The sequence below is a fragment of the Silicimonas lutimaris genome, assembly GCF_047314965.1.
Taxonomy (GTDB): Bacteria; Pseudomonadota; Alphaproteobacteria; order Rhodobacterales; family Rhodobacteraceae; genus JAVJUV01.
This window is the reverse complement of sequence record NZ_JBLBVK010000040.1, coordinates 1-55,670: the sequence shown is the minus strand read 5'-3', so window position 1 is coordinate 55,670 and position 55,670 is coordinate 1. Positions and strand designations below refer to the sequence as shown.

Sequence of the window (55,670 nt, the reverse complement as noted above, 5' to 3'; positions counted from 1 at the left end):
CATCCGCGCGGCGACCTACATCATGTGCGCTACGCTCGCCGGCCTTTGCGGCTATCTGCTGGCGGCCTTCTCAGGCGGCGCGGCGCTGAACATGGGCGAGGAGTATCTGCTCAGCTCCATCGCCGTCGTCGTGATCGGCGGCACCTCGGTCGCGGGCGGCTTCGCCAACGTGCCGGGGCTTTGGGGCGCTTCGCTGTTCCTGTTCCTCTTGGTCACGATGCTGAACACTTTTGGCGCCGGGGCCGGCGTCCGGCTGGTGCTGACCGGTCTCATCATCATCGGCGTGATCGTCGCCGCCAGCGGCGGCAAGGCCCGAACCTAGGAGAGAGCCCGGTCGCCTGCCGGGATTGATCAGAACGCCGGCGTCGGCAGGGGCGGCATGATTTAGTGCGCGTAGCGTTCGCCCAGGCGAACGCTACGGGGGTGGCAAGTGTTTCCGAATGAAGTACCGAGAGCCACACCGTCCGACAAAAGCGACAGGGCGCTGCAAGGCGCCCTTTCTGCGTTTCAGGACCTGTTCAGCGGTAAGGAGAGCGTCGAAAAAATCGTTACCGCCGAGGTCGGAAGCGTGTGAGTTTCGGCATATCCCGCGGTGGGTAGAAGGGCCGGAAGGAGTCCAAACTAGACCTGCCTCAACCGCCGATTGACCTTGGTCAACCAGGGCTACGAGTTGACATGAATCAATCCCGACGGAACCTGATCGTGAGAGTCTTCACTCACAACCAATTACAATTGGGGGGCGGACGTGCGGCGATTGATCCAACTGGTACTGACGGTTGTCTTGCTTGCATCCTGTGTAACAGTAGAAGAACCAGACGATTACTCGGATCGTGCATTAGTCTTCGCCTGGATTCACGTGGGTGAAAACGAAGCAGACCGCCTGATTTCTGCTTCCATCCGAAAGTTTGAACCTTCATCCGGAGAGAGCTTCAATCTTTACCAAGCCAAGTTTGGTGACGGTTACATTCTCTGGAACTTCGGTATTCCCGCCCAAGCGCATTATGAGTTTGAAGGCTTCCAAGTCCTTCCCTGTCCGATTGTCGTGCTCATGTGTTACGATGAAATCCTTACCTACTACTTCAGTGTTGTGGGGGAAGCAGATGGTCAGACGGCGGTGCCCCGGCCCGGCGTATACAATATGGGGTCGTTTGCGTTAGATCCTTCTGATCGGCCGGGGATCTTCGAACTTTCCAGCGAGTTCAAAATGCAGCGCGTTGCCGGGCCTTCGAAGGCGTCCATGCTTGAATTTCTTTTGAGTAAGGTTCCCAAGGGTCATCCGGAGCTTGCCGCCAGAATTCGTGCGGCGATGGGATAAGGTTGATCGCCACACACTCCTTCACGACGGCAGCGAATTGCTGCTTGGAATGTATCGATCTCTGTGTACGGGCACACGCTTCAAGACGCTGTCGCTTGTGCTGCTCCTTTTGCAGCACGATGTGGATTCCGTCGATCTCGTCCAGATCATGTTGTTCAGGCGCACGAATGGCCGAAAGTCCGGTTGGTCCGCCCATCGGACATAATCCCTCTGCCGAGACCTGTACGTCAGAAACGGTCTATTCCGACCTCAGGCGTCACCCGGCCTTCGCAGCCGTCACGACGATCTCCACCAGGTGCCCGCCGGCGAGCGTCACGCAGACGCAGGCGCGCTGCGGCCAGTTCTCTTCCGGTCCGATCCAGTCGCACCAGACGTCGTCCATCTCCTGCTTGGCCGCCATGTCGGTGATGTAGACCGTTGCCTGGAGAAGCCCGGACTTGTCCGCACCGGCCAGGGCAAGCACGCGGTCCAGTTCCGCAAGCGCGTTCCGTGTCTGTGCGGCAAGCCCCTCGGCCTCGACCGGATCGACAGCGACGGCATAGACCAGACCGGCACGTGACACGGCGGCAGAGCGGCCAGTTCGGCCTTCGGGGAATCGGCGGATGGACATGGTTGCAACTCCGGGCTTTTCGGGAAGCGTCGCGAAGTCACCAGAGAGAGTCAACTTGGCTGGCGGGGTAGTCCCCGCCAGTCATCGTCAATGCACGTTCACCGGGGCAAAGTCGTTCTGCCGCGCCAGGATGAACGCCAGTTTCCGGTCCGCGACCAGGGCCAGGCGTTCGCCCGCGGCACTGTGGACCGCATAGACGTGGTCCCGTCCTTCGGCCTGGGTACGCACATCTTCAGGCAGTTCCGCCACATCCACGGGGCGGATATAGACGATCCGATCCTGATCGGCGTCATGCAAATCAAACGGTGTATTCATCGTTAACCCCTCACTTGGCTTTCTCGATACGGATCGTCCTGACGACGGTTTCGGGCACCGCTCGTTTCAGTTCGACATGCAACAGACCATTCGTCAGCGCGGCTCCTGCAACTTCGACGCCTTCGGCCAGAAGGAAAGTCCGCTGGAACTGACGCGCCGCGATGCCGCGATGCAGGAAAACGCGGTCGTCGGCGTCGTCGGCCTGCTTGCCGCGCACGACAAGCTGGCGGTCCTCGACGGTGATCGACAGGTCTTCGTCCGCGAACCCGGCCACGGCCAGAGTGATCCGGAACGCATTGTCACCAAGCTGTTCGATGTTGTAGGGCGGATAGCCGTTCTCGGCTTTCGCGGTCCGCTCCACCAGCCGTTCCAGCTGATCGAAGCCAAGAAGGAAGGGATGTGTCCCCAGGGTCAGTTTGCTCATGTCTCGTCCTCGATCCAAGCGACGAATGTCCGGGTCCCGTATGGCAACCCGCTTGAGCGAAATATGGGGGTGCTCATAAGGCTTCGCAAGTGTGAAAGGCCTTTATAAAGAGGGATGTTATCGCTATTTTAAAACCATCCCTTGATAACCGGATGCCAGGATGAGCCACACGCCGCCGCGCAAAATGATGACGGAGGAAGTTCTTCGCGTCGAAATCGCGACCCTGAAGCGCGAACATCGCGACCTTGACGATGCCATCCGGGCACTTGAAGAGCGCGGAACCGCGGATCAGTTGACGGTCCGGCGCCTCAAGAAGAAGAAACTGCACCTGAAGGACCAGATTCAGGCCCTTGAGGACAGACTCTTTCCCGACATCATCGCCTGAGCGATTGCGGCCCGGGCGGGGTGCGGCTAGTGTCGCGCCGTCCTGAAAGGAAGGTATATGTCGGTAGATGTAGGCATCATCATGGGCAGCCAGTCGGACTGGCCCACTCTGAAACCCGCAGCCGAGATCCTGGGCGAACTCGGCGTCACGCACGAGGTCAAGATCGTCTCGGCCCACCGCACGCCCGACCGGCTTTGGACCTACGGCAAGACCGCGGTCGAGCGGGGCCTGAAGGTGATCATCGCCGGGGCAGGGGGCGCGGCCCATCTTCCAGGCATGATGGCCTCGAAAACCCGTGTTCCCGTGATCGGCGTGCCGGTCGAAACGCGTGCGTTGAAAGGTGTCGACAGCCTCTACTCCATCCTTCAGATGCCGCGCGGTTTCCCCGTGGCGACCATGGCGATCGGTTCGGCCGGTGCGATGAACGCGGGCCTGATGGCGGCGCAGATACTCGCAATTCACGACACCGAGCTTGCAAAACGCGTCGATGACTGGCGCGCGGCCCTCTCGGCCTCCATCCCCGAGGAACCCTCCGATGAGTGACACCCTCGTTCCCGGCCAAACCATCGGCATCCTTGGCGGCGGTCAGCTGGGCCGGATGCTGGCCATGGCCGCGGCGCGTCTCGGGTTTCACGTGCATATCTACGAGCCTGGCGCCAACCCGCCCGCCGGAGAAGTGGCGCAGACCACCACGACTGCGTCCTACGAGGACGTTGAAGCACTGCGCGCCTTCGCGCAATCGGTGGACGTGGTGACCTATGAATTCGAGAATGTGCCCGCAGCCGCGCTGGACCTGATCGAGGCCGAGGTCCCGATCCGCCCCAACCGTCAGGCATTGGCGGTCAGCCAGGACCGGTTGACGGAAAAGACCTTCCTGAACGAGATCGGCCTTGGCACCGCGCCCTTCGCGCCGGTCTCGCCGGGAGGCTCCGCTTCCGCCGAACTGTCGCAAGGGATGGCCCGCGTCGGAACGCCCTGCATTCTGAAGACGCGCCGTCTTGGCTATGACGGCAAAGGGCAGGCCCGGATCGACGGCCCGCACGACGCCACCGCTGCGCTGGCCGCCATGAAAGGGGCCGACGCCATCCTCGAAGGCTTCGTCGATTTCGACCGCGAGATCAGCGTCATCGCCGCGCGCGGTCTGGATGGCACCATCGCCTGTTTCGAGCCGGGCGAGAACGTCCACAAGGACGGTATCCTGCACACCACGCGCGTACCCGCCGAGATAGACGAAGATACCCGCGAAAGCGCCTTCGGCGCTGCCGGCACGATCCTTGCCGCCCTTGACTACGTCGGTGTTCTGGGTGTCGAACTGTTCCACACGCCCGACGGCCTCCTGGTCAACGAGATCGCGCCGCGCGTCCACAATTCCGGCCACTGGACCGAGGCGGGCGCGGTCATCAGCCAGTTCGAACAGCACATCCGCGCCGTGGCGGGCTGGCCGCTTGTCGATCCGGTGCGTCATTCCGATGTCGAGATGACCAACCTGATTGGCGACGACCTGGACGAGGTGCCTGCGATCGCGGCTGAAACCGGCGCGCTCCTGCATCTCTACGGCAAGGCCGAGGCGCGACCGGGCCGCAAGATGGGCCATGTCACGCGGGTACTGGCGCCCGCCACCGACCGCGGATGACGACGATGCGCGCGCGCCCCCGGTTGGCGGTGCGAGGCATCGTGATGCACGACAACCGGCTGCTTCTGGTCAATGCCTGGCCCGGCGGGAAAAGCGATCTGATGTGCGCGCCGGGAGGCGGCGTCGAGCCGCACCAGTCACTTCCGGACAACCTGGCCCGCGAAATCCACGAGGAAACGGGACTGACCGTCGAGGTGGGGCCGGCCGTTCTGGTCAACGAATTCCACGATCCCGACGGCGCTTTCCACCAGGTCGATATCTATTTTCGCTGCACCATCCTTGCCGGGAACCCCTTCGGCGACTGGACCGATCCCGAAGGCGTCGTCACCGAGCGCCGCTGGGTCACGCGGGACGAGATGGCCACCCTCCGGATCAAGCCGGACAGCCTTGCCGCCGTCGTCTGGGATCATACGGGCACCGCGGCCTATGATCCGCTCGAGCCGATCCTGCGCTGAGACCCAAGCACCCCGAAGGCCACGCCTCCCAGCACAACCGCGCTGGCCACCACAAGCCGGACGGTCGGCAATTCCGCCAACAAGAGCGCGCCACCGGCCAGCGCGATCACAGGCACGGTCAGCTGAACCAGCGCGGCGACCGAGGCGTCGATCCTGGGGAGCAGAGAATACCACATCGCATAGCCCAGCCCCGAAGTGATCGCGCCCGAAATCACGGCCAGGACCGCGCCCCTCGTCCCGATGTCATCCGGCAGGATCAACCAGGCCAGAAGCACGAAGGGCGCGGCCAGCAGAAAATTCGCGGCTGTTTCACTCAAGGGGTCGCCGGCTCCGCGGCCGGCCAGCGAATAGACACCCCATCCGGCTGCGGCGAGAGCCATCATCAGCGCAGCGCCCATATCGGGTGCAGTGGTCCCCGCAGGCCAGAGCAGCCAGATCAGGCCGCCAAAGGCCACGGCCGCACCAATCCAGCGCGCCGGGTGAGGCCGCTCGCCGCCCATCAGCGCCCCGGCGAACATCGTCACCTGCACGCCACCGAAGAGGATCAGCGCGCCGACACCGGCGTCGAGGGCGACATAGGCGAAGGAAAAGCCCAGCATGTACACCAGAAGCGCGCCCGTCCCGACCCAGCGTCCTGGTCGGAAGAGGCGGGGCAGGCCATGCCGCAGGGCGCAGAGCGCGACAAGGCACAGCGCGCCTGACAGGGTCCGGACGGCGGCGAAAGCGGCAGGACCGGTCACACCGTCCGTCAGCGCCGCGCGGTTCAGGATCGAGTTGGAGGCAAAGGCCACCATCGTCAGAACGGCGATGGCAAGCAGCCGGGTCAAGCCCGTCCGCCCGCGTTTGGTGCCTTCAGCGCCAGGCAAATCCTCTCCGGCCCGTCTCCTGTGCAACCCGTCATTCATACCCCCATGGACTCGCGCCGACACTCTCCCTACGGTGCCGCCAGATCAGCGAACCAGGGCAAGACAATGGCGGAACACCTCAGACTTGGCGTCAACATCGACCATGTCGCCACCGTGCGCAATGCACGCGGTGGCGATTATCCGGATCCCCTCCGTGCCGCCCGCGTGGCGGAAGAGGCCGGGGCCGATGGTATCACCGCGCATTTGCGCGAAGACCGACGTCACATCTCTGACCGCGACATCGAGGGGCTGATGGAATTGCTGTCGGTTCCGCTCAACTTTGAGATGGCCGCGACCGAAGAAATGCAGGCGATCGCGCTCCGTCACAGGCCTCACGCCGTTTGCATCGTGCCCGAGAAGCGGGAAGAGCGGACGACGGAAGGCGGTCTGGAGGTCGCACAGGACGAGAACCGCCTTGCCCATTTCATAGCGCCCCTGCGAGATGCCGGCTGCCGCGTCTCGATTTTCATCGCCGCCGACCGCCGCCAGATCGAGGCCGCCAACCGCATCGGGGCGCAGGTGATCGAACTGCATACCGGCGCCTATTGCGACGCCCATGCGGAAGGCCGTTTCGCCGAACGCGACGCCGAACTCGAGAGGCTGCGCGAGATGTCTGCCTTTGCCCACTCACTGGGTCTCGAGGTGCATGCCGGCCATGGCCTGACCTACGACACCGTTGCCCCGGTTGCCGCGTTTCCCGAGGTGCGGGAACTGAATATCGGCCATTTCCTTATCGGCGAGGCAATCTTCCGGGGACTGAAGCCGGCGATCGCCGAGATGCGGCGGATCATGAACGAAGCGCGCGCCTGATCCGGTTTCGCCGCCCTTCCGGGCGCCGACCGGCCGGGGGCGCTGCCCCCGGACCCCCGGCATATTTTTACCAAGAAGAAAGACAGTTGTTTCAAAACGGGCGGGCGGTACAGGCGGGCACGCCGATGACCGCCCAAGGAGAAGGACAGGATCCTTCAGACGGCGGCGGTGCCTTTTATGGGCAGGCCGCCGTTCTTCTTCTTGGCTCAAATATGTTGGGGGGAGCCGACCGGAGGGAGGCGGGGGGCAAAGCCCCCCACCCCGGTTCGTGCTTATGCCAGCGCCTTCGTCAGCGCCTGATCCAGGTCAGCGATGATATCGTCCGCATCTTCGATCCCGATGGACACGCGCACCACGTTGTCGGCCGCACCCGCCGCCGCGCGCTGTTCGTCGCTGAGCTGCCGGTGGGTTGTCGAGGCCGAGTGGATGATCAGAGAGCGCGTGTCTCCGAGGTTGGCGACATGGCTGAACAATTCGACCGAGTCGATCAGCTTGACGCAATTGTCGAAACCGCCCTTGACCGCGAAGGTGAACAGCGCACCGGCCCCGTTCGGGCAGATGCGCGGCACGCGATCCGCATAGGGCGATGAGGCAAGACCCGCGTAGGTCACGCTCTCGATCCGGGGATCGTTCTCCAGCCAGTTGGCGACCTTCATCGCGTTGTCCACGTGCTTGCGCATCCTGAGCGAGAGCGTCTCGATCCCCATCAGCGTGTAATGCGCGCCCTGCGGGTTCATCGTCATGCCCAGGTCGCGCAGACCCACCGCGATCGAGTGGAAGGTAAAGGCCATCGGCCCCAGCGCCTCGTAGAAGTTCAGCCCGTGATATGCCGGCTCGGGCGCGGCCAGCGACGGGAACTTGCCGGATGCACCCCAGTCGAACTTGCCGGAATCGACGATCGCGCCCCCCGTGACCGTTCCGTTGCCGGTCAGGTACTTGGTGGTCGAGTGCACGACCAGAGTGGCGCCATGCTTGATCGGATTGCAGAGATAGGGCGACGCGCTGGTGTTATCGACGATCAGCGGCAGCCCCACCTCGTCGGCCAGCTTTCCTATAGCGTCCAGGTCGGTGATATAGCCGCCCGGGTTAGCGATCGACTCGCAGAAGATCGCGCGGGTGTTCTCGTCGACCGCGGCCTTCACTGCATCCAGGTCGTCGAAATCGACCAGCTTGGCCGACCAGCCGAAACGTTTGATCGTCTGGGTCAGCTGGGTGTAGGTGCCGCCATACAGCCGGGTCGAGGCAACCACGTTGCAGCCCGGCATCATCAGTGGGAACAGAGCCATGATCTGCGCGGCATGTCCCGACGAACAGCAGATACCGCCGACGCCGCCTTCGAGATGGGTGATCCGCTCTGCCAGCGCCGCGACCGTCGGGTTGGTCAGGCGGGAATAGATGAAGCCGACTTCCTGAAGATTGAAAAGACGCGCGGCATGGGCTGCATCCTTGAACACGAATGCGGTGGATTGATAAATCGGTACCTGGCGTGCGCCGGTTGCCGGGTCCGGGGCGGCGCCGGCATGAATTTGAAGCGTGTCAAAGCCTTGTTGACGATCAGACATTTTGTTTGGGTCTCCCTGAAGGTGCGCGCGCGAGACTAGTCGGCGATCGACTGCTCTGCAACGGTAACCGGCGCCTGCCTCACCGCATCCACAGACCAGCGCGCCGGATCCGGTTCCGAATGACCTTCTCGCTGGCGGGCAGCTGCGCGCGGTCGAACATCGCCCGGACCTTCGCGCCGCGGTTCTGATAGATCATGCGCAGGAACGGCTCATGGGCTTTCAGGACCTTCTTGATCCAGTTCGGCCGCGTGACGTCGCTCAGGTAGTCCAGTTCCGCGTCCGAGGCGCGCACGTAGAAAAGCGGCATCGCGCGCCAATGGCGCGAGACGGTGCTGTCGAGCCCGGCCAATTCCGGTCCGGGCCGGCCTCCGCCAAGGCTTGCGATCGCCACGGGAAGCGCGGCCTGATCCAGCCACGGGTCCAGCGACTGGCTGGCCAGTTCGGGCATCGTGCCGTCCCGCAGCCCGGTCATGATCCGGATCATGCGGTCTGCGAAGACGCGGGGGCATCGATAGAAGAACCAGCCCGCATTGAAATACAGGTAGCGTTCCCAGTGTTCGTCCGGTTGCGTCAGGTCCAGTGTCGGCTCGAATGGTACGTCGAAGCGGTCGTAGATGGATTTCCAGATTCCGGAGTATCCGGGTCCGTACAGCGGCGGTTCGGGCCACGTGGCTTCGCGGGCCATCGAGGCCGAAGGGCGCGCGAAGTCGAAGGCGACATTATCGATCGGTCCGAGGATCAGGGTGTCGGTGTCGAAGAACACGAAAGGGCGATCGGCCGGCAGCATGGCAAGCGCCTCGATCTTGTTGCCCTGCGGGTAGGCGGCGCCGAAATGCACGTTGTCGAAAGGTACGATTTCGGCGCCCAGCCGATCCGTGAGCAGGTCCCGGGCGTCGGCATCCGCGATCCTCGGGTCAAACGGCCAGAGCGGGCCCGGCTGAGGTTCGGCGATCAGCAAACGTCCCTTGAACCCGGGCGCCGAGCGCCGGAGCGACGCCGCGAACAGCACGGCCTCGTAAGTCAGCCGTCCTGCCTGAGCGACGACGACGATATCGAAATCCTTTTCTGTCGTCGCGCGCATTGGCATGACGCCCCGTCTGCTGTTCGCCGTCGGTTATAGGCGCGTGGCGTCAGCGCAGAAAGACCGCTTGCGAGGGAATATCACGCCGTCAGGCGCGGATCGTCGGCATAGCGCAGGTCGCCGGTTCTCTCGAGCAGCCATTCAGGCGGCAGGATGTCTTTCCGGTCCGGCGCCGCCGCGGGGCCGGTTTGTCTGGGTTGCGCTTCGAAGACCCGTTTCAACATCATCAGGCCCGAGATGGCCGCGGCCGGCGCCGGTTGCGCCCCGGGCAGGTTGGTGAAAAGTTTCTGGATCAGGGCGTCCCGCCGCGGCCCGGAGGGCAGGTGGGTTTCGACGCCGATGGCGCTTTGCCCGTCGATTGTCGTCCGGCGGCGGATGCGGGCGGGAACGATGCCGACCCCCCCTAGTTCGATGCCGACCCAACTGTCGGTCGCAAGGCTCTCGGGGTTCCCGTCCGGCGTCACCAGCATCCCGCTGAGCGACATGTTCAGAACCCCGCCCGCCAGCGCCCCGGTCTCCGTCACGATGCGGCAGGGCTCGTCGAGCGCAAACCGCTCTTCCGCGCGGAAGGTGGGACGGGGGACGGCCATGGTCATTACGATCAGCAGGATGAGCATGTTGAAGATCGACCAGAAGGCGACCACGGGAAGCAACTCGCCCGCGCCAACGATCCGGTGGGCGAAATTGGCATTCAGGAACAAGCCCGTGCCGGTGGCAAGGATCAGGCCAAGGGCGACGAGAATCGTGAAGCGATCCTCACGCGACAGCCCGGCATCGCTGCCCTTCGGCGTCACCTTGAAGCCGTGACCATGGGGCTTGACCAGGGTGATCAGAACCAGCGGCATCAGGCGGAACGACTGCAAAATGCCCTCCACGGTCGATGCGATCGGCGCGAAGTCGCGAGGGGCAAGGAACCGGATATAGCCAAAGGCGGCGGCAATGGCGGTCAACTGATAGCGCAGCACGTCCTCGAACGAGGCCTGCACCAGGGGCGGGGCGCCGGTCAGCAGGAAAATGGCGGGGGTGGCCATGACCAGGGGCTGGCACAACGACTGCGACAGCCAGTGGCTGGGATTGAAGAGCAGGCGCTGTATCGGTGTCAGGCCCGGCCCAAAGGGGCCACGTTTCGTGTAAAGCAGTTGGATACCGCCCTGCGCCCAGCGGCCGCGCTGGACGAAATAGGCGTCCAGCGTCTCGGGTGCCAGACCCACAGCCAGGCGTTCGCTGAGGTACCGGGTGATATAGCCCTTCCGCAGCATGGCCAGCGTCAGGAGCATGTCTTCGGTGATGGATTCCGTCGGCATAGCGCCACCGATCGCCTCCAGAGCCTCGCGGCGAATGATCCCGTTCGATCCGCAGCAGAAGGCGCAGTTCCACCCGTCGCGTCCGGGCTGGATCGAGTCGAAGAAGAACCTCTGTTCGTCCGGCAGGGTGGCGCGCATGTCCATGTTGGTCTGCAGCGGAGTGTCGTTGAAAAAGTAATGCGGCATCTGGACGATGCCGATCCTCGGGTCGTCGAAGAACCCGATGGCGCGCATCAGCATCTTGCGCTGGGGAACGAAGTCGGCGTCCAGGACCAGGATGAACGGCGCATGTGTCCGCCGGAAGGCCGCGTTCAAGTTGCCTGCCTTGGCATGGCTGTTGTCGGCGCGGGTCATGTGGCCAATGCCGCGCTCCCGGCAATAGGCCGCCAGCCACGGGCGCCGGCCGTCATCCAGAACATGGATACGCAGGCGATCCTTCGGCCAGTCAAGCGCCAGCGCTCCAGCGATCGTTTTCTCCAGAACGTCCAGCGGTTCGTTGTACGTGGCGATCATTACGTCGACGGCAGGCAGATCGCGCGGGGCCGTCGCACGCAACCGCGCCTCATGAGCGTTTGCCTCAGCGCCGCGATCGGAACGTCGCAACAGGATCAGCGACAATTGAAGCGTCTCGTACCAAAGCCATATTTCACCAAGGAACACTGACCAGACGAAGAACGTTCCAAAGCTCAATCCGCTTGCCGGAAGGACGGTCTCGGTCAGCCGCCACCAGAGGTAATGCGCCAAAAGCGCGCCGAACCCGGTGGTGACAAGCACGGTTCGGAAAGGTGCGTCGGCCGTCCAGGACGGCACGATCAGCATCGCGACCAGCACCAGCAGAAGGGGAGTGGCCGCCTCCACGCCCGATCACTCCGACAGCCTTGCCACAAGGGCCCGACCCCTTGGCAAAAAGCCGGTCAGGCGGTCGAAAACCGGCCCAACTCGCTGGTGCCGTACCCTGACTTCGGCAGTGCGTCCGACATCGCAGAAGGCTGTGGCGACCGCAGGATCGCTGATGTCCGCAGGGTCCATGCGAAGAAACACCTTCACGCCTCCGGTCTCATAGGGTTCAAGCACGGCGGCATCGACGGCGGATTGCGCCGCGCCGCGGCCGGCGGCATGACGCGAGACGACGGTGGCTTCGAACGCGTGCTCGGCCCCGCGCAGGCGAACCGAGGCGCGGGTGCCGGGCGGCAGGTTCTCGAACGTGCGCTCATCGAAGATCACCTCCATGAAGCGCCGCTCGCAGTCGAGAATCTGGAACAGGTCCGATCCCAGCGTGACGCTGGCGCCCGCCTGGCGCGATGCGGTCCAGATCACGCCGTCCGTCGAGGCTGCAGGCCGGAACCGGCCCAGCCCTTCAAGTTCCACCTGGATCGAACGCAGCCCTGCCGCAGCGCCGTCGCGCCGCGCTTCGGTGGCAATGCGGCGCGTCCGGATATCCGCGAGCGCCATTTCCATGTCGTCGAGACGGTCATGGGCAAAGTCGCGCCGGCCGGTCCCTGCGGGCGAGGGCAGCCCAGCCTCGATGGACTCGATCTCGACCTTCAGGGCAGCGATCCGAGCGTCATCGGATGCAAGTTCGGCCTCGGCCTCCGCGCGCCGGAAGCCCGCTTCCTCGAACTCGGCCTTCGGAACCCGGCCCCGGTCCGACAGATCCTGCAGACGCAGATACTCGGCATTCGCGCGGTCCCACGCGATTTCGTGCAATCGCCTGTCCGCGCGGGCCTGCTCCAGCTTGCGCGTCAGAAAGACGATCTCGCTCTCCGTCTCCAGCGCAATACGCGCCATCAGTCCGGCCACAACCTTCTCAGCCGCATGTTCTTCCTGCAGCAAGGCCTTCGCTTCGGCCTCCAGCGCGCCCGCCTCCGCCCGCAGGCGGGAAAGTTCCGTGCGGCTGGTCTGGGTGGCCAGCAGATCGAACAGCACTTCGTCGCGAGACACCGGAGCGGCAAGTCCGGGGGACGGAGATACGATGACGCCGTTGACCGGCGCCCGAACGGTCAGAACCGGCGCGTTTACAACGGCAAAGGTCGAAACATAGCCGGTGGCCCGTGGCCAGAGAAGCGAGAACACGGCCATGCAGACGAAGACCCCGCGAGAATTCTGATGGTTCGACTGCCAAGCATACCCCGAGTTTCCAAGTTACCATGAGTTGGTTAAACCCGGCGGGTTGACGGTTTCCCAAGACACGCATCTCGGGCCCGTCTTTTTACACCGCATTCTAGTCAAACTGCGTTTTATCGGCTCTTCGGTCCCGCCGATGGCCTCAGTATACCATCGTCCACGGCTAAATATCGGATTCTGCGACAATTTTTTTGTTTGAACGCGAGTTCGAAGCCGCTAGGTTCCGCGAAGTCGACTGAAAGGCGTGCGGCCATGGCTCCCATCGAAGACCATCCATTGCGCTATGCGCTGGCAAATGAATTGCACGCGCGGCCGTTTCCCACGCTGAACCCGCCTTGCCGTGCGGCCTTCCTTGCGATCAAGCAGCCGACGAACGCGGGCAATCGGGATCGCGAGCTTGACCGTGCGCACCTGATCACACTTCTCGACCGCTACGGAGCCCAGCACCCGCAGCCGGGCGCGACCCATTATTTCGGCCAGATCGGCAAGCACCAGCTCAAGTGGGAATGCCACACCGAGTTCGTCACCTACACCATCTTCGGCGATGGCGTCGCCGAGACTCCGTTCGATGCAAGTACTTTCAACATGTTCCCCGAGGACTGGTTGTCCGATGCGCCCGGCGTGCGGATCACCTCGGCCCTGATCCGGGTCGAGAAATTCGAGTCCGAGGAGGCGGTTTCGGAAAAGGTGGATCGGTGGTTCGTCTCCGACAGTCTCGCGGTCAGCAAAGTGCTGGACGACAGCGGCATCATGGCGGGGGACTTCCGCATCGACGAAGGCGGCCACATGCGGTTCGCCCTGTTCGTCCGGCCGAAGGTTGGTCCCCAGCGCGTTGGCCGGGTTGTCCAGCGTCTCTGCGAGATCGAGACCTACAAGACCATGTCGATGCTGGGCTTCAGCCGCGCTCGCGAACTGGGTCCCCAGATCGGCGCGATCGACCGCGAGCTGACCGAGCTGATCTCCAACATGTCGGGCGACAGTTCCCGTCCCGAAGAGACACTGGCCTCGCTGCTCGACGTGTCCTCGCGTCTCGAGGACATCCTGGCCAAGTCCTCGTTCCGCTTCGGCGCGACCGGCGCCTACGAGACGCTCGTCAACCAGAGGATCAGCGTTCTGCGAGAGGAACGTTTCTTCGGACGGCAGACCTTCGCGGAATTCATGACGCGGCGTTTCGATCCGGCGATGCGGACCGTGAAGGCCACCGAGGGCCAACTGCGATCCATGGCCGAGCGTGGTGGCCGGGCAGCCGACCTTTTGCGAACGCGGGTCGACGTGGACAGATCGGCACAGAACCAGGCGCTGCTGGAATCCATGGACAAGCGCGCCGATCTTCAACTGCGCCTCCAGCGCACCGTCGAAGGTCTTTCCGTTGTCGCCATCAGTTACTATGCCGTCAATCTCGCCACCTACCTTGCCTATCCGCTGACCGACCCTCTGGGCGTCAGCAAGGGTGTGGCCACCGCCGTGCTGACGCCGATCGTCATCCTCGGTGTCTGGTTCATGGTCAGGAAGATACGGAAAAGCCTGCACTAGGCGTCGGGCGTCCACCGCATCAGAACGCGCACGGCACTGCGCTCCTCGACAGCCCGGAACCCGGCGCGTTCCAGCGCCGGCACCAGCCCGACGAAACCGTCGCATCTCTGCAGGTCCGGCCTTGGCTTCAGTGCCGCCGCGTCGACGGCCTCCGCGCCCTGACCTGCGGCATGGGAACAGGCCGCCGTTGCAAGCCGGGTCATCAGCCCGCTGCGCCGCGCGGACCGGGAGACGAAAAAGCACGACAGCGCCCAGACGCGCTCGGGATCGACGGGGCCCTTCGGTTTCGACATGCGGCCACGGTTGAATCGTGGCACGTCCGCGCGCGGCGTCACTTGCACCCAGCCCACCGGGGTCTCACCGTCCAGCGCCATCAGGCCCGGCGCCGGGCCGTCCTCGACCCTCTGCCGGAATGCGGCGCGTAGCGCGTCGCGGTTCCGGGCCACGATCTCCTGCGATGGCACGCGCCACCACATGCACCAGCAGTTGTTGGTCTCGCTCTGCGCGGCGAAGAACGGCTCGAAGACGGGCCAGAGGTCGGGTGTCAGCGGCGTGAACCGCAGCGTCACCGCCCCCGGATCCTCGGGTCCAGCGCGTCGCGCAGGCCGTCGCCGATGTAGTTCACCGACAACACCGTCAGCGAGATCATCAGCCCCGGCCAGACCACGCGCTCGGGATACAGTTCCATCCGGTCGACCGCGTCGAACAACAGCTTGCCCCAGGTCGGGAAGTCCGGCGGAAATCCGAAGCCAAGGAACGACAGCGCCGATTCCGTGATGATCGCCGTTGCGATCCCCAGTGTGGCCGAGACCATGATGGGCGACATTACGTTCGGCAAAAGGTGCCGGGTGATCATCTTCGACGGTTTCGTCCCGATCGATCGCGCAGCCAGCACGAACTCCCGTTCCTTCAGCGCCAGGATATCGCCCCGCACGATGCGCGCGGTCTGCATCCATGAAGTGATTCCGACCAGTGTCACGATCAGGATGAACGTCCCGCCTTCGGGGCCGAATGCGCTGGACAGCGGATCGCGGAACAAAAGCACCGCGACCAGCAACAGTGGCAATAGCGGCAGCGCCAGGAACAGGTCGGTCAGCCGCATCAGCGGTCCGTCCAGCGTGCGGAAATAGCCCGCCAGCACGCCGATCAGCGTGCCCAGAACCACCGACAGCACCATCGCAGCCAGCCCCACCGCGATCGACACGCGCCCACCCGACAGCAGTCGAGCCAGGGTGTCGCGCCCGATGTTGTCGGTGCCCAGCGGATAGGCCCAGTTGACCTTGGCTTCCGCGTCCCAGAGCCCGACATAGATCGGCCGCGTATCGCGCAGCGTCAGGAAGTCCCGCCCGGTCGGCACGAACTTGGGGTCGTTCCAGTAGACGAATGGCCCGACAAGGATCAGCGCCAATATCAGCGCAAAAACTGCCATGCCCCACCACGCCCCTCGATGGGCGCGGAACTGGTCCCAGACATCTGCCCACTGGCTGCGGGGCGGGGCGCTCGGGACCGGCTCGGTCGCGACTTGGACGGGGGCGTCAGTCATAGCGGATCCTCGGGTCAAGAATGCCGTAGAGGACGTCGGCGATCAGGTTGAACAGCACGATCAGCACGGCGAAAATGAAGGTCAGGGTCTGGACCATCGGCAGGTCGTTGGCCTGGATCGCGGTGATCAGCAACTGACCGATCCCGTTCACCTTGAAGACCTGCTCGGTTATGATCGCGCCGCCGAAGATCGAAGGAACGCCCAGAGCGATGACGGTCACGACCGGGATCAGGCTGTTACGCAGCACATGCACCAGCACGACGCTCCTCTCGCTCAGCCCCTTGGCGCGGGCCGTGCGGACATAGTCCTGGTTCAGGTTGTCCAGCATGCTGGCGCGCATGAAGCGGCTCAGCTGCGAGGTGATCTGCAAGGCCAGCACCATGACGGGCATCACCATCTGTTGCAGCTGGACCTTGAAACTGGCCCAGTCGACCACTTTGTGCGTCGTGTCGTAGATCGAGGGGAACCACCCAAGTTGGACCGAGAAGATCACGATCACGAGGACGCCCGAGAAGAACGGCGGCACCGAGAAGCCGATCATGGTCACGAAGGTGCCGGCGTTGTCGAACCAGCTGTACTGGCGATAGGCCGAATAGATGCCGATGGGCAGGGCGATCAGGATGGCCACGACATAGGCGGTGCCCACCACCCAAAGGGTCTGCGGCAGGCGCTGAACGACGATATCCATGACCGGCGAGCGCGTCTGCCACGAGATCACGCGTTGCTGGCCCTCGCCCCAGGCGGTGCCGAAGATCGCGTCGGCGAAGTGCAGAGGTTCGACGACGAAGAATTGATAAAGCCACTTGGGAAACGCGATGTACCAGGCCTGGCCCACGCCAAGCGCCTCGCGCATCTTCTGTTTTACTTCGTCAGGTACTGTCAGCGGCACTTGCGCCATAGGGTCGCCGGGTGCGAGTTCCAGCAGGAAGAAGATAACCAGACTGATGAACAGAAGCGTCGGAACGCTCAGCACCAGTCGCCTGATCGTGTAAGTCAGCATGCGTTCGGTTGTCCCCGGGGAATGCGCCGCCCCGAGCGAACGGAGCGGCGCGTTTTCACTTAGTTACCGATGCGGTACCAGTCGGCGATGTTCCAAATCTCGCTGTCCCAGACGTTGAGCTTCACGCCACCCAGCGAGGTCGCGTGGGCCGACAGACGGCCACGGTGCACCAGCGGGATCATGCCGCCGTTCTGGACCACCATGTCGTTCAACTGGTGCGCGATCTTGGCGCGCTCGTTGATGTCGGCGGTCTTGGCCAGCTGGGCATGCAGCGCGTCATACTCCTCCATGCAGAAGCGGCTGATGTTCTCGCCCTGCCACTGGGTCGCCGGGGACGGCGCCTTGTCACAAAGCGCATTGCCCAGATAGACCTGAGGGTCCGTGCCCGAGAAGGTGTTGGCGTACATCTCGACGTCGGCATAGAACTTCTGGAACGTGTCCGGGCTGCCCGGATCGCCGCCGAAGAAGACCGAAGCGTCGATGTTGCGCAGCTCGACCGACATGCCGATCTCTTCCCACCACTGCTTGATCAGCGCCTGGAAGTCCTGACGGACGGCGTTGGTCGAGGTCTGGTAGAGGATCTTCAGCGGCACGCCGTCCTTCTCGCGGATGCCGTCGCCGTCGGTGTCGACGATGCCGGCCGCGTCAAGCATGGCTTTCGCGCCTTCGATGTCCGGCGTGTCGCAGGTCATGCTGGTCGAGGCATAGATTTCGGGTGCCGGCACCCAGTTGCAGGTCACGCGGCCCGCTTCGCCATAGCCGATCTCGACCAGCAGCGGACGGTCGATCGCCATCGACATGGCCTTGTAGACCGCCGGGTCCTGCAGGAACGGATGCGGACGGATCACCGACCGCTCGTCCGGGCCAAGGGCCGGGTCGGGGTTGGTGTGGTTCAGCATGATGCGCTCCATCAGCGGACCGAAGCCCGCGATCGGAACGCCCTTGCCGCCTTCCTTCATCTTCGCGATGACATCGGGGGCCAGCTGAAGGTTCCAGGCATAATCGAATTCGCCGGTCTCCATCACGGCGCGGCCCGCAGCCGTCGCGTCGCCGCCGCCCTTGAAGGTGACGGTGGCGAAGGCGGGCTTGCCTTCCTCGCGGTAATTCTCGTTCGCGGTCAGGATGATCACGTCATTCGGTTTGAAGTCGGTGACGGTGAACGGGCCGGTGCCGACGGGATAGAAGTTGGCGTCGGTGCACTCGGGCGCCTTGGCGCCAAGGCACTCGGCGAACTGGGCCGCCTGGATGATCGGGCTTTCGTTGCCGACGAACGGGCCATAAGGGTTGGGCGTCGGCTGGCTGAAGTTGACGATAACCGTCAGATCGTCCGGCGTCTCGACGCTTTCGACACCCTCGAACTTGGTCAGCTGCGCGCAGCCGCCCTCGGGATGGGTGCAATATTCATAGGTGAACTTGACGTCCGCGCTGGTGAAGGCGCTGCCATCGGACCAGGTCAGGCCCGGCGTGATCTTCCAGGTGATCTGCGTCAGGTCTTCGCTGACGCCGCCGTTGCCGACAGTGGGCAGCTCGTCCACCAGCCAGGCGGTCAGCGTCCCGGTTTCGTCGTAGCGCGCCAGGGGCTCGATCACCAGCGATGCGGCTTCGATATCCTTGGTGCCGCCCGACAGAAACGGGTTCATGATCGAGGGCGCCTGCCAGTAGATGATCTTCACTTCGCCGTCGCGCCCGCGGGGACCCTCATGGTCCGCGGCAAATGCCATCGGCGCCATGGCCGTCAGCGCGACCGCACCCCAAAGTGCTGTCTTGAGCTTCATGGTATTCTCCTTGTTGGATTTGGAACGCGTTTCAGCACCCGCCTGAACAGACGGGAAGACGGGTTCTCGTATTGCAGGTTGGGTGAAGGTCACCACGATCCAGCTTTGTTGATTATCCCCATCCGGGCCGAAGCGCGGACCAGCAGAGTTTCGACCGAAAGACCGTCCAAAGGCAAGCGTCCGAGTGGTGCGTTTCGAAGATTCGACCGATCCTTGTGCGTTGACCTCGCGTCAGAGTGCAATCCTGCGCCATTCGTTTGACACTGGCTTCGCACCGCGATTAGCGTTTCGCAGTCCAACGGGAAAAGACCTACATGCTCGATCAACCGCTCGCCTCGCTCAAACGACTCCGTGTGGAATTCCAGACCAAGGACGGCCCCGTTCTCGGGGTCGAGGACGTCAGTTTCGATGTCTATCCGGGCGAAACCGTCTGCATCGTTGGCGAATCAGGGTCCGGCAAATCCGTCTCCTCTCTCTCCCTCATGCGGCTTGTCGAGTTCGGAGGCGGCCAGATCGCCGGAGGAGAGCTTCTGTTCGACCGGGGCAAACAGGGCGGTGGCATGATCGACGTCGCCAAGGCCGGCGACGATACGATGAAGACGATTCGCGGCAACGAGATCGGCATGATCTTCCAGGAGCCGATGACCTCGCTGAACCCGGTCTTCACTGTCGGCCGTCAGCTGACCGAAGGCCTGCGCGTCCATAAGGGCATGTCCAGGGAACAGGCGCGCGAGCGCGCCCTCGATCTCCTCCGGCAGGTCCGAATCCCCGAACCCGAACGCCGTCTCACCCAGTATCCGCACGAATTGTCCGGGGGCATGCGCCAGCGCATCGTCATCGCGATGGCCTTGGCCTGCGAGCCCCGCCTCCTGATCGCCGACGAGCCGACCACGGCGCTTGACGTGACCATCCAGGCCGAGATTCTCGCGCTCATCGACCGGCTGAAACGCGAAACCGGGACAGCGGTCATGTTCATCACCCACGACATGGCCGTTGTCGCCCAGATGGCCGACCGCGTTGTCGTCATGTACCGCGGCAACAAGGTCGAGGAGGGCCGGGTCGAAGAGATCTTCGAGAACCCGCAGCACGATTACACCAAGGCGCTTCTGGCCGCGGTTCCGAAGCTGGGGGAGATGACGGGCAAGCCCGCGCCAGAACCGATGAAGCTGATGAACGCGCCGGTCCGCGAGACCGGCCCGATCCTGCCCAGGTCCGACAAGGTGCTCCTCGACGTCAAGCACCTGACCACGCGCTTCGCAGTGAAGGGCGGCTTCTTCCGCCGCACCGTCGCGAACGTGCACGCGGTCGAGGACGTGTCGTTCCAGGTCAAATCCGGCGAGACACTCTCGCTCGTGGGCGAGTCCGGCTGCGGCAAATCCACCTGCGGCCGCTCGATCCTCCGGCTTGTCGAGCCGCTCTCGGGTGAGGTCTGGCTTGACGGAAAGAACGTCATGGATTTCGGAACCGAAAAGCTGCGCGCAGCCCGCCGTGACATGCAGATGGTCTTCCAGGACCCGTTCGCCTCGCTGAACCCGCAGATGAAACTGGCCGACCAGGTGGCCGAGCCTCTGCTGAATTTCGGCATCGGCAACGCCTCCGAGCGCAACGACCGCGTAGCGCAACTCTTCGACCGGGTGGAACTGCCCCGCAATTTCATGCGCCGCTACCCGCACGAACTTTCGGGCGGCCAGCGCCAGCGCATCGCCATCGCCCGCGCGCTGGCGCTCAACCCCAAGCTCATCATCGCCGACGAGGCGGTCTCCGCACTCGACGTCTCTGTGCAGGCGCAGGTCCTGAACTTGATCCTCGAGTTGCAGGCCGAACTCGGCATCTCGATCCTCTTCATCAGCCACGACATGGCGGTGGTCGAGCGTGTCAGCCACAACGTCGGCGTCATGTACCTTGGCCGGATCGTGGAACTGGGATCGCGCCAGGCGATCTTCGAGAATCCCCAGCACCCCTACACGAAACAGCTCCTCGCTGCCGTGCCCGTGGCCGACCCGCGCCAGCGCAAGTCCGAGAAGGACCTCAATTTCAAGCCGATCCCTTCGCCGATCTTTCCCGTCGATCATACGCCGGAGCCCTCGGTCTACGACGAAGTCGCGCCCGGGCATCTCGTGCTGAAAGGTACCTGGGGCGGGTTCGAGAGATGACCTCGATCCCCTCCGCGCGCCAGATTCTCGACGCGCTCGTCTCTTTCCCCACCGTCAGCCACGACACGAACATCCCGCTCATCGACTGGGCCGAGGCCTACCTGACGCAAATCGGCCTCACGTCGCACCGGCTGGTCAAGGAAGACGAGCCGACGAAACACGCCCTCTTCGCCTCGGTAGGGCCCGACGTTCCAGGCGGCATCGTGCTCTCGGGCCATACCGATGTGGTCCCCGTCGAGGGCCAACCCTGGTCGACCGATCCCTGGGAGGTGGTCGAGAAGGACGGCAAGCTCTTCGGGCGCGGCACCTGCGACATGAAGGGATTCGACGCCCTTGCGCTGAACGCGCTTCGCAAGGCGCGCACGGCGCCGCTGAAGCGCCCGCTCCAGATCGCGCTCTCCTTTGACGAGGAAATCGGCTGTGCCGGCGCGCCGCCCCTTATCGCGGCCATGGAAAACGCCGGCCTGCCAAAGGCCGCCATGGCCATCATCGGCGAGCCGTCCATGATGAAATGCGTCACTGCGCACAAGGGCTCCTCGGGCTTCGACGTTCATGTGAAAGGTTACGAGGTGCATTCCTCGCTCCTCGACCGGGGCGTCAGCGCCATCATGGAGGCCGCGCGCCTGGTCGAGTGGGCAAACGCTCGGAACGACGAGAACCGCGCAAAGGTGCCAAGCGAGCTCGCCGCCATCTTCGATCCGCCCTGGACGACGCTGCATGTGGGCAAGATCAGGGGCGGCACGGCGCACAACATCACCGCCAAGGATTGCCGTTTCGATCTCGAGTTCCGCGTCGTGCCGGACGAAGACGTCAACGACTGGATCGAGGCCGTCCGCGCCGTTGCCGCGGAAATCGAAAAGCGAATGCAATCGGTGCACCCCGCGACGGGCATCGATCTCGAACCCTATTTCGGCGTTCCCGGCCTTCGCCCCGAACAGGACGGCGCCGCCGAGGCCCTCGTGCGCCGCATCACCGGCGACAACGGTACCCACGTGGTCAGCTACGGCACCGAGGCCGGGCATTTCCAGAACGCCGGCATATCCTCGGTCATCTGCGGCCCCGGCGATATCGCCCAGGCGCACCAGGCCGACGAATGGCTCTCGATCGAGCAGTTCGAGGCCGGCGAGGCCTTCCTCGACCGGATCATCGACAGCCTCTGCGACTGAGACCCCGGACACGACCGGACTTTCCCTCCATCGGCCCTCAAATATCCCGGGGGGCCGCGCGGAACGCGCGGTGGGGGCAGCGCCCCCTCCGGCCTTGGGCGTTGCAGTATGCCGGGGACTCCGCGCGCCCGTGCCATACGTTTTGCCGACCTTTTGCCGACGCTTTGCCGATAGTGGTCAGCCGCTCTCCAGCCCTGCCGCCTCCATCAACCGTGCGGCCTCTTCGGCCAGCATGCGCTCACGCCCCTCGCCGTGGATCGGCACGCGCCCGGGTTCCAGGAACAGCGGCGCGGCCAGAGGGGTGACACGATCCAGGATGACATGATCGATCCGCCCCCGCGTCCGGCCCAACATCTCCTCGATCCGTCCGAAGTCCACCAGTCCCCGCATCGCCTCCTCGCGGGTGATCTTCAGCAGGAGATGTCCCGGATCATACTTCGTGAGCGTGTCGTAAAGGATGTCCGATGAAAACGTCGCCTGCCGCCCCGACCGCCTCTGCGGCCCGAAATTTCTCTCCAGCATCATGGAGATAACGGCGGATCCCTTGAACGTCCGCTTCATCACGGCATTGCCCTGAAGCCAGGTCTCGAAGGCTTCGCGCAGGTTCTCTCCATCGAAGAGCGGCGCCGGGTCCGGCACCCGGTCCAGCCCCCAGATCAGCACCGCGTAATCGGTCGAGACGAAGCCCAGCGGGTTCAGCCCTTCCGCCTCCATTCTGGCAGTCACCAGCAGGCCCAGCGTCTGCATCGCGTTGCGACCGGCAAAACCGTAAATGCAGGTGTGCTGCCGTCCGTCATGGGGAAAACTCTCCACCAGGATCCGGTCGCTTTCCGGCAGTTTCGACCTCTCCCGCTGCAAGGCCAGCCACTCGGCCGTATGCCGTGGCAGATCGGGCCAGCTCTCCTGCTGGAACATTCTCAGAATCCGGGCACTTAGCTGCGTCGACGTGGCGAATTTCGTACCCGCGAAAACCGCGATCTTCGGCGGTTTGTCGGCCCGGCGCGACACTTCGACCGTCATTTCGCGCAGGCCTTCGTAGCGCACCACCTGTCCGCCGATCAGGAACGTGTCGCCAGGCGTGAGGCTGGCGGCGAAGCCTTCCTCGATCTCCCCCAGCGGGGCGCCCCGGCCACGATACCTCACTTTCAGCGTGTCGGTGTCGAGGATTGTGCCAAGGTTCATCCGGATGTGTTTCGCGGCCCTCGGATCCCGCAATTCCCACAGCCCGTCCGGCCGCTGCTTCAGGCGCTGCCACCGGTCATAGGCCCTAAGCGCATAGCCCCCCGTCGCCATCATCTCCAGGCATTCGTCGAAGACCTGCCTCTCCAGCTCCGCATAGGCCCCCGCGGTTTTGAACGTCGCAAAAAGCTCATTCGCATCGAACGCCCCGCGGCAGGCCCTGATCAGGATGTGCTGGCAAAGCACGTCCCGCGGTCCCGGCCCCCGCGGATCACCGTCCAGATCATGCTCCCGCACCGCCGCCAGCGCCGCTACGCATTCCACCACCTCGAACCGGTTGGCGGGCACGATCAGCGCCTTCGACGGTGCGTTGTAGCGATGGTTCGCGCGCCCGATCCTCTGCACCAGCCGCTTCACGTTCTTCGGCGCGCCCACCTGGATGATCAGATCCACATCCCCCCAGTCGATCCCCAGGTCCAGCGTGCCGGTGCACACGATCGCACGCAGTTCCCCCCGCACCATCGCTGCCTCGACCTTCGCGCGCTGCTCGCGGGCGAGGCTCCCGTGGTGGATGCCGATCGGCAGGCCCTGGTCATTCGCAAGCCACAGATTGTGAAAGAAGATCTCCGCCTGCGCGCGGGTATTGTGAAAGATCAGCGTGGTCTTGTGCTTCTTCACCTCTTCCAGCACTGCCGGGATCGCATAGCCGCCGCCGCCGCCGGACCAGGGCGGCATCGCGTCGGTTCCCAGCATGGCGATATCGGGGTCGGGGCCAGGATCGGCATGGAGAATCGGACAAGGGTCCGGATGGCGCGCGAGGAACGCGGCGATGGCGCCCGGGTCCTCGACAGTGGCCGACAGCCCAACGCGCCGCAGCCCCGGCACCATCGCCTGCAACTCGGCCAGGGCCAGCATCAGCTGGTCGCCGCGTTTGGATTCCGCCAGCGCATGGATCTCGTCGATCACGATCCGGCTCAGCCCGGCGAACATGCGCGGCGCGTCCTCGTAGGTCAGCAGCAGAGCGAGCGATTCAGGCGTGGTCAGAAGGATATGGGGCGGGTCGACCCGCTGCCGCTTCTTCAACGTCTGCGACGTGTCGCCTGTCCTGTCCTCGACCCGGATCGGCAGGTTCATCTCGGAGATCGGCGCCGAGAGATTCCGCCGGATATCCGCGGCGAGCGCCTTCAGGGGCGAGACATAAAGCGTATGCAGTCCTTCGCGCCGGTCTTCCGCCAGTTCCGCGAGCGTCGGCAGGAACCCCGCCAGTGTCTTGCCGCCCCCCGTCGGTGCGATCAGCAGAAGCGAAGGCGCATCCGCGCGCGCGACCATCTCGGCCTGGTGCGGATGCACCGACCATCCGCGCGCGGCGAACCAGTCATGAAAGATCGGGGGCAGGGCGCTCATGGCCAAGAGTTAGACCGACGGCAGCGCAGGGGAAAGCCGCGCCTTTCTTCTTGGTCGAAATATGCCGGGGAGCGCGAGGGGCAGAGCCCCTCGCATGGATCGACGCGCCGTCAGGCGCGGCGAAACCTAGTGCACGATCTTCTCTTCCTTGACGAACATGTTCGCCCAGGCCCGGTCGATCAGTTCGGGGCTCATCTGATAGGGGATGCCCTCGAACTCGCAGATCGCGATCATCTGGTCGATCAGGAAGATCGGCTGATAGTTCGCGTAGATATTGTCGATCGACGGGTACTTGTTCTTGATCAGGTAGACCAGCGTGTCCTCATCCAGCGGCATTTTCCGCTTCCGGGCCACCATCGCGAAGATCTTCAGATAATCTTCCTGTGTCGGCCCGTCGATCTTGATCTTGAAGAAGATCCGGCGAAGCGCCGCCTTGTCGAAGATCTCGTTCGGGTGGAAGTTGGTCGAGAAGATCACCAGCGTGTCGAAGGGAACCTCGAATTTCTCGCCCGATTGCAGGGCAAGGATGTCCTTGTTCTCTTCCAGCGGAACGATCCAGCGGTTCACAAGCGCCTGCGGCGGTTCTTCCTGCCGGCCAAGGTCGTCCACGATGAAGACGCCGCCCGAGGATTTCAGCTGCAACGGCGCCTGGTAGGTCCGTGCGGTCGGGTTGTAGACCAAGTCCAGCATCGACAGCGACAGTTCACCACCGGTGATCACCGTCGGCCGGTCGCACAGAACGTAGCGGGTGTCGAACCGGTTCGAACTGCGACGCAGCGAATTCGGATCCTCCACGATTTCCTCGGCGGCCGTGTGAACGATCGGGTCATAGACCGTGATGACCTGACCCGAGTATTCGATGGCACGCGGGATATAGATCTTGTCGCCCAACGCGTCGCGAATGCCGTTCGAGATGGACGATTTGCCGTTGCCCGGCGGTCCGTACATCAGGATCGAACGGCCGGCCGAAACCGCGGGTCCAAGATGGTCCAGCAGTTCGTCCGGCAGGATCAGGTGACCCATCGCGCCGGTGAGCTGGTCACGGGTGACCTGGATATTCCGGATGGACTGACGCTTGACCTGCTCGGAGTAGACTTCCAGGGGAACCGGCATGGCGCCGTAGTATTCCGACTGCGCAAGCGCATCCAGAGCACGGGCTTTGCCGGCTTCGGTCAGCTGATAGCCCATTTCCCCGCCCGAGTTGGCGTGCAGCGTCCCTGTCGATTGCAGCAGCTTCTGCTCGCGCGCCATGTCGATCAGTTCCTGCGTCACCGGAATCGGCAGGCACATGGCCCTGGCCAGTTCGCCACAGGTCTCGAGGTTCATGCGGAAGATCGTCTTCAGCAGAATGTCGCGCATCATCACGATCGGCAGCTTCATTCCGTCGAGAGAGCGTGGCGCCGGGGGCGCAATGACGTTCGACGTTTGCATATTCATCGGATTCTACCCGTGCCTCTCAAAATATACCTGTGTATTCCCTTTCGTTGCCCCGGCAGGGACAGTAGAGGGAAACACCCCTTTGCTGGACGATACATGACCGGTTATTGTGGCTAAAAAATGGAAAAAGGATGAGGAATGAGCAGGCCGAATCCATATCTTCTGATCGGCGCCCTGCTGGTCTTCATCGCTGGTTTCGGAGGCCTGTCGGTCATCCAGAACGGCCTGTTTCTAGATACGCATGAAGGCGATACCTATCATCTCCTCGATATTCTGTTCCGGATGGAGCAGGGACTGCAGCCGCATGTGGATTTCGTAACGCCGCTCGGACTTCTGGCCTTTCTTCCGATCGTACTGCTCATGCAGGCGGGCATGGGCGTTGGCGCGGCGATCGTCTGGTCGCAGGTCGCCCTTGCGCTTCTCCTATTCCCCGTCGTCGCCTATGCGGCGGCCACGCGCCTGCCGCGTCGCACGGCCTATGCCTTCGGTCTCTTCGTTCTCGGTCTGGTTATGGCTCTGACCTATGGCGGCCCGTCGTCGGGGGCGTCCATCTCGATGCACTACAATCGCTGGGCCTGGGCGCTGGCGTTCGTGATGCTGGTTCTGGGAATTCTGGCGCCACAGGGCCGGTCTCGCGAAGTTCTCGACGGCGTCCTGATCGGCGTGCTCGCCTCTGCCCTGCTGCTGATCAAGGTCACGTTCTTCGTATGTCTGGTGCCCGCCGTGGCGATCGCGCTTCTCTGGCGCGGAGAGCGCCGGGCTTTCTTCGCGGCTTTGGTGACAGGCATCCTGGCCGTTCTGCTGGTGGCGGTCGTCTATGGCCCTTCCCACTGGCTCGGGTACCTGGCGGATCTCAGGACGGTATCATCCTCTGACGTCCGCCCCTTCGTAGGAGTACCCTTTAACCAGATCGTGGCGGGGCCGCCGTTCCTCGGCGGGACCATACTGGGCATTCTGGCCGTGTTCCTTCTGCGCCAGTCGGGACAGACGCGGGCGGGCACTCTGTTGATCCTGCTGTTGCCCGGTTTTTTCTACATCACCTACCAGAACTTCGGGAACGATCCGAAATGGCTGCTGTTCCTGCCCATCCTCCTGATGACCCTGCGTCCACGCGCGGGCGAGGTGTCGGTGGCGGGCATCGACCTGTCTGACGGCGCGGCCCTGATCTCGGCCGCGGCACTCGCGCTGTTTTTCCCGTCTCTGGCCAATCTGACCCTCTCCCCGGTCAACCACGCGGCGATCCAGTCGGCCGAATTCCTGCCGATGCTGTCGGACCGTCCTGACGATCAGGACATATTCATTCGGGTCGACAGGGCGAACACCATATCCGCCGAAGTGCACCTGGATGCGACGTCGCCGGTCTGGGGAAAATATCGCGAGGACGCGAACCGCGAACCCCCGCTCAGCATCGCCGGCATCGAGCTTCCCCATTGCGAACTTCTGGCGGGCTCACGCGCCTATTTTGTCGAGATCGCGAACGACCTTAAAAGAGCCGGCATCCCGGACGGCAGCCAGTTCTTCACGACAGGCATCCTCAGCGCGTTCTGGCTGTTCGGACCTTATGCGCCGCTGGAGGGCGGTGCGCCGTGGTACTATGGTGGGTTGTCGGGTGTGGAAAACGCCGACTATGTGCTTGTTCCCAAATGTGGATTCGTCTCTCGCGTCCAGCGGATCATGCTCAACGACATCGAAGCCGCCGGATTGGATCTGGCAGTCGTCCGGGACAATGAACTCTATGTTCTGCTCGCGATCGCGGATCAGTAGAAGAACGCGATGATCAGGTAGAACATCAGCGCCGGAGCCAGCGCAAAGCCCATCGGGAATTCTTTCCTGGTCCAGCTTTCCCAGTCGGGAAAACGCTCCCGGATCGAAGACGCGCGTGCACCGCGATGGATGATGAACGCCGCGATAACGGTGCCTCCGAGCAGGAACATGAACGCGAAAGCATCCGCGCGTGCGATGAAGGGAGCCATGGCTGCCCCGTATTTCGCGTCGCCTGCGCCCATCAGTCCCAGCGAACTCAGGACAAACCCGATCACCAGTACGATGGCGAAATGCGACCATCTCCAGAGGTATTCCGTGAAGGGCAGGGCGATCAGCCCGATCACTGCGAAGACGATCAGCAAGGACAGAACGGCCTTGTTCGGGATCTTCATCGAGGCCATGTCGCTCCAGGCGACCCAGACGGTAATCGGCAGCACGAAGGGGAGAAACCACGCAGCCGTGGTCCAATCTAGCACCATGTCGACGATCCGCTCCTCAGGCCCTGTTGTCCAAGGCTTCAAGGCTGCGCACGGCGGCGTCGAAGTGCTGTGGATGTGTGTCGATGGCGTCCTGAAGGAGGCTCTTCCCGATGGAAATATCGCCCTGCTTGATCGCCGAAAGAGCCGCGGTATAGATCAGTTCGGCCCGCTCGATCTGGGTCATCGGCACGACCGGCATATCGTATTTGCGTTGCGCGGCGCGCGCCAGAACGAGGTTGTTCTTCGCGGTAAACAGCGAGGAATCGTAGGTCAGCGCCTCGTTGAACAGTTTCTCCGCCTCGGCATAGTTGCCCCGGGTCAGGTGACTGTAGCCCCAGTTGTTCAAAGTGCCGCTCGGGGTCGTCGTCAGGCCGACGGCGATCTCGTAGAAACTGTCGGCCTTCTTCCATTCCTTGTTGGAGTCGGCGACCATCGCCTCCAGACGGTAGCGCTTGAAGGTCTCGTGCGTCGGCGGGATCTTGTCGAGTTCGGCCTCGGCCTCCGCCCACTGGTTGGAGCGGATCAGCGCGTCGGCATATTCGACCCGGTCATCGTTGTTCGCCCCGGGCATCGCCATGACTTCTTGCCAGGCCTGTGCCGCCAGACGCGGTTTCTTGGCGCGAACAAGGCTGATCGCCAGTCCGCGCCGAAGGTCGATGCGGTCCGGGTTCTGCGCCGAGGTCTTCTGGAAATAGATGACCGCCTCGGAAGGATCGGCGACTGTCAGCATGATGTCGTTCAGGTTCGACTCGTCGATGACGTTCACGTCCTTCAGGGCGCGCTCGACCTCTTCATCGGTTAATCCACCATCGTTGCAGCCGGCCAGAAATATGGCGCAGCCAACAGTAAGAATGACGCTTCCGACTTTACGCATGGCGCGTTGTCCCTTTGCTGCTCAAACCCACCTCTGAACCGGCCCCGATTATTCCGGGGTCTCAGTCGTGCCGAGGATCCCGTAATATCCGGGGCCACGGCGCACGAGGCGGAACTCCTCTTCGGGCGCAGAATACGCGGGATCGTCAAGTTTTGCGAGGGCCAACCGAAGGTTTTCGCGGATTTCCGCACTTCTGCCACTGTCGAGGGCGAATGCCAGCTGGAATACGCGGCTGGCCTCACCGTAATTGCCACGCTCCATCAGCACGACGCCCAGATTGTTCCAGGCCGGGGGGAAGGTTTCGTCCAGTTCGGTGGCCCGTCTGAGGATTTGTTCGGCCTGGCCCAGTCGTCCCAGTTGAAGGTTCGCCGAACCGATTGCCGACAGCACATCGGCGTTCACGCCCTGCTCTGCGGCGGCGCGGTAATAGGCCTCCAGCGCAAGCTCGTATTCGCCCGCTTCCATGAGGCGATGCCCGACGATCAGCCCGTCGACATACTCACCGTCTGCAACCCCCGAGGGCGCGAACGGGCTGTCGGATTCCTGTCGAAGGCCGGCGGCATCGCAGGCGCAAAGCCCCAGAAGGGCAGCAATCGGTAACGACAGGGTCTTCATCATGCCCACCCTTCAACGGCAAACCGGTTCCCGCAAATGCGAACGCGCGACCGAAGATATCTCCGACCGCGCGAACGATATCGCTTTTTTTCTAAACCCGATCCGGGTCAGAAACCAGCCTTGCTGAGCGTAACCGCGATGTTGTAGACCGACGGCCCGATCAGGATGATCAGCAGCGGCGGAACGGTCAGCATCATCGTGGCCAGCGTCATCTTCGTCGGCAGCTTGTTCGCTTTCTCTTCGGCGCGCATCACGCGCTTGTCCCGCATCTCGGCCGAGAAGACCCGCAACGCTTCTGCGACAGAAGTACCGAAGCTTGCCGACTGAATCAGAACGGTCACGAAGCTGGCAACGTCGGTAACGCCCACGCGTTCGGACATGTCGCGCAGAACCTGGATCTTGTCCTTACCGGCTTTCATTTCCTGGGCGATCATCTCGAACTCATCGGCCAGCGAGGGATAGCCCGCGCGGATTTCCTTGCTGACCCGAACGATGGACTGATCAAGTGACTGACCGGCTTCGACACAGACCAGCATCATGTCCAGAGCGTCGGGAAAGCCGTTGGTGATCTCTTCCTGACGCGTTTGCTGGCGTTTGGTCACCCAGTATTTGGGCATCATGTAGCCCACGGTGCCCGGAATGATGATCGACAGGATCAGCGATTGCGTCGTCGGTTCGCCTGTCGCCGAGGAGTAGATGGCATAGAGGACACCGATGATCAGGAACAGGATGCCAAGCGCAAACTGCAGGAAGTGGAAGGTACGGACCGCCTCTTTCGAGCGATAGCCCGCCTGCAGAAGCTTCAGGCGCATCTCGCTGTACTGCTTTTCGTCCTGAGGCTCGAGGAAGCTGGAGTATTTCTCCAGCTTGTCCACGCCCTTTCCGCGGCCACGGCGAAGGCGGGCCTTCTTCTCGCCCTCCGGGGCGGCGCCAGCCTGAGCAGCCTTCTTGATCTGTTCGAACGGATCCTTCTCCTTCTTCAGAAGGATCGGGAGCGTCAGCAGAACAAGGAACATGCCCAGCACGCCGACCAGCAGGAGCGGGCCCAGTTCCCCGAACTGTTCGGTCACCAGGGCATTCACCTGGCCAATGATGTTTGTGACAGCTTCCATTCGCTTACACCTTGATATTCACGAGCATCTTCATGACGAAGATGTTGACGACAAGGAACGCGGCGACCACCAGACAGGCCGGAATGAAGACCGATGTCTGCTTCACGTCGTCATAGTAGTTCGGCTGGATGACGTTGATCATCACAAGCGCGACAATCGGGAACAACGACAGGAACATGCCCGACCACTTGGCTTCCGCAGTGATCGCCTTGACCCGTCGGAACAGCTTGAAGCGCGAGCGGATGACCTTGGCCAGACCGTCGAGGATCTCCGCCAGGTTACCACCCGAGGTCTGCTGGATCGTCACGGCAACCGCAAGGAAGCGAAGGTCCTGCATATCCATGCGTTCGGCCATCTGCTTCAGGGCTTCGCCCACGTCACGGCCATAGGCGGCCTCGTCCGAGATCACGCCCATCTCGGTTCCAAGAGGATCAGGCACCTCCTTGGCGACGATCTGCAGGGCGGAGGAGAACGGATGGCCGACACGAAGCGAGCGAACCATCAGTTCGACGGCGTCCGGAAGTTGCTCTTCCATCATGCCCATCCGCTTCTTGGCGGTGTTGTTGACCCAGACGAAGACGGCGCCGACCCCCATCAGGACGGAAAGCGCGCCGCGGACCGGGGCCGATGCGGCGGTACCGAAACTCAGAAGGACGAACGCCACAACAGTCAGGATACCCATCACCATGACCAGCTGGCCAGGCGTAAAGGCGATATTCGCCTTCTGCGCCTTGTCGGCCAGGATCGCGTACAGGGGGATGGACTTCGATTTCATGTGTTGGCTCATCTCCTTCCGGAGTTGTTCCAGCACCTGCTCGCGGCCCGCACCCTTTTCGAGCATATCGAGACGGCGGTTCACGCGGTTGTTCAGGCTGATCGATTTGCCGAAAACGGTCAGGTAGATACCCTGGACCAGGGCAAGAACGGCAATGAAGATAAGGCCGTAGATAAGTGGTTCTGCGCTGATGACCATGGCTTCTTACTCCGCCGCAAAGGGTTCGAAGATGGTTGCGGGCAGATCATAGCCCCACATGCGGAACCGCTCCGAGAAGTGGCTGCGCACGCCGGTGGCCGTGAAGTGTCCGATGATCTTGTTGTCGGGCGTCAGGCCCACGCGCTGGTAGCGGAAGACCTCTTGCATCGAGATCACCTCGCCTTCCATGCCCGTCACCTCGGTGATCGAGACCATGCGGCGCGAGCCGTCCTGCAGACGCGAGGCCTGTACGATCAGGTTCACGGCCGATGCGATCTGCGAGCGAACCGCTTTGATCGGCATTTCGATCCCGGCCATTGCGATCATGTTTTCAAGACGCGAAACGCCGTCGCGGGCGCTGTTGGCGTGGATCGTGGTCATCGACCCGTCGTGGCCCGTGTTCATGGCCTGCAGCATGTCGATCACTTCTTCGCCCCGCGTTTCACCGACGATGATCCGGTCGGGACGCATACGAAGCGCGTTTCTCAGACAGTCGCGCTGGGTAACAGCGCCCTTGCCTTCGACGTTCGGCGGACGGCTTTCCATCCGGCCCACGTGGGTCTGCTGAAGCTGAAGTTCCGCCGTATCCTCGATCGTCAGGATTCGTTCGTCGTTGTCGATGAAGGACGAGAGCGCGTTGAGCGTTGTCGTCTTACCCGAACCGGTACCGCCCGAGACGATGATGTTCAAACGTGTCGCGACCGCGGCTTGCAGGTAGGCCGCCATCTCTTCGGTGAAGGCACCGAAATTGACCAGATCGTCGACGGACAGCTTTTCCTTCTTGAACTTACGAATCGAAACCAGCGAACCGTCCACCGCGATCGGCGGCACCATCGCGTTGAAACGCGAGCCGTCAGCAAGACGGGCGTCCACGTAGGGGTTCGATTCATCGACGCGACGGCCCACGGCGGACACGATCTTGTCGATGATGCGCAAAAGATGCCGCTCGTCCTTGAAGGTCGTGTCCGTCAGCATCAGTTTACCGGCGCGTTCCACGAAGACCTGCTGCGGGCCGTTCACGAGAATATCGTTGACGGTGTCGTCTTTCAGAAGTGGCTCAAGCGGGCCGAGGCCCGTTACTTCGTCATAGAGTTCCTGGTTCAGCGTCTGGCGTTCTTCGCGGTTCAGAACCACGCCCATTTCGTCCAGCGCCTCGCCCGAAATGGCGACGATCTCGGAACGCAGATCGCTTTCCGTGGCTGTATCCAGTGCCGAAAGGTTCAGGTTATCCAGGAGCCGCTTGTGCAGTTCCAGCTTGATCTCGCCAAGCCGCTCTTTCCGCTTGCGCTCCTTGTCGACAGGTGCCGCCTGAGCTTGCACGCGGCTGACCTGACGGCGCGTCGCTACCGGTGCCGGTGCGGCCGCGGCGTCCGGGGCAGGGGTGGAAATCGGGCGTGTCGTCGGCTTGGAATTTCCGCCGGGAATGGACTTGAGTTCGGGAGTGCCGGGTTTGTCGCCGGCTCCGCCTTTCTTGTACTTCGAGAACAAATCAGTGCTCCTTCGTCAGTCAGGCGCCTTCAACGGCTGCGACGTTCGTTTCATGGACAGACTGGGCAAGTTTCTGAATTTCCTTGCGCAGGGGGTTCTTTGGGGCGACCTCGCTGAGGGGCACGCCGTGGTCGTTCGACTGCACGACCTGCTTGCCGCCGTCGGGCATCAGAACTTCGATCTTGATATCCAGGCTTTCGGCCATCCGTTTCACGCGGCTCTTCCCGTTCAGATCGGTAAAACCCGGTGCCCGGTTCAGCACATATCGCAGCTTCTGGTAGGGAAGGTCCTCGCCCTTGAGCGCCCGGATCACCCGCAGTGTGTTCTGAGCCGAACGCATGTCCAGCTCGGTCATGGCGAAGAAGATATGGGCCGCGTTCAGGACCGTCTCCGTCCACATCACGACCGATTGCGGCATGTCGATAATGACGTAATCGAAGTTCGTGCGCGCGACGTCGATGATCTTCTGCACGTCTTCGGGGCTGATCATGTCCAGCGGAATCAGTTCGCTGGGCGCGGTCAGAACCTGCATCTTTTCATTTACGGTCAGCAAGGCCTGCATGAAGCTGTCGCTGTCCATCGAAGCGGTGTCCTGAAGCAGCTCGAAGACCGCTTCGCGTCTCGGCAGATCGAGATAGGTCGCGACAGAGCCGAACTGAAGGTCGAGGTCCAGAATACAGACCCGCAGCCCTTCATCACCCTTGTCGACGTTTGCCAGTTCCCATGCGAGGTTCACGGCAAAGGTCGTCGATCCTGTGCCGCCCGCAAGGCCCTGCACCGGGATCACCACGCCGTCGCGGTCACCGGTTGCCTTGATGTTCGTCTTGATCGTCGCGTCGATCAGTTCCGCTTGAGACACCTTGTTCCGCATTCTCTCGATGGCATCATGCAGCGCGCCATCGGGAAGGGGATATGGCACGAATTCCTCGGCTCCCAACTTCAGCAGCTTGTGCAGCACGATCGGGCTGACTTCCTCGGCGATGATAAGCGACTTGATCTTCATCGCGGCGGCCCGCTTGATCAGGTCGACGATCTGGTCAAGGTCGGCTTCGTCTTCCTGGTCGATTGCCAGCGCAATGAACTCCAGCGCCTCGGCCTCGGGTTGATCGAGAAAGACGCTTGCGTCTTCCAGAGACAGATCGCCCCATGCCTCTCCGCATTCGGCTTCCATGTCCTCGATCAGAAGATCGAAATTCTGCACATCCCGACAGACCGTGCAGGCCACGATCGATGCCGGTTCTTCCTGAAGTGCCGCGTTGCTCGTCATACCCAAACGTCCTTCTGTTTCCGGGCCCCCCACTCGAACGGGGCAATCAATTCCGGCAAGGACAAAGATGCGCGCGAGTCGCGGCACAGTTTGCCCTACAGAGGCAAGCTGAACGGCAATGTGGGCGACATTGAGGCTAAAAACTCGCAATTATTCGGTAATTGAGGACGGTCAAACGAAAAGGGGCGGCCAAAGGCCGCCCCTTTCAACAATAGCTGCGATTTTCTTAGCCGCCGGATTCGATTTCCCCGAGGCCGCCGCCGATCTGTGTACCAGGTGCCGCGCTGCCAAGGTATTCGGCGAAGATGACCTCTGCGTACTTGCCGTTGAGCTCGCCCGAGCAACGGACCTGGCCGCGATAGTAGGCCGGGTTTCTCGGCGCGCTCTTCGGGTCAAGTACGACGACCGGTTCGGGAACGATATAGCCCTTTGCCTGGCCGGCACACATCTGGGCCAGCATGTTGTTCATCGTCGGGTTGCCGAAGCCACCCTCATCGAGGAACGCGCCGGCTTCCTGTGTCCAGAACTTGCCCACCGGGCCTTCGCTACATGCTGTCAGAGCAAGCACACCGGCTCCGACCATCAGGGTTTTGATCTTGAGCGTCATGTCTCTTACTCCATCACGTAGCCGTAGGAACCGGTGAAGTCCTGCTTTGCCACTTCGGCGGCAGGGCCGGTCTTGGGTGCGCCGGCAGCGCGCGAGGTCTGTCCGAAGAGGAACAGTTCGGCTTCGGTCGGCGGACGCACACGGTCGGTCGGCAGAGCCAGCGCCTCGCCCCGGGTCGGGGTCACGAGATGCGGGGTGATGATGACCACCAGTTCAGACTGGCTCCGCTGATAGGTCGACGACCGGAACAGGGCACCGAGGATCGGTACATCACCCAACCACGGCACCTGGCTTGCGGCATCCGTGAAGTCATCCTGCAGAAGCCCCGAGATCGCGAAGCTCTGACCATCCATCATCTCGACGGTGGTCTTTGTTTCACGACGGCTGAAGCCGTTCACCGAGAAGCCACCGGTGGTCACCGTTGTGGCGCCATCGATGGCGGACACGGCCGCGTTCAGTTCCAGGTTGATCCGATGACCGTCCACGACACGCGGGGTGAAGGTCAGCTGGACACCAAAAGGCTTGTACTCGATGACAACGCCGCCGTCGCCGTCCGTGACCGGGATCGGATATTCGCCACCTGCAAGGAAGCTGGCTTCCTGGCCGGAAAGCGCGACAAGGTTGGGCTCGGCAAGCGTGCGCACCATGTCCTTGGTTTCCAGTGCTTCCAGCAGAACGCCGAAGCCGACGCTGCCGATGTCGAAGCCGACGGCGAACTGGCCCGCAGATGCATCGTTCAGATTGAGACGGGTCGATGCCGAAGAACCGATCGATGTGCCCGAAACCAGCGAACCGGTACCGGTTGCCGCCGAGATCGCTGCATCCGAACCTGCCTCGACGATGTTAAGACCCGCCGAAAGGCTCTTGAGAACGGTGCGCTGCACTTCGGCGAAGCGCACTTTAAGCATGACCTGCTGAGTTCCACCGACGACCATCAGGTTGGAAACCCGATCCGGAGCGTACCGGTTGGCAAGGTCAAGGGCCCGGTCGAGCTTGGCGATCGAAGTGACGACCCCCGAGAGCACGATGCCATCATTTGCCGTGCGGACCTCGATCGGCTCACCCGGAAGAATCTGGCGAAGGCGCTCCTTGAACTCCGCGATATCCGGGGTCACCTGAACTTCTACGTTGGTGATTAGCCGGCCATCCGGTCCAAGCAGTGTCAGGGTCGTGCGACCCGGAGCCTTGCCGAGAACATAAATGGTGCGATCCGACAGCGTCGAGATATCGGCGATGCCTGGATTCGCGATTGACAGTTCAGCGAACGGAGATTCGGCCTCAACAACCACGGCTCGGTTCATCGGAACCTGAAGCGCGGATGACACCTCCCCTTCCATCACTGTGAGTGACTGCGCCCCACCCTGGGATGCAGCCGAAACTGCGATGGCGGCTCCCACGAGTGCCGCCCTCAAGAATCTATTGAAAGTCATGTGACCTGCCTTTCCGATCACGCCTCAGTTTCCGGGTCTATGAGCCCTTATAGCTTGGACGATGCGTGAATGGGTAATTTTTTGCAACAATCAGGGCGTTGAATGTAGAACCTGATGTGGACGGGTTGCAACACATTGGCAGTGATTGCGGCCAAAAAAAGACGCACCACCTCATATGGTGGCGCGTCTATCAACAATACTTCGCCTTTTCTAAGCGGCAAATCAGTTCGAGCAGGGAATCTCGACCGAGATGATCTCTTCGCCTTGCCGACGGCGCACGAAACACTTCTCTTCCTTGGGTGCTTCGACGATGCGCTCGTCCTCAATTCCCAGCACGTCGCCAAGATCAACCTCGACCGCACTCGAGACAATCGAGTCATCCGCGCCGACGAGCGAGAGGGAAAGGCGACCCGTTGCCTGTGCCTGAGCAAGTGCGGCGACCTGCTGGGGGCCGACCTCGACAGTAACCGTCTGCGCCACGACTGGACCGTTGCGGTCTTCGTCGGCGGACTGGTTGATGCCGATAAGGCGAATTCCGGGTTGAATGAGTTTCGTGAGGTTCTGGCCCTCGCCGACAGCGCCCGTCCAGTAGACATCTACACGGTCCCCGACGCGCAGAAAGCCCGAAACGCCGGCCGTAACGTCGGTGCGGATTGTGAAAGCCCGGTTTCCGGGGCTTAGCCGCGACGAAATCCCGGCATCCTGGCCCGGTTGGGTCACCTTGACGGCAAGGACGGCCTCGTTCGGCTCCATCGTGCGGAGAACAGAGCGCAGCTCCTGGCCATTACTGGGGAACAGTTCTTCTTCGGAGACGAAGGCTCCCTCTGGAACTGCTTCTTCAGGCCAGCGAACAAGTTTCACGTCTTCTTTAGTAAGGCGCTGACCATAGCGCATTTGCTTGTTCACCACGAAGACATCGACCGTGGGGACAATGGCTTGCTTGGCTCTTTCGGCTTCGGCCAGTTGGGCCTGCTGTTGGCCGATATAGTCCTTGGCCAGATAGACAGCCGAACCAGCCAAACCGATCCCGATCAGCAGGACAAATCCGAAAACCAAACGCATAACGTTTCCTCTCTCGTTTTCCGGCTTGGGCGCTCACACCAGCCCTTCACCCGATTCATACATTCTCTGCTATGACCACTGATTGTGGCGAAAGCGTGGATGGAACTGGGTTTAGTCGTGTAATGTTGAATGCTCTTCCAGCAGGCCGGGAGGGATCAGTAGGTCGTCGTGACGCTGCGAGAATCCAGGTGCGCACCCAGACCGGTGGAATGGTCCAGAATGCCGCCCGCAATGCTGACGATCACTGTAAAGCCCAGGCCCACGATCGCTCCTGTCAGAACAACCCAGTCAACGGTTACTGCGCCGCTCTCGTCGGCAATGAAAAAATTCAAAAATCTAGGCATCTCTCGCTCCAGGTGTTTCTATTGGCTGGTCGTGGTGCACTCTGACAAGAACACGAACAACGCTTTGTTGCCTTGCGGCAATGGCTACTGGTTGATGGAGATACTGATTAAAACGTCGTTCGGTTTGAAAAAGGGGCCACGCGGTACGCGCAGCCCCTCGAATTCCATCGCTCGCTGCAAGATCAGCCGCCGTAGGCGGTCGTCACGCTGCGGGTCGCCATGTGCGACGAGATGTTGTCGGCAAGGGTCGTGGTACCGCCACCGACCGAGGTCAGAACAGCGATGCCGAGGCCAACGATGGCAGCGGTCAGAACAACCCAGTCAACCGTAACGGCACCAGATTCGTCCTTCAGGAAAGTATTGAACAGCTTCATTTCAGTTCTCCAGTTCGGATTAGGGTTAGCCGCCGTACGACGTGGTCACGCTGCGCGTGGCCATGTGCGACGAGATGTTGTCGGCCAGGGTCGTGGTACCGCCACCGACCGAGGTCAGAACAGCGATGCCGAGGCCAACGATGGCAGCGGTCAGAACAACCCAGTCGACGGTAACCGCACCGGATTCGTCTTTAAGGAAAGCGTTGAACAGTTTCATGTGTCCCTCCATTCAAGCACGCTCAGTTTCAGTCTACCTTGACGACTGAGCGGGAGACCTTACAGGGCCGCGTCCTTTGCCGTCTTGGCGTATGGACATATGCACGTGAAATTTGGGCGAGAGTTGGGCATCCCTCGTACAATTTTTTAGCTCTTCGGTGAAATCCGGGTTTTCTGTCTAACTGTTTGAAAAAAAATAAAAATGGATAATTTCCGAGTTTTTTGACCGATACAAAGGCAGCATCCCGCGCATCACTTTGCCACCGAAGTAAACAATATGCCTCATTGTGACTGGTCCTCGCGTACAAACTTTGCGAGATTCGTGCCGATTTCGTTAATAACGGATAATCCTTAATGTCTAAGATGTCTGGAATTGCCTGTGCTCTTGCGCTAGCGGCCAGCGTTGGCGCCGGTTCTCAGGCATGGGCGCAGGACAGTGACGGCCCCAAGACCATAAAGGTCGGCGGTGATTTCACGTTCAAACGCGTGGGCGTGCCGACGTCAGGAGCATCCAAGCGCATCACCGTCCAGATCGATCCCGATGCCGAAATTTACCGCCTGACACCCGGCAGTGATCCGCGCCGTCCCGGGGATCCGCGTCCCGAAGCGGCCTTGCAGCTGCCGCCGGGGCTTGTTCCCGATACGCCCACCGATTTCGATTGGTACTGGGATGCGGTCTCTCCGGCCGTCGGCATGGACCCGGCATCGCGTTTCCGCGATGCGATTCTGGCTGTCCAGCAGGGTGCAAGCCGCATCGGGACCCCGCGCCTGCAGACGTTGCAGCGCATCGCCGATGCCCACGGTGTCGATATCCTATCATCCACGATCGGGACCGAGGTGTCGCCCGCTCTGGTTCTGGCCGTTATTGCCGTCGAAAGCGCGGGACGCGTCGAGGCTGTCAGCCACGCCGGTGCGCAGGGCCTGATGCAGCTCATGCCGGCGACCGCGCGGCGGTTTGGCGTCAACGAGATACGCAATCCCTCGCAGAATATCAGGGGCGGCGTGACCTATCTCGACTGGCTCCTGAAAGAGTTCAATCGCGATCCCGTACTCGCGCTTGCGGGCTACAACGCCGGCGAGGGCGCGGTTGCGAAGCATCAGGGCGTTCCGCCCTTCGCCGAAACCCGCGCCTATGTTCCCAAGGTCCTGGCGGCCTGGAACGTCGCGCGCGGCCTCTGCCTGACGCCGCCGGAACTCATCACCGACGGCTGTGTTTTCGTCGGCTCGCGCATCGCCTCGGGTGGCTGAGCCAGACCCTGTTCAGATCTGCATCTTCTTGAAGATCGGTTCGGGGATAAGCCGGATCACCGTCATCACGGGCCACCAGATCAGCGGCGTGTAGATCACGTTCTTCTTCTTGTCGACGGCGCGGAAGATATCCGAGACGATCTTTTCGGGCTGTGCGAGGAACGGCAGTTTGTCCAGCCCCCACGTCATAGCCGTGTCCACCGTTCCCGGCTTGACGGTCACCACATGCACGCCCGAGCGGCCAAGACGATTTCTCAGACCCGATAGATAGGTGTGAAAGCCTGCCTTCGCGGCGCCGTAGACATAATTGCCCAGCCGTCCGCGGTCGCCGGCAACCGAGCCGACCCCGACAACCGTTCCGCCGCCCTGGTCTTCCAGAACCGGCGCGATCGCGGTCAGGAACCGTGCGGGACCGGTGAAGTTGTCCATGACCACCCCATCGATAAGTGACGGGTCTGCGTCGATCGCTTCCTGCGGTGGCATCGACCCCACGAAGACGGCCACGCTGATCGATCCTTCCAGGCTCTTCGCGCGCGAAATCAGCTTGGAGAAGGTGTCCGCGTCGCGCGCATCGAACGCGGCCGCTTCAGCATGCGGAGCGCCGCGAAGACCGCAATCGGTGGCCGTTGCCTTCAGGTCGTCCATTTCGCGGCCGGCAAGAATGACGCCTTCTCCGCGCTCGGCGGCCTTGCGCGCAAAGGCCCGTGCCATCGTCGATGTGCCCCCGAGAATGATCCAGGTTGTCTTCATCTGGCGTCCCTCAGTTTCAGGCGACGGACGAGGTCGGTGACATAGGCCCCGTCGGGATCGGCTTTTTTCACGGCTTTCATCCAGTCCGCGTGTTCAGGATACATGGCCGCGATGGTTTCAGGCCCCGACAACGAGTCCTTGGCAAGATAGATCCGGCCCTGCGCCTCGGCCGTTTCGGCCTCCAACTCGCGTATCAGGCGTTCGGCGGCCGGACGGTTCGGAAAATCGACGGCCAGCGTGTAGCCTTCCATGGGGAAAGACATATAGCCCGCACGTCCGGGACCCATCCGCTTGAGAACCGCCAGGGGCGACGCAAGGCCGGAGCCCGCGATCCTCTCCAGCATGCCACGAAGCCTGTCGGCCTGCGCGACGGGTACGACGCACTGGAACTGGTGGAAACCATCCTTGCCATAGAGCCGGTTCCAGTCGCGTATCTTGTCCAGCGGGAAGAAGAAGTCGTCGATCGGCTTCACGACCGTGCGCCCACGATCGGGCACGCGCCGCCAATAGGCCGCATTGAACGTCCGCACGACGGGTGGCGACAGTGTGAAACCGGGTGCGTCGAAGGGAATGCGCTTGCCCCGTTTCGCGGGCGGGATCAGGCCTCCGCCGGTTTCCGCCTCTTCCAGGATGCCGCGCCCAAGCGCCGCTCCCCGCGCGGTCGCGTCGATCCAGCCCACCGTATAGGTCGCGTCCGACGTGTCGAGCAGCGACAGGAATTCGTCCCATCCGTCTACACGTCTCTCGGTCACGACCATGACGTCGCCCTTGGCTTTCAGCAGACGGATCGCGGCCGACAGGATTGGCCCGGTCTGGCCCAACCCGCCAACGGTCGCGCGGAACAAGTCCTTGTTCCGGGTCGGTGTGATCCGCTTGGGACCGCCCGGCGTCATCAGCGTGATCGCCTCCACATGGCACCCGAACGACCCGATCCCATGGTGATTCTTGCCATGCACATCCATAGCGATAGCGCCGCCGACCGTGGCGAATCCGGTACCCGGCATCACCGGCGGCAGCCAGCCCTTCGGCGCGAACAGTTTCAGGAGCCGCCCGATCTCCATGCCTGCCTCGACCTCTACCAGCCCGCTCGCCTCTTCGAATGAAAGCACTCGGTCCATCCGGGTCATGTCCACGGCGCGACCGCCCGAATTCAGGCTCGCATCGCCATAGCTTCTCAGGCGGCCGATGGCGGGGGCGGGGGCACTCTGAACAAGGCTCGCAAGCGCAGAACTGCGCTCCGGTCGCGCGACCAGCCCGCGTGCTTTCAGAACCCGGCCCCAGCCGGAGTACTCAATTTCCTTCCAACTCATTCCAGGCCTTCTTCGACTGTCGTTCGGCGAACGGGAACACGATGATCCCGATAAGAATGGCGAACCAGAGCGTGGTCACCCGTATGATCAGAGTGGCCGGCACCGCGATTTCAAGAGGCACGCCCTGAATGGACAGGAGCGCGACCATGGCGGCTTCCGCACCTCCAAGCCCGCCGGGTGCGCCCGTAAGCCCGCCCGCAAGCGTGGCGAATATGAAGATGCCGACGGCCACCCAAAGTTCCACCTCGGCGCCCATCCAGATAAGCAAGAGGTGGAAAGCATAGCCTTCGGCGAACCATCCGATGGCCCCGAGAGCAGTGGCGGCGGCAACCGTTCGGGGGGACGTGAAGGTTTCGAGCGAGCGTGAGGCGCGCCGGACACGCGCGAAGAGACGCGGCATGCGCCGTCCCGTCATGCGGTGCGCGACGTCTCCGATCGATCTCAGAAGCGCCGGGCGTGTGGCGGCGAATGCGGCGACAAGGGCAAGGATGGCGACCGGTACGCCACCGGAGACACCGGTGGTGGACAGTGCAAGGGCAGCGGCCAGAAGAAGCGCCATCGCCGAAAGGTCTGCCGCCCGGTCGACCAGCACAAGAGGCGCCGTTCGTTCGAAGGACCATCCGGTTTCCCGCCTGATCCAGCGCATCCGAACGAGCTCGCCGACCCGTCCGGGTGTCACCGACATCGCAAAGCCGCCAAGGAAGTGCCGGATGTTTTGCGCGAGCCTGGTCCGCAGCCCCAATCGACGGGCGAACAGGTGCCATCGCAGGCTGCGTCCCAGGTAGTTTGCAAGGCTCAGAAACAGAAGGATTCCGATCTCTCCCGGCGTGACCCTGGCAAGAGCTGCCTTCGTCTCTTCCCAGCCTGTCGCCGCCGCCAGTCCGCCGAGGCCGATGACCACCAGCAGGAAAAGTGCGGCAAGCAATAACAGATCGCGCCAGCGCCGCGACGAAGTCGCGGCGCTGTTATCACGAGGGGAATTTGGCGAAATACTCATAGCCATTGCCCACGGGATAACGACAGAATCGGGCAAGAATAAGGATTTGTTTCGAAATAACGAACAGTCTTTGCGGCGATCCTGTGGAATACCCCTGGGTCGCCATCAAACGCTGAACACGTCGGCCCACTCGGGATGTTTCCTGCGCTCGGCGTTCACGAAGGGGCAAAGGGGGAAGATCTTGAACCCCTCATGCCGCGCGTCATCGATCATCCGCTCCATCAGGCGACGCCCGACGCCGGTGCCGCGCAGGGCGTCCGGCACACCGGTGTGATCCGCAATGCGCAGCGTGGGCGAGGCAACGGAAAAGGTCAGTTCCGCCTCCTCGCCGTTCATCTCGATCACATAGCGGCCGCGACCGCCCTCGATCTCCAGCCGGATGCCGTCCTCAGACAACGTTGGCTTCGGTTGCCGCGATGAGCTCTTCGCGGGTCACGCCGGGGGCCAGTTCGACGATGTGGAGACCCTTGTGCTCCACTTCCAGCACGCCGAGGTTCGTGATGATGAGGTCCACCACGCCCTTGCCCGTCAGGGGCAGCGTGCATTCCTTGAGGACCTTCGACTCGCCGTGCTTGTTGGTGTGGTCCATGACCACGATCACGCGGCCGACGCCCGCGACCAGGTCCATCGCCCCGCCCATGCCCTTGACCAGCTTGCCCGGGATCATCCAGTTCGCAAGGTCGCCCTTTTCGGAGACCTCCATCGCGCCCAGGATCGCCGCGGCGATCTTGCCGCCCCGGATCATGCCGAAGGACGTCGCACTGTCGAAATAGGCGGTGCGCTTCAGCTCGGTGATCGTCTGCTTGCCGGCATTGATCAGGTCGGGGTCCTCGTCGCCCTCGACGGGGAAGGGACCCATGCCCAGCATGCCGTTCTCGGATTGCAGCGTGATGTCCTTGTCGCCAACGTAGTTGGCTACCAGCGTCGGGATGCCGATCCCGAGGTTGACGTACATGCCGTCTTCAAGCTCCTGCGCGGCGCGCGCCGCCATCTGGTTGCGATCCCAGCCCTTCTGTTCATCAGCCATGACTCAGGCCTCCTCACGCTTGCGCACGGTGCGCTGTTCGATCCGTTTCTCGTGCTCGCCCTGGATGATGCGGTGCACGTAGATGCCGGGCAGGTGGATGTTGTCGGGATCCAGTTCACCGGGCTCGACGATCTCTTCGACCTCCATGACGCAGATCTTGCCGCACATCGCAGCCGGCGGATTGAAGTTGCGCGCGGTCTTGCGGAAGATCGCGTTGCCTGTCGTGTCGGCCTTCCAGGCCTTCACGATCGAGAGATCGGCGAAGATGCCCTTTTCCAGGATATAGGTCTGGCCGTTGAACTCCTTGTGTTCCTTGCCCTCGGCGATGACCGTGCCGACACCCGTCTTGGTGTAGAAGCCCGGAATGCCGTGGCCCGCCGCGCGCATCCGCTCGGCCAGGGTCCCCTGCGGATTGAACTCCAGCTCCAGTTCGCCCGACAGGTACTGCCGCATGAACTCGGCATTCTCGCCCACGTAGGAAGACATCATCTTCTTGACCTGCTTCGTCTGCAGCAGGATGCCGATCCCGAAATCGTCGACGCCCGCGTTGTTGGACGCGAAGGTCAGGTCCTTGACGCCGCTCTCCTTGATCGCTTGCAGCAGAAGCTCCGGAATGCCGCAAAGACCGAACCCGCCAGACGCGATCAGCATCCCGTCATGCAGGAGGCCATGCAGCGCCTCGGAAGCATTGGCGTAGACTTTCTTCATATGAGGGTCTCCCTTGCCGTGTTGACGCAGGTTCTGACCTCACGGCAGGGGAGAGTCAATCGCCGCAGCGCGGCACCGGGGGGCTAGCGCTCGGGAGGTGTCCAGTCGGAGGGCGGGATGTTCTTGCGCTCTGTCCTCAGGGCAAGCCCGACGGCCACGCCAACGGCAATGGCGACCGTCAGGTCCGCAAGCACGGTCAGAGACATCGTCAGAAGGAAGAGGAACCGGTCCGAGGCCCGCGTACCCATGTTCTCGAGAAACCTGTGCGGTTCGCTCATGTTCCATGCGGTCAGGACAAGAAGACCTGCAAGGGATGGCATCGCCAGGTATCCCGCAAGGGGGCCGGCCGCGAGAACAATGACCAGAACCGTCACTGCATGAACCATCCCGGCAACGGGTGTGCGTCCTCCGGCGCGCACGTTGGTTGCGGTGCGCGCTATGGCGCCGGTCGCGGGCAGGCCACCGAAAAGCGCGCTCGCCATATTGGCCGTTCCCTGCGCGAGAAGTTCCGCGTCAGGACGGTGCCGGCCGCCGATCATGCGGTCCGCCACGATCGCCGAAAGGAGGGATTCAACAGCGGCAAGAAACGCAATCACCAGCGCCGACGGGATAAGCTCGATGATGCGCGGCAAGCTTGCATCGGGCAGGGAAGGCGCCGGGAGAGCGGCGCTTATACCGCCAAAGCGGGACTGGATCGTATCCGCGTGCAGCCCGAGAACCGGGACCAGCGCCGATGCCGCCGCAACGGCAAGGATCAGGCCCGGAAAACGCGGAAAGGCACGGCGCAGGATCGTGGCGGCGGCAATCGTGAACACTCCAAGCGCCAGACTCGACCAGTCAGCAGTCGCGCGCGCCGCCCAGAGAACCTCGATCTTGGCGATGAAATCGGCAGGAAGGGTCTGGCTATCGATACCGAACAGATCCTTCAGCTGGCTCGTGCCGATGATGATCGCAATTCCAACCGTGAAGCCGTTGATCACCGGCTCGGGTATATAGGCCACAAGCCGGCCTGCGCGCAGCAATGCGGCAATCACAAGAAGACCGCCCGCCATCAGCGTGGCAAGCAGCAGGCCATCGAAGCCGTGCTCCGCAATGACGCCGTAGACGACGACGATGAACGCTCCTGTCGGTCCGCCGATCTGCACCCTGCTTCCACCGAGAAGCGAAATCAGGAACCCGGCCACGATGGCGGTCACCAGTCCGGTGGCCGGCGCTGCGCCCGATGCAATCGCGATCGCAATGCTCAAGGGTATCGCGACCATTGCGACGGTGACGCCGGCAACGACATCGGAGAAAAACCCCTGCGCCGTGTAGTTTGGCAGGGTGGTCAGGATTTGCGGCTTCATGCGAAAGGTCCCGAAGTCGCGGTATCATCCGCGCCGGGACGTTCGATTTGTCAAGTCAGCCTGATAGGCCGAAGACGTCGAAACCGCTCTAACTGGCCTTCTTGCGGCTTGCCGTCTTCTTCTTGCCGCCCTTGGCCTCGCGCTCCGCGATCAGCTGGACGGCCATGTCCATCGTGACATCGCCCGGCTCGGTGCCCTTGGGAATGGTCGCGTTGACCTTGTCCCATTTCACGTAGGGTCCATAGCGCCCGTCCATCACGTTTACGACACCGCCGCGTTCGGGATGTTCGCCCAGTTCCTTGAGAGGTGTCTGGTTGGCGGAGCCTCCGCGCTTCGCGGCTTTCTGGGCGATCAGGTCTACCGCGCGGTTCAGGCCGACTGTGAACACCTCGTCCACCTCGGGCAGGTTGGCATAGGTGCGCCCGTGCTTGACGTAGGGCCCATAGCGCCCGATCCCGGCCTCGATCATCTCGCCATCGTCCGGATGCGGGCCAAGTTCCCGTGGCAGGGACAACAGCATCAGAGCCTTGTCCAGGTCGATTTCGGCGGCATCCCATCCCTTGGGCAGGCTGGCGCGCGGCGGCTTGGGCTGCTCTTCCGTCACCTCGCCGCGCTGCACGTAGGGTCCGAAACGGCCCTTCATCACGCGGATGATGTCTCCGGCATCCTCGCCCAGAACCTTGCCATCCGGCCCGATTTCTTCGCCGTCTTCCATGCCCGGAGGTCCGAAGGGCCGCGTGTATCGGCACTCGGGGTAGTTCGAGCAGCCGATGAACGCGCCGCCCGAGCGCGCGGTCCGCATCGACAACTGCCCTGCGCCGCAATTCGGGCACAGCCTTGGATCGCTGCCGTCCTCGGTGGGCGGGAAAAGGTGCGGCTCCAGAACCTCGTTGATCTTCTCCAGAACGTCCGTGATCCGCAGTTCGGAGGTCTCTTCGATCGCCGCCTTGAACTCGCGCCAGAACCGGCTCAGCACATCCTGCCATTCGCGGTCGCCGGACGTGATGTCATCCAGCTCGTCTTCCAGTTTCGCCGTGAAGTCGTAGCCCACGTAACGCCGGAAATAGTTGGTCAGGAAGGCCGTCACCAACCGCCCCTTGTCCTCGGGAATCAGGCGGTTCTTTTCCTTGCGGACATATTCGCGGTCCTGGATCGTGGTCACGATCGACGCATAGGTCGAGGGCCGGCCGATCCCCAGTTCTTCCATGCGTTTGACCAGCGTCGCCTCGGTGTAGCGCGGTGGCGGCTGGGTGAAGTGCTGCTCCGGGGTGATGTCCTTCTTGGCGGCGGTCTCGCCTTCCATGATCTGCGGCAGACGCTTGTCGTCGTCGTCGACGACATCGTCGCGGCCCTCTTCATAGACCTTCATGAAACCATCGAACAGAACCACCTGGCCGGTCGCCCGAAGTTCGATCTGCGAATCACGGCTGGAAATATCGACCGTGGTCCGCTCCAGCCGCGCCGCTTCCATCTGGCTGGCCAGCGTGCGCTTCCAGATCAGGTCATAAAGCTTGCGCTGGTCTGCATCGCGCAGTTTCAGCCCGTCGACATCGGCAGTCATGTCGGTGGGGCGGATGCACTCGTGTGCTTCCTGGGCGTTCTTGGCCTTGTTCTTGTACATCCTTGGCGAGCCGGGAACATAGGCGTCCCCATACCGATCCTTGATCGCATCGCGCGCCGCCATCACCGCTTCCGGGGCCATGTCGATGCCGTCGGTCCGCATATAGGTAATGTGTCCCGCCTCGTACAGGCGCTGGGCGACCTGCATCGTCTGGCGCGCGCCAAAGCCGAACTTGCGGCTCGCTTCCTGCTGCAGCGTCGAGGTCATGAACGGAGCAGACGGGTTTCGCGTAGCGGGCTTCGCCTCGACCGATTTCACCACAAGGTCGCGCGACGTGATGGCCTGCACCGCCAGTTCCGCCGAGGTCTCGTTCGGGATGTCGAACTTGTCCAGCTTCTTGCCGCCGAGAACGGTCAGACGCGCCTCGTAGTCCTGCCCGCGTGGCGAGGTCAAAAGCGCCTTCACCGTCCAGTATTCCTGCGCGCGGAACGCCTCGATCTCCATTTCGCGCTCGACGATCAGGCGCAGGCAGACGGATTGCACCCGTCCCGCCGATTTGGCGCCGGGGAGCTTGCGCCACAGAACCGGCGACAGGTTGAAGCCCACAAGGTAGTCCAGGGCGCGCCGTGCCAGATAGGCTTCCACGAGGTCCTGATCCACCTGCCGCGGATTCTTCATCGCCTCGGTGACCGCGCTTTTCGTGATCGCGTTGAAAACCACCCGGCTGACCGGTGTGTCCTTCTTGATGGCCTTGCGGTTCCGCAGCGCCTCCTCGAGGTGCCACGAGATTGCCTCGCCCTCGCGGTCGGGGTCTGTCGCCAGGATCAGCTCGCCGTCGTTTTTCAGGGCATCGGCGATCGCCTTGATGTGTTTCTTCGAATCGGCAGCGACCTCCCAGGTCATCGCGAAACCGTGTTCGGGATCGACCGAGCCATCTTTCGGTGGCAGGTCGCGGACGTGTCCGTAACTGGCAAGAACCGTGTAGTCGGAGCCGAGATACTTGTTGATCGTCTTGGCTTTGGCCGGCGATTCGACAACGACGACTGGCATGAAATTCCTTTCGGGACGTGCTCGGAAATAGTGGCGGAATCCGCTCTGTTATGGCGGCGGAACATGTGGGCTCATGGCGGCGCTTGTCAATGCGCTTGGGATCAACTGCCTGTTTTGCGCGTTTTTCAGGCAGCGCCGACGCGGGAAAGAAGTCCGCCGGCGTCGCGCCGGATGTGGCCGTCGATTTCCAGCGCGGCAATCTCGGACGAGATCGCGCTGGCCTGGCCTCCGATGTCGCGGATCAGCTGGTCTTCGGGCACCGGCGAGGGGCCGAGGCGTTCGAGGATCCGCCGGTGCAAGTCCCGGATTTCCGGACGGACGGCCTTTGGCTTCACGGGTTCCGCGGATACGGCGGGTCTGGTCGTCGGCTCCGGTCGCTCAAGCGCTTCGATCACGTCGCCGGCCGAGCGGATCAGGGTCGCACCGTCCCTGATCAACATGTTCGATCCGGCGGCCCGGGCGTCGAAGGGATGACCCGGAACGGCCAGGACATCGCGCCCCTGTTCCAGGGCGCATCGCGCGGTGATCAGGCTGCCCGACTTGCCCGCCGCCTCAACGACGATGACGGCTTCCGCCAGGCCGGACACGATGCGGTTGCGCCTCGGAAAGTCGCGCGCCTGGGGGACAAGGCCCACCGGGCTTTCGCTGAGCCGAAGCCCCTTGTCCTGAATTTCCTGTGCCAGAACAGCGTTTTCCGCGGGATACACCACGTCGACACCGCCGGCGAAGACAGCAATCGTACCGGTGTCCAGCGTTGCAAGATGGGCGGCGGTGTCGATGCCCCGGGCCAGCCCGGAGACGACGGCAAACCCGGCCTCGCCCAATTCGCCCGCCAGCTTTCGCGCCATGCGGGTGCCAAGCGACGAAGCGTTGCGCGCGCCCACGATCGCGACCATCGGGCGGTTCAGAAGAGCGAGGTCGCCGATGGTCCAAAGGATGGGCGGCGGATCGGGGATGCGCGACAATGCCTCGGGGTACTCCGTTGCGCCGAATGCGATCGGAACGGCCCCTGCCTGCCGGGCCCGGTTCCATTCGCTCCGCGCGAAGTCCTTTCCGCAGACTTGATAGTCCCGAACCCCCGCCTCGTCGGCGATGCGGGGCAGGGCCTCCAGCGCCGCATCGGCGCTGCCGTATTCACCCAAAAGCCGGAAAAAAGTGGTGACGCCAACGCGTCTGGATCGCAAGAGGCGGAGCCATGACAGCCACACTTCCTCTGTGAGGGGTGGGGTGAGAGGGTGGGTGGAAGGGGATAAATCCTTGGCCATCCTGTCTCCGCCTGCTTGCTGAGGACGGTTATGGTCCGAGTCGGTTAATGCCATATTAATGCTGAATTTTTTCAGCCTCGCTATTTCTGGGGAGGGTTCATGGCGATCCGGTCTTGATCCGGTGAAGCGTCCAGTTCGCCTCTCAAGCCGTGAACCCATCACCCGCAGACGCACCGCCCTGTGCGGTTTCAGTGTTCCAAACATCCGCTGCCGCGCAAGGCGAAAGCCGTTGCGCTGTAGACCAAAGCCGAAAGCGCACCTGCCAGGAATGGCATTGGCAGCGTCAGGATATCGCCGGCCGTTGCCGTGGTATTGCCGGCGGACGTCACGAACCAAATAAGAAACGTGGTCTGCGCGATGATGCCGCCAACAAGCGGCAGAGCGGCGAGGGCCTTGGCGCCGAAACGCCGCTCGAACAGGACCGCCAGAGGAACCAGGACCACGAATCCGACCGAGGTCATTATTGTTGTCACGGGGAGCAGGCAGCCCCATTCGAAAAGGTGAAGCGAGCGTTTCGCGTGGCAAAAGCCCAGGCCCAACGCCGTTGCTGCCGCAAGGCTCGCACCAACGCCCATCGCCAGCGCCGCCATCCAGTGGCGATGGCGCGATAGTTTCAAGCTGCCGATCCGCCCACTGTCAGACCACCGATCAGCAGTGTCGGCTGACCTACGCCCACCGGCACCCATTGGCCCGCCTTCCCGCAGTTGCCGATGCCGGGGTCCAGTTTCATGTCGCTCCCGACCGCGCGGATCTGCTTCAGCGCCGTGGCGCCGTCTCCGATCAGCGTCGCGCCCTTCACCGGGCGTCCGACCTTTCCGTTCTTGACCTCGTAGGCCTCGGTGCAGCTGAACACGAACTTGCCGTTCGTGATATCCACCTGCCCGCCGCCGAAGCCCACGGCGTAGATCCCGTCCTTCACCTCAGCCACGATTTCCTCTGGCTTCGCGTCTCCGGACAGCATGTAGGTGTTCGTCATCCGCGGCATCGGAGCGTGGGCATAACTCTCCCGCCGTCCGTTGCCCGTGGGTTTCACGCCCATCAGACGCGCGTTTTGCCGATCTTGCATGTACCCCACCAGCACTCCGTCTTCGATCAGAACATTTTTCCCCGAGGGCGTGCCCTCGTCGTCGACCGTGATCGAGCCGCGCCGGTCAGGGATTGTGCCGTCGTCCAGAACGGTCACGCCCTTCGCGGCGATCTGCTGGCCCATCAGGCCCGCGAATGCGCTGGACTTCTTGCGGTTGAAATCGCCTTCCAGCCCGTGCCCGATCGCCTCGTGCAGCAGGATGCCGGGCCAGCCCGGCCCAAGAGCCACGTCCATCACGCCCGCCTTCGCGGGAACCGCTTCAAGGTTCACCAGCGCGATGCGCAGCGCCTCGCGGGTCGTGTCCTGCCAGTGCGAAGGGTCCAGCAGGCCCGTCAGCCTCGTGCGTCCGCCGCCGCCCGCGCCACCGGATTCGCGGCGGCCGTTTTCCTCGACGATGACGCTGACATTCAGACGGGTCATGGGCCGGATGTCCGTAACGACATGTCCCTCGGGGCGCAGGATGGCCACCTCCTGCAGCGAGGCGGCGATGGTGGCCGAGACCTGAACGACCCGCGAATCGAGCGCGCGGGCAAAGGCGTCGATCTCCGACAGCGTCTCCACTTTCACCGGAAACTCTGCGTCCGCCATCGGATCGGCATCTCCGTAAAGTTTCAGGTTGGTCGCCTGCGGCGCATCGGCCAGCGTGCCGCCTCCGGCTCCGACGGCCAGTCGCGCCGTCTCCACCGCGCGGCGCAGCGAGCGTTCCGAAATCTCGGTCGAATGCGCATAGCCCGCCGTCTCGCCTCGTACCGCGCGCAGGCCAAAACCCTCCGAGGCATCGTAGCTTGCGGTGCGCAAACGCCCGTCATCGAAGGACATGACTTCCGAGCGCCGCCGTTCGAGAAACAACTCGCCATCGTCAGCGCCCGCCACGGCCTCGCGCAGAAGGCCAAGCGCGGTATCCTGGTCGACAAGCGTCTCGAAGGGACGGAAAGAGGTGGTCTCGGCCATCGGTACGGGTCCTTTCTGAGCCTGCGAAGCGGCGCAATGCCGCAACGCGAAGCCTTGTTCCTACCCCCCTAATATGATTTCTACCCGCCAGAGAACAACAGGCCGGCGTGCATCAGAAATCGCCGGTCAGGGAACGTGACTGCGAACAGGACCACAGACACATGCGTCTTAAGACCATTTCGACAGGCATTGCCGCTTCGCTGACCGCGATGTTCAGCGCCGCCGCCGCCTTCGCACAGGACCTTCCGATCGTCGGGCAGCCCGAACAGGGGCTGATGGGTTTCCAGCCGGCCGCGACCGTGCTGGCCGAGGACATCCACTGGCTGGACGGGATGCTTCTGATCATCATCACCGCCATCACGATCTTCGTGATGGCTCTCCTGCTGATCTGCATCGTGCGCTACAACCGCCGCGCCAATCCGAATCCGGCGAGTTTCACCCACAACACCCCGATCGAGGTAGCCTGGACGGTGATTCCGATCGTGATCCTGGTATTCATCGGCGCGTTCTCGCTGCCGGTTCTGTTCAAGCAGCAGGAAATCCCCGAGCCGGAAGTGTTCGTGAAGGCCACCGGCTACCAGTGGTACTGGGGCTATGAGTATCCCGACGAGGGCATCGCCTTCGAAAGCTTCATGGTCGGCGCCGGCGAGAACAGGCTGACCCCGGCGGTCTCCGAAGAACTGGCCGCGCTGGGCTATACCGACGACCAGTTCCTGCTGGCCACCGACACCGCCGTCGTCGTGCCGACCGGCAAGGTCGTCGTGGTGCAGGTCACCGGCGCGGACGTGATCCATTCCTGGACCATCCCAGCCTTCGGCGTGAAGCAGGACGCGGTTCCTGGCCGCTTGGCCGAACTTTGGTTCGAAGTCGAGGAAGGCATGGAAGGCGTCTATTTCGGTCAGTGTTCCGAACTCTGCGGCCTCAGCCACGCCTACATGCCGATCACGGTCAAGGCAGTGACGCAGGCCGAGTACGACGCCTGGGTCGCCGAGAACAAGGTCGCCGGTTCGTATGTGGCGCCGGGTTCGGTTCGGCTTGCTGCTGCCGAGTAACACCGCATGACCGAAGTCTCGATCAACGCATCGCGCGAGTACGAGCCGACTTTCGGCGACTACGTAGCGCTCCTGAAGCCACGGGTGATGTCACTCGTGGTGTTCACGGCGCTGGTCGGGCTTCTGGTCGCGCCGGTGTCCCTGCATCCGTTCGAAGCCTTTTGCGCGATCCTGTTCATTGCCATCGGGGCAGGGGCCTCGGGCGCGCTCAACATGTGGTACGACGCCGATATCGACGCAGTCATGCGCCGGACGGCAAAGCGTCCGGTCCCGTCTGGCCGGGTCGCGCCCGGCGAGGCGCTGGCCATCGGCCTCGGTCTGTCGGGCATCTCGGTCGTGATGCTCGGCCTGGCGACGAACCTCGAAGCGGCGGCGCTTCTGGCCTTCACGATCTTCTTCTACGCCGTGATCTACACGATGTGGCTCAAGCGCTGGACGCCGCAGAACATCGTGATCGGCGGTGCGGCCGGAGCGTTCCCCCCGATGGTCGGCTGGGTCGCGGCGACCGGGTCGGTCTCTCTCGAAGCGGTGCTGATGTTCGCGCTGATCTTCATGTGGACGCCGCCGCATTTCTGGGCGCTGGCCCTGTTCATGCGCTCGGACTACGACGACGCGGGCGTGCCGATGTTGACCGTCACGCACGGACGTCCCGCCACGCGGCGTCACATCCTCGTCTACACGGTCCTTCTGGCTCCGGTCGCGGTCGGGCTGGCGCTGACGTCGGTGGGCGGGCCCGTGACGCTGGCTCTTGCGGTGGCGCTGAACGCCTGGTTCCTGAAGGGCGCCGTCGACATCTGGCGCCGTGACGAAGTGATGGCCGAAGCCGATAATTACGCGGTCGAGAAAAAATTCTTCCGCTTCTCGCTCTATTACCTGTTCCTGCATTTCGGCGCGCTGGTCTTCGACCTGTCGTTGCGCTCGGCGGGGTGGCTCTGATGGAAATCAAGGCGACCCACGACCTTCATAAGCGCCGCTTTTCGCGCAACCTCGGCGTTGGCCTTCTCCTCGTCGGCATGGTGGCGATCGTCTTCGGGCTGACCGTGGTCAAGGTGAAGCGTGGCGATGCGCTTCAGGGCTTCGACCACGTCGTACGCCCCGAAATGGTTCCCGTGGAGGGAGGAAACTGATGCGCGGTTTCTGGGCAGGACTGGACGACAAGGGGCGCACCGTCGTGCGGCTGGTCGGCGTGATCTTCGTGATGGGGTCGCTCGCCTGGCTTTCGGTGCCGGCCTATGACCTGTTCTGCCGGGTGACCGGCTGGGGCGGAGCGGTGGACGTGGCCGAAGCGGCGTCCGACGAGCCGCTGGAGCAGACAATCACGATCCGTTTCGACGCATCGAAAGCCAAGGGCGTGCCGGTCGAGGTCCACCCGGTCGAAACCCACATGACGCTTCGCATCGGCGAAGAGGGCCTGGCCTTCTACGAGGCCTACAACCCGACCGACAAGCCGATCGCGACAACCGCCAGCTACAACGTGGCGCCCTACGCCGCCGGCGCCTTCTTCTCGAAGATCCAGTGCTTCTGCTTCGAGTTGCAGGTTCTCCAGCCCGGTGAACGGGTGACGATGCCCGTAAGCTTCTTCGTGGAGCCCGAGATCGTCGACGACCCCGACGCCAGGTTTGCAAAGACAATCACGCTGTCCTACACCTTCCACGAAGCCGACATGCCCGAGGATTACGTCCCCGAGCAGGCGGCCCTGGACGTGCCGGGCGGCGTCACCGACCTTAACTAAATCGCCCGAGGGAACGAACCGACATGGCGCACGAAAAAAACCACGACTATCACATCCTCCACCCGTCGATCTGGCCCTTCGCCGGGGCTCTGTCGGGCTTCATCATGCTGTTCGGAGCCGTGCTCTGGATGCATGACGTCACCTGGATCATGTTCGCCATCGGCTTCGTCGGTGTTCTTTACGTGATGTTCGCCTGGTGGTCCGAAGTGGTGAGGGAATCGAACATCGGCGACCACACGCCGGTTGTGCGCATCGGCCTGCGCTACGGCTTCATCATGTTCATCATGTCGGAAGTCATGTTCTTCGCCGCCTGGTTCTGGGCGTTCTTCAAGAACGCGCTCTATCCGATGGGCCCCGAAAGCCCGATGGTCGATGGCGTCTGGCCTCCGGCCGGGATCGAGACCTTCGACCCCTGGCACCTGCCGCTGATCAACACGCTGATCCTTCTGTGTTCGGGAGCAGCCGCGACCTGGGCGCACCACGCACTGGTTCATGAGAATAACCGCAAGGACATGGCAAACGGTTTGATCCTGGCGGTGGTTCTGGGCCTGGTCTTTACCGCCTTCCAGGCCTACGAATACAGCCACGCCGCCTTCGGCTTCTCCGGCAACATCTACGGCGCCACCTTCTTCATGGCGACCGGGTTCCATGGCGCGCATGTGATCATCGGAACAATCTTCCTATTCGTCTGCTACCTGCGCCTGCGGGCAGGCCACTTCACGCCGGAAAAGCACATCGGTTTCGAAGCCGCTGCCTGGTACTGGCACTTCGTGGACGTGGTCTGGCTCTTCCTCTTCGCAGCCATCTACATCTGGGGAAGCTGATCTTGGAATTGCGCCGCGCCTTCGCGCGGCGCCACGGGGGGGGG

Annotated in this window: 55 protein-coding genes (1 of these 55 running past the window's edge); 17 read left to right on the top strand and 38 right to left on the bottom strand. The window is 62.8% G+C overall.

From position 1 onward, the window contains the following. Together ACKLNI_RS05900 and ACKLNI_RS05895 are read left to right on the top strand one after the other, a co-directional pair. Positions 1–322, top strand: the final stretch of a protein-coding gene (locus tag ACKLNI_RS05900) for an ABC transporter permease (RefSeq protein ID WP_413718124.1). The gene continues 626 nt to the left of window position 1, outside the view; the window shows 322 of its 948 coding nt (coding positions 627–948); its start codon lies off the left edge, out of view; it ends in the stop codon at positions 320–322. 432 nt (positions 323–754) lie between these two features. Beyond that, positions 755–1,315: a hypothetical protein gene (locus ACKLNI_RS05895; protein ID WP_413718123.1), complete on the top strand. Its 561-nt coding sequence runs from the start codon at positions 755–757 to the stop codon at positions 1,313–1,315. A gap of 256 nt (positions 1,316–1,571) precedes the next feature. On the opposite strand, the gene ACKLNI_RS05890 is transcribed toward ACKLNI_RS05895, so the two are convergent. From ACKLNI_RS05890 to ACKLNI_RS05880, 3 genes are all read right to left on the bottom strand, one after another. Beyond that, the gene (locus ACKLNI_RS05890) at positions 1,572–1,925 is read right to left on the bottom strand and encodes a RidA family protein (protein ID WP_413718122.1); all 354 of its coding nucleotides are present in this window, start codon (positions 1,923–1,925) and stop codon (positions 1,572–1,574) included. An 87-nt stretch (positions 1,926–2,012) separates the two neighbouring features. Then, a complete protein-coding gene (locus tag ACKLNI_RS05885; RefSeq protein ID WP_413718121.1) occupies positions 2,013–2,240 on the bottom strand; it encodes a DUF1150 family protein in 228 nt (75 codons plus the stop codon). 10 nt (positions 2,241–2,250) lie between these two features. Beyond that, positions 2,251–2,664, bottom strand: coding sequence for an Hsp20 family protein (locus ACKLNI_RS05880; protein ID WP_413718120.1), 414 nt, complete (start codon positions 2,662–2,664; stop codon positions 2,251–2,253). Between the two features lie 160 nt (positions 2,665–2,824). On the opposite strand from ACKLNI_RS05880, the gene ACKLNI_RS05875 reads away from it, so the two are divergent. The 4 genes from ACKLNI_RS05875 to ACKLNI_RS05860 are packed head-to-tail and all read left to right on the top strand — an operon-like array spanning position 2,825 to position 5,137. Continuing rightward, positions 2,825–3,049, top strand: coding sequence for a YdcH family protein (locus tag ACKLNI_RS05875; protein WP_413718119.1), 225 nt, complete (start codon positions 2,825–2,827; stop codon positions 3,047–3,049). A 57-nt stretch (positions 3,050–3,106) separates the two neighbouring features. Continuing rightward, positions 3,107–3,592: a 5-(carboxyamino)imidazole ribonucleotide mutase gene (gene purE, locus ACKLNI_RS05870; RefSeq protein WP_413718118.1), complete on the top strand. Its 486-nt coding sequence runs from the start codon at positions 3,107–3,109 to the stop codon at positions 3,590–3,592. Then, positions 3,585–4,682 (top strand): 5-(carboxyamino)imidazole ribonucleotide synthase, encoded by a 1,098-nt coding sequence (locus ACKLNI_RS05865; protein ID WP_413718117.1) that lies wholly within the window; start codon positions 3,585–3,587, stop codon positions 4,680–4,682. The genes purE and ACKLNI_RS05865 overlap by 8 nt, the downstream gene beginning before the upstream one ends. Positions 4,683–4,687: 5 nt before the next feature. Then, positions 4,688–5,137: an NUDIX domain-containing protein gene (locus ACKLNI_RS05860; RefSeq protein WP_413718116.1), complete on the top strand. Its 450-nt coding sequence runs from the start codon at positions 4,688–4,690 to the stop codon at positions 5,135–5,137. On the opposite strand, the gene ACKLNI_RS05855 is transcribed toward ACKLNI_RS05860, so the two are convergent. Beyond that, positions 5,107–5,964: a DMT family transporter gene (locus ACKLNI_RS05855; RefSeq protein WP_413718115.1), complete on the bottom strand. Its 858-nt coding sequence runs from the start codon at positions 5,962–5,964 to the stop codon at positions 5,107–5,109. The genes ACKLNI_RS05860 and ACKLNI_RS05855 overlap by 31 nt on opposite strands. Before the next feature lie 144 nt (positions 5,965–6,108). On the opposite strand from ACKLNI_RS05855, the gene ACKLNI_RS05850 reads away from it, so the two are divergent. Next, positions 6,109–6,852, top strand: a complete 744-nt coding sequence (locus ACKLNI_RS05850; protein ID WP_413718173.1) for a pyridoxine 5'-phosphate synthase — start codon at positions 6,109–6,111, stop codon at positions 6,850–6,852. Between the two features lie 272 nt (positions 6,853–7,124). Here the strand turns inward: ACKLNI_RS05850 and ACKLNI_RS05845 are convergent, their stop codons facing one another. The 4 genes from ACKLNI_RS05845 to ACKLNI_RS05830 all read right to left on the bottom strand — a co-directional run bounded on the left by ACKLNI_RS05845 (position 7,125) and on the right by ACKLNI_RS05830 (position 12,878). After that, a complete protein-coding gene (locus ACKLNI_RS05845; protein WP_413718114.1) occupies positions 7,125–8,414 on the bottom strand; it encodes an O-acetylhomoserine aminocarboxypropyltransferase/cysteine synthase family protein in 1,290 nt (429 codons plus the stop codon). Positions 8,415–8,493: 79 nt separating this feature from the next. Then, the gene (locus tag ACKLNI_RS05840; RefSeq protein ID WP_413718113.1) at positions 8,494–9,495 is read right to left on the bottom strand and encodes a hypothetical protein; all 1,002 of its coding nucleotides are present in this window, start codon (positions 9,493–9,495) and stop codon (positions 8,494–8,496) included. Positions 9,496–9,575: 80 nt separating this feature from the next. Beyond that, positions 9,576–11,657 carry a glycosyltransferase gene (locus ACKLNI_RS05835; RefSeq protein WP_413718112.1) on the bottom strand — a complete coding sequence of 694 codons (2,082 nt, stop codon included), beginning with the start codon at positions 11,655–11,657 and terminating at the stop codon, positions 9,576–9,578. Positions 11,658–11,663: 6 nt separating this feature from the next. Beyond that, positions 11,664–12,878, bottom strand: coding sequence for an HlyD family secretion protein (locus tag ACKLNI_RS05830; protein ID WP_413718111.1), 1,215 nt, complete (start codon positions 12,876–12,878; stop codon positions 11,664–11,666). 297 nt (positions 12,879–13,175) lie between these two features. Here ACKLNI_RS05830 and ACKLNI_RS05825 point away from each other — a divergent pair, with 297 nt between their 5' ends. Further along, positions 13,176–14,456 (top strand): DUF3422 family protein, encoded by a 1,281-nt coding sequence (locus ACKLNI_RS05825; RefSeq protein ID WP_413718110.1) that lies wholly within the window; start codon positions 13,176–13,178, stop codon positions 14,454–14,456. Here the strand turns inward: ACKLNI_RS05825 and ACKLNI_RS05820 are convergent. Genes ACKLNI_RS05820 through ACKLNI_RS05805 form a run of 4 tightly spaced genes read right to left on the bottom strand, consistent with a single transcriptional unit; the run spans position 14,453 to position 18,774 of the window. After that, a complete protein-coding gene (locus tag ACKLNI_RS05820) occupies positions 14,453–15,025 on the bottom strand; it encodes a GNAT family N-acetyltransferase (RefSeq protein ID WP_413718109.1) in 573 nt (190 codons plus the stop codon). The two genes, ACKLNI_RS05825 and ACKLNI_RS05820, sit on opposite strands and share 4 nt — an antisense overlap. Continuing rightward, positions 15,022–15,999, bottom strand: coding sequence for an ABC transporter permease (locus ACKLNI_RS05815; protein ID WP_413718108.1), 978 nt, complete (start codon positions 15,997–15,999; stop codon positions 15,022–15,024). The genes ACKLNI_RS05820 and ACKLNI_RS05815 overlap by 4 nt, the downstream gene beginning before the upstream one ends. Further along, positions 15,992–16,999: an ABC transporter permease gene (locus tag ACKLNI_RS05810; protein WP_413718107.1), complete on the bottom strand. Its 1,008-nt coding sequence runs from the start codon at positions 16,997–16,999 to the stop codon at positions 15,992–15,994. Before ACKLNI_RS05810 ends, ACKLNI_RS05815 begins: the two co-directional genes overlap by 8 nt. A 59-nt stretch (positions 17,000–17,058) precedes the next feature. After that, positions 17,059–18,774, bottom strand: coding sequence for a peptide ABC transporter substrate-binding protein (locus tag ACKLNI_RS05805; protein WP_413718106.1), 1,716 nt, complete (start codon positions 18,772–18,774; stop codon positions 17,059–17,061). A 314-nt stretch (positions 18,775–19,088) separates the two neighbouring features. Here ACKLNI_RS05805 and ACKLNI_RS05800 point away from each other — a divergent pair, with 314 nt between their 5' ends. Continuing rightward, positions 19,089–20,927: an ABC transporter ATP-binding protein gene (locus tag ACKLNI_RS05800; RefSeq protein ID WP_413718105.1), complete on the top strand. Its 1,839-nt coding sequence runs from the start codon at positions 19,089–19,091 to the stop codon at positions 20,925–20,927. After that, on the top strand, positions 20,924–22,093 hold the full coding sequence (gene argE, locus ACKLNI_RS05795) for an acetylornithine deacetylase (protein WP_413718104.1): 1,170 nt from the start codon (positions 20,924–20,926) through the stop codon (positions 22,091–22,093). Before ACKLNI_RS05800 ends, argE begins: the two co-directional genes overlap by 4 nt. A 177-nt stretch (positions 22,094–22,270) precedes the next feature. On the opposite strand, the gene ACKLNI_RS05790 is transcribed toward argE, so the two are convergent. After that, the gene (locus tag ACKLNI_RS05790; protein ID WP_413718103.1) at positions 22,271–24,676 is read right to left on the bottom strand and encodes a ligase-associated DNA damage response DEXH box helicase; all 2,406 of its coding nucleotides are present in this window, start codon (positions 24,674–24,676) and stop codon (positions 22,271–22,273) included. Between the two features lie 126 nt (positions 24,677–24,802). After that, the gene (locus ACKLNI_RS05785; protein WP_413718102.1) at positions 24,803–26,113 is read right to left on the bottom strand and encodes a P-loop NTPase family protein; all 1,311 of its coding nucleotides are present in this window, start codon (positions 26,111–26,113) and stop codon (positions 24,803–24,805) included. A 138-nt stretch (positions 26,114–26,251) separates the two neighbouring features. Between ACKLNI_RS05785 and ACKLNI_RS05780 the strand changes: the two genes are divergently transcribed. Beyond that, on the top strand, positions 26,252–27,877 hold the full coding sequence (locus tag ACKLNI_RS05780) for a glycosyltransferase family 87 protein (protein ID WP_413718101.1): 1,626 nt from the start codon (positions 26,252–26,254) through the stop codon (positions 27,875–27,877). On the opposite strand, the gene ACKLNI_RS05775 is transcribed toward ACKLNI_RS05780, so the two are convergent. From ACKLNI_RS05775 to ACKLNI_RS05715, 13 genes are all read right to left on the bottom strand, one after another. Continuing rightward, the gene (locus ACKLNI_RS05775) at positions 27,871–28,356 is read right to left on the bottom strand and encodes an A24 family peptidase (protein ID WP_413718100.1); all 486 of its coding nucleotides are present in this window, start codon (positions 28,354–28,356) and stop codon (positions 27,871–27,873) included. The two genes, ACKLNI_RS05780 and ACKLNI_RS05775, sit on opposite strands and share 7 nt — an antisense overlap. Positions 28,357–28,372: 16 nt before the next feature. After that, on the bottom strand, positions 28,373–29,230 hold the full coding sequence (locus tag ACKLNI_RS05770; RefSeq protein ID WP_413718099.1) for a tetratricopeptide repeat protein: 858 nt from the start codon (positions 29,228–29,230) through the stop codon (positions 28,373–28,375). A gap of 48 nt (positions 29,231–29,278) precedes the next feature. Then, positions 29,279–29,848: a tetratricopeptide repeat protein gene (locus ACKLNI_RS05765; protein ID WP_413718098.1), complete on the bottom strand. Its 570-nt coding sequence runs from the start codon at positions 29,846–29,848 to the stop codon at positions 29,279–29,281. A gap of 104 nt (positions 29,849–29,952) precedes the next feature. Then, positions 29,953–30,957, bottom strand: coding sequence for a type II secretion system F family protein (locus ACKLNI_RS05760; RefSeq protein WP_413718097.1), 1,005 nt, complete (start codon positions 30,955–30,957; stop codon positions 29,953–29,955). Between the two features lie 4 nt (positions 30,958–30,961). Continuing rightward, positions 30,962–31,930 (bottom strand): type II secretion system F family protein, encoded by a 969-nt coding sequence (locus tag ACKLNI_RS05755; protein ID WP_413718096.1) that lies wholly within the window; start codon positions 31,928–31,930, stop codon positions 30,962–30,964. A gap of 6 nt (positions 31,931–31,936) precedes the next feature. Further along, entirely contained in the window at positions 31,937–33,418 is a 1,482-nt protein-coding gene (locus ACKLNI_RS05750; protein ID WP_413718095.1) for a TadA family conjugal transfer-associated ATPase, read from the bottom strand. Positions 33,419–33,437: 19 nt separating this feature from the next. Next, positions 33,438–34,685: a CpaE/TadZ family protein gene (locus ACKLNI_RS05745; protein ID WP_413718094.1), complete on the bottom strand. Its 1,248-nt coding sequence runs from the start codon at positions 34,683–34,685 to the stop codon at positions 33,438–33,440. A 226-nt stretch (positions 34,686–34,911) separates the two neighbouring features. Beyond that, a complete protein-coding gene (locus ACKLNI_RS05740; protein WP_413718093.1) occupies positions 34,912–35,292 on the bottom strand; it encodes a hypothetical protein in 381 nt (126 codons plus the stop codon). Between the two features lie 5 nt (positions 35,293–35,297). Next, positions 35,298–36,722: a type II and III secretion system protein family protein gene (locus ACKLNI_RS05735; protein WP_413718092.1), complete on the bottom strand. Its 1,425-nt coding sequence runs from the start codon at positions 36,720–36,722 to the stop codon at positions 35,298–35,300. A 222-nt stretch (positions 36,723–36,944) separates the two neighbouring features. Beyond that, on the bottom strand, positions 36,945–37,784 hold the full coding sequence (gene cpaB / locus ACKLNI_RS05730) for a Flp pilus assembly protein CpaB (protein WP_413718091.1): 840 nt from the start codon (positions 37,782–37,784) through the stop codon (positions 36,945–36,947). A gap of 155 nt (positions 37,785–37,939) precedes the next feature. Continuing rightward, a complete protein-coding gene (locus tag ACKLNI_RS05725) occupies positions 37,940–38,128 on the bottom strand; it encodes a hypothetical protein (protein ID WP_413718090.1) in 189 nt (62 codons plus the stop codon). Positions 38,129–38,310: 182 nt separating this feature from the next. Then, positions 38,311–38,502 carry a Flp family type IVb pilin gene (locus tag ACKLNI_RS05720; protein ID WP_413718089.1) on the bottom strand — a complete coding sequence of 64 codons (192 nt, stop codon included), beginning with the start codon at positions 38,500–38,502 and terminating at the stop codon, positions 38,311–38,313. Between the two features lie 25 nt (positions 38,503–38,527). Further along, entirely contained in the window at positions 38,528–38,719 is a 192-nt protein-coding gene (locus ACKLNI_RS05715; protein ID WP_413718088.1) for a Flp family type IVb pilin, read from the bottom strand. 353 nt (positions 38,720–39,072) lie between these two features. Between ACKLNI_RS05715 and ACKLNI_RS05710 the strand changes: the two genes are divergently transcribed. Next, the gene (locus ACKLNI_RS05710) at positions 39,073–39,966 is read left to right on the top strand and encodes a lytic transglycosylase domain-containing protein (protein WP_413718087.1); all 894 of its coding nucleotides are present in this window, start codon (positions 39,073–39,075) and stop codon (positions 39,964–39,966) included. A 12-nt stretch (positions 39,967–39,978) separates the two neighbouring features. Here the strand turns inward: ACKLNI_RS05710 and ACKLNI_RS05705 are convergent, their stop codons facing one another. From ACKLNI_RS05705 to tldD, 11 genes are all read right to left on the bottom strand, one after another. Continuing rightward, the gene (locus ACKLNI_RS05705) at positions 39,979–40,716 is read right to left on the bottom strand and encodes an SDR family NAD(P)-dependent oxidoreductase (RefSeq protein ID WP_413718086.1); all 738 of its coding nucleotides are present in this window, start codon (positions 40,714–40,716) and stop codon (positions 39,979–39,981) included. Next, a complete protein-coding gene (locus ACKLNI_RS05700) occupies positions 40,713–42,026 on the bottom strand; it encodes an FAD-binding protein (protein ID WP_413718085.1) in 1,314 nt (437 codons plus the stop codon). Before ACKLNI_RS05700 ends, ACKLNI_RS05705 begins: the two co-directional genes overlap by 4 nt. Next, on the bottom strand, positions 42,007–43,023 hold the full coding sequence (locus ACKLNI_RS05695) for a lysylphosphatidylglycerol synthase transmembrane domain-containing protein (RefSeq protein ID WP_413718084.1): 1,017 nt from the start codon (positions 43,021–43,023) through the stop codon (positions 42,007–42,009). The genes ACKLNI_RS05700 and ACKLNI_RS05695 overlap by 20 nt, the downstream gene beginning before the upstream one ends. A gap of 105 nt (positions 43,024–43,128) precedes the next feature. Next, complete coding sequence (locus ACKLNI_RS05690; protein ID WP_413718083.1) at positions 43,129–43,419, bottom strand: GNAT family N-acetyltransferase; 291 nt, start codon at positions 43,417–43,419, stop codon at positions 43,129–43,131. After that, positions 43,412–44,050, bottom strand: coding sequence for a 3-oxoacid CoA-transferase subunit B (locus ACKLNI_RS05685; protein WP_413718082.1), 639 nt, complete (start codon positions 44,048–44,050; stop codon positions 43,412–43,414). The genes ACKLNI_RS05690 and ACKLNI_RS05685 overlap by 8 nt, the downstream gene beginning before the upstream one ends. Before the next feature lie 3 nt (positions 44,051–44,053). Continuing rightward, a complete protein-coding gene (locus ACKLNI_RS05680; RefSeq protein ID WP_413718081.1) occupies positions 44,054–44,758 on the bottom strand; it encodes a CoA transferase subunit A in 705 nt (234 codons plus the stop codon). 83 nt (positions 44,759–44,841) lie between these two features. Next, positions 44,842–46,104, bottom strand: a complete 1,263-nt coding sequence (locus ACKLNI_RS05675) for a SulP family inorganic anion transporter (protein ID WP_413718080.1) — start codon at positions 46,102–46,104, stop codon at positions 44,842–44,844. An 88-nt stretch (positions 46,105–46,192) separates the two neighbouring features. Continuing rightward, complete coding sequence (gene topA, locus ACKLNI_RS05670) at positions 46,193–48,715, bottom strand: type I DNA topoisomerase (protein WP_413718079.1); 2,523 nt, start codon at positions 48,713–48,715, stop codon at positions 46,193–46,195. 125 nt (positions 48,716–48,840) lie between these two features. Continuing rightward, complete coding sequence (gene dprA / locus ACKLNI_RS05665) at positions 48,841–49,980, bottom strand: DNA-processing protein DprA (RefSeq protein ID WP_413718078.1); 1,140 nt, start codon at positions 49,978–49,980, stop codon at positions 48,841–48,843. Positions 49,981–50,168: 188 nt separating this feature from the next. Further along, a complete protein-coding gene (locus tag ACKLNI_RS05660; protein WP_413718077.1) occupies positions 50,169–50,597 on the bottom strand; it encodes a hypothetical protein in 429 nt (142 codons plus the stop codon). Beyond that, entirely contained in the window at positions 50,594–52,018 is a 1,425-nt protein-coding gene (tldD, locus tag ACKLNI_RS05655) for a metalloprotease TldD (RefSeq protein WP_413718076.1), read from the bottom strand. The genes ACKLNI_RS05660 and tldD overlap by 4 nt, the downstream gene beginning before the upstream one ends. Positions 52,019–52,179: 161 nt before the next feature. Between tldD and coxB the strand changes: the two genes are divergently transcribed. Genes coxB through ACKLNI_RS05630 form a run of 5 tightly spaced genes read left to right on the top strand, consistent with a single transcriptional unit; the run spans position 52,180 to position 55,626 of the window. Beyond that, complete coding sequence (coxB, locus tag ACKLNI_RS05650) at positions 52,180–53,070, top strand: cytochrome c oxidase subunit II (protein ID WP_413718075.1); 891 nt, start codon at positions 52,180–52,182, stop codon at positions 53,068–53,070. 6 nt (positions 53,071–53,076) lie between these two features. Beyond that, positions 53,077–54,006 carry a heme o synthase gene (gene cyoE / locus ACKLNI_RS05645; RefSeq protein WP_413718074.1) on the top strand — a complete coding sequence of 310 codons (930 nt, stop codon included), beginning with the start codon at positions 53,077–53,079 and terminating at the stop codon, positions 54,004–54,006. Next, positions 54,006–54,197: a hypothetical protein gene (locus ACKLNI_RS05640; RefSeq protein WP_413718073.1), complete on the top strand. Its 192-nt coding sequence runs from the start codon at positions 54,006–54,008 to the stop codon at positions 54,195–54,197. The genes cyoE and ACKLNI_RS05640 overlap by 1 nt, the downstream gene beginning before the upstream one ends. Then, entirely contained in the window at positions 54,197–54,802 is a 606-nt protein-coding gene (locus ACKLNI_RS05635) for a cytochrome c oxidase assembly protein (RefSeq protein ID WP_413718072.1), read from the top strand. The genes ACKLNI_RS05640 and ACKLNI_RS05635 overlap by 1 nt, the downstream gene beginning before the upstream one ends. Positions 54,803–54,825: 23 nt before the next feature. Continuing rightward, positions 54,826–55,626 (top strand): cytochrome c oxidase subunit 3, encoded by an 801-nt coding sequence (locus tag ACKLNI_RS05630; RefSeq protein WP_413718071.1) that lies wholly within the window; start codon positions 54,826–54,828, stop codon positions 55,624–55,626. Positions 55,627–55,670 lie beyond the last annotated feature (44 nt).

What these genes read in the sequence shown, in the direction of transcription:
- ACKLNI_RS05890 (WP_413718122.1), bottom strand. Translation starts at nt 1,925, where the DNA reads ATGTCCATCCGCCGATTCCCCGAAGGCCGAACTGGCCGCTCTGCCGCC.
- ACKLNI_RS05885 (WP_413718121.1), bottom strand. Translation starts at nt 2,240, where the DNA reads ATGAATACACCGTTTGATTTGCATGACGCCGATCAGGATCGGATCGTC.
- ACKLNI_RS05880 (WP_413718120.1), bottom strand. Translation starts at nt 2,664, where the DNA reads ATGAGCAAACTGACCCTGGGGACACATCCCTTCCTTCTTGGCTTCGAT.
- ACKLNI_RS05875 (WP_413718119.1), top strand. Translation starts at nt 2,825, where the DNA reads ATGAGCCACACGCCGCCGCGCAAAATGATGACGGAGGAAGTTCTTCGC.
- purE (WP_413718118.1), top strand. Translation starts at nt 3,107, where the DNA reads ATGTCGGTAGATGTAGGCATCATCATGGGCAGCCAGTCGGACTGGCCC.
- ACKLNI_RS05865 (WP_413718117.1), top strand. Translation starts at nt 3,585, where the DNA reads ATGAGTGACACCCTCGTTCCCGGCCAAACCATCGGCATCCTTGGCGGC.
- ACKLNI_RS05860 (WP_413718116.1), top strand. Translation starts at nt 4,688, where the DNA reads ATGCGCGCGCGCCCCCGGTTGGCGGTGCGAGGCATCGTGATGCACGAC.
- ACKLNI_RS05850 (WP_413718173.1), top strand. Translation starts at nt 6,109, where the DNA reads ATGGCGGAACACCTCAGACTTGGCGTCAACATCGACCATGTCGCCACC.
- ACKLNI_RS05845 (WP_413718114.1), bottom strand. Translation starts at nt 8,414, where the DNA reads ATGTCTGATCGTCAACAAGGCTTTGACACGCTTCAAATTCATGCCGGC.
- ACKLNI_RS05840 (WP_413718113.1), bottom strand. Translation starts at nt 9,495, where the DNA reads ATGCGCGCGACGACAGAAAAGGATTTCGATATCGTCGTCGTCGCTCAG.
- ACKLNI_RS05830 (WP_413718111.1), bottom strand. Translation starts at nt 12,878, where the DNA reads ATGGCCGTGTTCTCGCTTCTCTGGCCACGGGCCACCGGCTATGTTTCG.
- ACKLNI_RS05825 (WP_413718110.1), top strand. Translation starts at nt 13,176, where the DNA reads ATGGCTCCCATCGAAGACCATCCATTGCGCTATGCGCTGGCAAATGAA.
- ACKLNI_RS05815 (WP_413718108.1), bottom strand. Translation starts at nt 15,999, where the DNA reads ATGACTGACGCCCCCGTCCAAGTCGCGACCGAGCCGGTCCCGAGCGCC.
- ACKLNI_RS05810 (WP_413718107.1), bottom strand. Translation starts at nt 16,999, where the DNA reads ATGCTGACTTACACGATCAGGCGACTGGTGCTGAGCGTTCCGACGCTT.
- ACKLNI_RS05805 (WP_413718106.1), bottom strand. Translation starts at nt 18,774, where the DNA reads ATGAAGCTCAAGACAGCACTTTGGGGTGCGGTCGCGCTGACGGCCATG.
- ACKLNI_RS05800 (WP_413718105.1), top strand. Translation starts at nt 19,089, where the DNA reads ATGCTCGATCAACCGCTCGCCTCGCTCAAACGACTCCGTGTGGAATTC.
- argE (WP_413718104.1), top strand. Translation starts at nt 20,924, where the DNA reads ATGACCTCGATCCCCTCCGCGCGCCAGATTCTCGACGCGCTCGTCTCT.
- ACKLNI_RS05790 (WP_413718103.1), bottom strand. Translation starts at nt 24,676, where the DNA reads ATGAGCGCCCTGCCCCCGATCTTTCATGACTGGTTCGCCGCGCGCGGA.
- ACKLNI_RS05785 (WP_413718102.1), bottom strand. Translation starts at nt 26,113, where the DNA reads ATGAATATGCAAACGTCGAACGTCATTGCGCCCCCGGCGCCACGCTCT.
- ACKLNI_RS05780 (WP_413718101.1), top strand. Translation starts at nt 26,252, where the DNA reads ATGAGCAGGCCGAATCCATATCTTCTGATCGGCGCCCTGCTGGTCTTC.
- ACKLNI_RS05775 (WP_413718100.1), bottom strand. Translation starts at nt 28,356, where the DNA reads ATGGTGCTAGATTGGACCACGGCTGCGTGGTTTCTCCCCTTCGTGCTG.
- ACKLNI_RS05770 (WP_413718099.1), bottom strand. Translation starts at nt 29,230, where the DNA reads ATGCGTAAAGTCGGAAGCGTCATTCTTACTGTTGGCTGCGCCATATTT.
- ACKLNI_RS05765 (WP_413718098.1), bottom strand. Translation starts at nt 29,848, where the DNA reads ATGATGAAGACCCTGTCGTTACCGATTGCTGCCCTTCTGGGGCTTTGC.
- ACKLNI_RS05760 (WP_413718097.1), bottom strand. Translation starts at nt 30,957, where the DNA reads ATGGAAGCTGTCACAAACATCATTGGCCAGGTGAATGCCCTGGTGACC.
- ACKLNI_RS05755 (WP_413718096.1), bottom strand. Translation starts at nt 31,930, where the DNA reads ATGGTCATCAGCGCAGAACCACTTATCTACGGCCTTATCTTCATTGCC.
- ACKLNI_RS05745 (WP_413718094.1), bottom strand. Translation starts at nt 34,685, where the DNA reads ATGACGAGCAACGCGGCACTTCAGGAAGAACCGGCATCGATCGTGGCC.
- ACKLNI_RS05740 (WP_413718093.1), bottom strand. Translation starts at nt 35,292, where the DNA reads ATGACGCTCAAGATCAAAACCCTGATGGTCGGAGCCGGTGTGCTTGCT.
- ACKLNI_RS05735 (WP_413718092.1), bottom strand. Translation starts at nt 36,722, where the DNA reads ATGACTTTCAATAGATTCTTGAGGGCGGCACTCGTGGGAGCCGCCATC.
- cpaB (WP_413718091.1), bottom strand. Translation starts at nt 37,784, where the DNA reads ATGCGTTTGGTTTTCGGATTTGTCCTGCTGATCGGGATCGGTTTGGCT.
- ACKLNI_RS05725 (WP_413718090.1), bottom strand. Translation starts at nt 38,128, where the DNA reads ATGCCTAGATTTTTGAATTTTTTCATTGCCGACGAGAGCGGCGCAGTA.
- ACKLNI_RS05720 (WP_413718089.1), bottom strand. Translation starts at nt 38,502, where the DNA reads ATGAAGCTGTTCAATACTTTCCTGAAGGACGAATCTGGTGCCGTTACG.
- ACKLNI_RS05715 (WP_413718088.1), bottom strand. Translation starts at nt 38,719, where the DNA reads ATGAAACTGTTCAACGCTTTCCTTAAAGACGAATCCGGTGCGGTTACC.
- ACKLNI_RS05710 (WP_413718087.1), top strand. Translation starts at nt 39,073, where the DNA reads ATGTCTAAGATGTCTGGAATTGCCTGTGCTCTTGCGCTAGCGGCCAGC.
- ACKLNI_RS05705 (WP_413718086.1), bottom strand. Translation starts at nt 40,716, where the DNA reads ATGAAGACAACCTGGATCATTCTCGGGGGCACATCGACGATGGCACGG.
- ACKLNI_RS05700 (WP_413718085.1), bottom strand. Translation starts at nt 42,026, where the DNA reads ATGAGTTGGAAGGAAATTGAGTACTCCGGCTGGGGCCGGGTTCTGAAA.
- ACKLNI_RS05695 (WP_413718084.1), bottom strand. Translation starts at nt 43,023, where the DNA reads ATGAGTATTTCGCCAAATTCCCCTCGTGATAACAGCGCCGCGACTTCG.
- ACKLNI_RS05685 (WP_413718082.1), bottom strand. Translation starts at nt 44,050, where the DNA reads ATGGCTGATGAACAGAAGGGCTGGGATCGCAACCAGATGGCGGCGCGC.
- ACKLNI_RS05680 (WP_413718081.1), bottom strand. Translation starts at nt 44,758, where the DNA reads ATGAAGAAAGTCTACGCCAATGCTTCCGAGGCGCTGCATGGCCTCCTG.
- ACKLNI_RS05675 (WP_413718080.1), bottom strand. Translation starts at nt 46,104, where the DNA reads ATGAAGCCGCAAATCCTGACCACCCTGCCAAACTACACGGCGCAGGGG.
- topA (WP_413718079.1), bottom strand. Translation starts at nt 48,715, where the DNA reads ATGCCAGTCGTCGTTGTCGAATCGCCGGCCAAAGCCAAGACGATCAAC.
- dprA (WP_413718078.1), bottom strand. Translation starts at nt 49,980, where the DNA reads ATGGCCAAGGATTTATCCCCTTCCACCCACCCTCTCACCCCACCCCTC.
- tldD (WP_413718076.1), bottom strand. Translation starts at nt 52,018, where the DNA reads ATGGCCGAGACCACCTCTTTCCGTCCCTTCGAGACGCTTGTCGACCAG.
- coxB (WP_413718075.1), top strand. Translation starts at nt 52,180, where the DNA reads ATGCGTCTTAAGACCATTTCGACAGGCATTGCCGCTTCGCTGACCGCG.
- cyoE (WP_413718074.1), top strand. Translation starts at nt 53,077, where the DNA reads ATGACCGAAGTCTCGATCAACGCATCGCGCGAGTACGAGCCGACTTTC.
- ACKLNI_RS05640 (WP_413718073.1), top strand. Translation starts at nt 54,006, where the DNA reads ATGGAAATCAAGGCGACCCACGACCTTCATAAGCGCCGCTTTTCGCGC.
- ACKLNI_RS05635 (WP_413718072.1), top strand. Translation starts at nt 54,197, where the DNA reads ATGCGCGGTTTCTGGGCAGGACTGGACGACAAGGGGCGCACCGTCGTG.
- ACKLNI_RS05630 (WP_413718071.1), top strand. Translation starts at nt 54,826, where the DNA reads ATGGCGCACGAAAAAAACCACGACTATCACATCCTCCACCCGTCGATC.